At 67.6% G+C, this 49,511-nt stretch carries 53 protein-coding genes; 23 read left to right on the top strand and 30 right to left on the bottom strand.

Annotated features, from left to right (window positions below):
* Positions 1-178: 178 nt before the first annotated feature.
* The 3 genes from P8X75_06100 to P8X75_06090 all read right to left on the bottom strand — a co-directional run bounded on the left by P8X75_06100 (position 179) and on the right by P8X75_06090 (position 2,884).
* The gene (locus tag P8X75_06100) at positions 179-454 is read right to left on the bottom strand and encodes a hypothetical protein (GenBank protein ID MEJ1994775.1); all 276 of its coding nucleotides are present in this window, start codon (positions 452-454) and stop codon (positions 179-181) included.
* Between the two features lie 153 nt (positions 455-607).
* Entirely contained in the window at positions 608-2,035 is a 1,428-nt protein-coding gene (locus P8X75_06095) for an FAD-dependent oxidoreductase (protein ID MEJ1994774.1), read from the bottom strand.
* Positions 2,036-2,101: 66 nt separating this feature from the next.
* Complete coding sequence (locus P8X75_06090; protein ID MEJ1994773.1) at positions 2,102-2,884, bottom strand: TVP38/TMEM64 family protein; 783 nt, start codon at positions 2,882-2,884, stop codon at positions 2,102-2,104.
* A 272-nt stretch (positions 2,885-3,156) separates the two neighbouring features.
* Between P8X75_06090 and rpmH the strand changes: the two genes are divergently transcribed.
* Genes rpmH through argB form a run of 6 tightly spaced genes read left to right on the top strand, consistent with a single transcriptional unit; the run spans position 3,157 to position 7,464 of the window.
* The gene (rpmH, locus tag P8X75_06085) at positions 3,157-3,291 is read left to right on the top strand and encodes a 50S ribosomal protein L34 (GenBank protein ID MEJ1994772.1); all 135 of its coding nucleotides are present in this window, start codon (positions 3,157-3,159) and stop codon (positions 3,289-3,291) included.
* A 5-nt stretch (positions 3,292-3,296) separates the two neighbouring features.
* Complete coding sequence (gene rnpA, locus P8X75_06080) at positions 3,297-3,713, top strand: ribonuclease P protein component (protein ID MEJ1994771.1); 417 nt, start codon at positions 3,297-3,299, stop codon at positions 3,711-3,713.
* Positions 3,710-4,021: a membrane protein insertion efficiency factor YidD gene (yidD, locus tag P8X75_06075; GenBank protein ID MEJ1994770.1), complete on the top strand. Its 312-nt coding sequence runs from the start codon at positions 3,710-3,712 to the stop codon at positions 4,019-4,021. The genes rnpA and yidD overlap by 4 nt, the downstream gene beginning before the upstream one ends.
* Positions 4,021-5,799: a membrane protein insertase YidC gene (gene yidC, locus P8X75_06070; GenBank protein ID MEJ1994769.1), complete on the top strand. Its 1,779-nt coding sequence runs from the start codon at positions 4,021-4,023 to the stop codon at positions 5,797-5,799. The genes yidD and yidC overlap by 1 nt, the downstream gene beginning before the upstream one ends.
* Positions 5,800-5,823: 24 nt before the next feature.
* On the top strand, positions 5,824-6,510 hold the full coding sequence (gene yihA, locus P8X75_06065) for a ribosome biogenesis GTP-binding protein YihA/YsxC (GenBank protein ID MEJ1994768.1): 687 nt from the start codon (positions 5,824-5,826) through the stop codon (positions 6,508-6,510).
* A gap of 45 nt (positions 6,511-6,555) precedes the next feature.
* Positions 6,556-7,464, top strand: coding sequence for an acetylglutamate kinase (gene argB / locus P8X75_06060; protein MEJ1994767.1), 909 nt, complete (start codon positions 6,556-6,558; stop codon positions 7,462-7,464).
* Between the two features lie 21 nt (positions 7,465-7,485).
* Here the strand turns inward: argB and rmuC are convergent, their stop codons facing one another.
* On the bottom strand, positions 7,486-8,613 hold the full coding sequence (gene rmuC, locus P8X75_06055) for a DNA recombination protein RmuC (protein ID MEJ1994766.1): 1,128 nt from the start codon (positions 8,611-8,613) through the stop codon (positions 7,486-7,488).
* 116 nt (positions 8,614-8,729) lie between these two features.
* Between rmuC and def the strand changes: the two genes are divergently transcribed.
* From def to truA, 3 genes are all read left to right on the top strand, one after another.
* Positions 8,730-9,260 carry a peptide deformylase gene (gene def, locus P8X75_06050; GenBank protein ID MEJ1994765.1) on the top strand — a complete coding sequence of 177 codons (531 nt, stop codon included), beginning with the start codon at positions 8,730-8,732 and terminating at the stop codon, positions 9,258-9,260.
* A 62-nt stretch (positions 9,261-9,322) separates the two neighbouring features.
* Positions 9,323-10,246 (top strand): methionyl-tRNA formyltransferase, encoded by a 924-nt coding sequence (gene fmt / locus P8X75_06045; GenBank protein MEJ1994764.1) that lies wholly within the window; start codon positions 9,323-9,325, stop codon positions 10,244-10,246.
* Complete coding sequence (gene truA, locus P8X75_06040; protein ID MEJ1994763.1) at positions 10,243-10,986, top strand: tRNA pseudouridine(38-40) synthase TruA; 744 nt, start codon at positions 10,243-10,245, stop codon at positions 10,984-10,986. Before fmt ends, truA begins: the two co-directional genes overlap by 4 nt.
* Before the next feature lie 34 nt (positions 10,987-11,020).
* Here the strand turns inward: truA and argC are convergent, their stop codons facing one another.
* From argC to dapD, 4 genes are all read right to left on the bottom strand, one after another.
* The gene (gene argC, locus P8X75_06035) at positions 11,021-11,971 is read right to left on the bottom strand and encodes an N-acetyl-gamma-glutamyl-phosphate reductase (protein ID MEJ1994762.1); all 951 of its coding nucleotides are present in this window, start codon (positions 11,969-11,971) and stop codon (positions 11,021-11,023) included.
* Between the two features lie 109 nt (positions 11,972-12,080).
* Positions 12,081-12,665: a hypothetical protein gene (locus tag P8X75_06030; GenBank protein ID MEJ1994761.1), complete on the bottom strand. Its 585-nt coding sequence runs from the start codon at positions 12,663-12,665 to the stop codon at positions 12,081-12,083.
* Entirely contained in the window at positions 12,662-13,810 is a 1,149-nt protein-coding gene (gene dapE / locus P8X75_06025) for a succinyl-diaminopimelate desuccinylase (GenBank protein MEJ1994760.1), read from the bottom strand. The genes P8X75_06030 and dapE overlap by 4 nt, the downstream gene beginning before the upstream one ends.
* A gap of 1 nt (position 13,811) precedes the next feature.
* Positions 13,812-14,672, bottom strand: a complete 861-nt coding sequence (gene dapD, locus P8X75_06020) for a 2,3,4,5-tetrahydropyridine-2,6-dicarboxylate N-succinyltransferase (protein MEJ1994759.1) — start codon at positions 14,670-14,672, stop codon at positions 13,812-13,814.
* A gap of 215 nt (positions 14,673-14,887) precedes the next feature.
* On the opposite strand from dapD, the gene P8X75_06015 reads away from it, so the two are divergent.
* Complete coding sequence (locus P8X75_06015) at positions 14,888-15,289, top strand: DUF1761 domain-containing protein (GenBank protein MEJ1994758.1); 402 nt, start codon at positions 14,888-14,890, stop codon at positions 15,287-15,289.
* Positions 15,290-15,313: 24 nt separating this feature from the next.
* Here P8X75_06015 and P8X75_06010 read toward each other — a convergent pair whose 3' ends face one another.
* A complete protein-coding gene (locus P8X75_06010; GenBank protein MEJ1994757.1) occupies positions 15,314-15,967 on the bottom strand; it encodes a pyrimidine 5'-nucleotidase in 654 nt (217 codons plus the stop codon).
* Positions 15,968-15,971: 4 nt separating this feature from the next.
* Positions 15,972-16,736 (bottom strand): class I SAM-dependent methyltransferase, encoded by a 765-nt coding sequence (locus tag P8X75_06005; protein MEJ1994756.1) that lies wholly within the window; start codon positions 16,734-16,736, stop codon positions 15,972-15,974.
* 41 nt (positions 16,737-16,777) lie between these two features.
* Between P8X75_06005 and gloB the strand changes: the two genes are divergently transcribed.
* From gloB to P8X75_05990, 3 genes are all read left to right on the top strand, one after another.
* A complete protein-coding gene (gloB, locus tag P8X75_06000) occupies positions 16,778-17,548 on the top strand; it encodes a hydroxyacylglutathione hydrolase (GenBank protein ID MEJ1994755.1) in 771 nt (256 codons plus the stop codon).
* 48 nt (positions 17,549-17,596) lie between these two features.
* Positions 17,597-18,211, top strand: a complete 615-nt coding sequence (locus P8X75_05995) for a glutathione S-transferase N-terminal domain-containing protein (GenBank protein ID MEJ1994754.1) — start codon at positions 17,597-17,599, stop codon at positions 18,209-18,211.
* 81 nt (positions 18,212-18,292) lie between these two features.
* On the top strand, positions 18,293-18,424 hold the full coding sequence (locus tag P8X75_05990) for a hypothetical protein (protein MEJ1994753.1): 132 nt from the start codon (positions 18,293-18,295) through the stop codon (positions 18,422-18,424).
* Between the two features lie 27 nt (positions 18,425-18,451).
* On the opposite strand, the gene P8X75_05985 is transcribed toward P8X75_05990, so the two are convergent.
* The 6 genes from P8X75_05985 to P8X75_05960 form a co-directional block, all read right to left on the bottom strand.
* On the bottom strand, positions 18,452-19,114 hold the full coding sequence (locus P8X75_05985; protein MEJ1994752.1) for an HAD-IA family hydrolase: 663 nt from the start codon (positions 19,112-19,114) through the stop codon (positions 18,452-18,454).
* Complete coding sequence (locus P8X75_05980) at positions 19,111-20,022, bottom strand: DMT family transporter (protein MEJ1994751.1); 912 nt, start codon at positions 20,020-20,022, stop codon at positions 19,111-19,113. The genes P8X75_05985 and P8X75_05980 overlap by 4 nt, the downstream gene beginning before the upstream one ends.
* A gap of 98 nt (positions 20,023-20,120) precedes the next feature.
* Entirely contained in the window at positions 20,121-20,528 is a 408-nt protein-coding gene (locus P8X75_05975; GenBank protein ID MEJ1994750.1) for a carboxymuconolactone decarboxylase family protein, read from the bottom strand.
* A gap of 89 nt (positions 20,529-20,617) precedes the next feature.
* Positions 20,618-21,343, bottom strand: coding sequence for an acetoacetyl-CoA reductase (phbB, locus tag P8X75_05970; protein ID MEJ1994749.1), 726 nt, complete (start codon positions 21,341-21,343; stop codon positions 20,618-20,620).
* Positions 21,344-21,583: 240 nt separating this feature from the next.
* Positions 21,584-22,759, bottom strand: a complete 1,176-nt coding sequence (locus P8X75_05965; protein ID MEJ1994748.1) for an acetyl-CoA C-acetyltransferase — start codon at positions 22,757-22,759, stop codon at positions 21,584-21,586.
* A gap of 194 nt (positions 22,760-22,953) precedes the next feature.
* On the bottom strand, positions 22,954-24,279 hold the full coding sequence (locus P8X75_05960; protein ID MEJ1994747.1) for an alpha/beta fold hydrolase: 1,326 nt from the start codon (positions 24,277-24,279) through the stop codon (positions 22,954-22,956).
* 37 nt (positions 24,280-24,316) lie between these two features.
* Between P8X75_05960 and P8X75_05955 the strand changes: the two genes are divergently transcribed.
* From P8X75_05955 to P8X75_05940, 4 genes are all read left to right on the top strand, one after another.
* Positions 24,317-24,721: a hypothetical protein gene (locus tag P8X75_05955; protein ID MEJ1994746.1), complete on the top strand. Its 405-nt coding sequence runs from the start codon at positions 24,317-24,319 to the stop codon at positions 24,719-24,721.
* Between the two features lie 78 nt (positions 24,722-24,799).
* Positions 24,800-25,435, top strand: coding sequence for a polyhydroxyalkanoate synthesis repressor PhaR (gene phaR, locus P8X75_05950; protein MEJ1994745.1), 636 nt, complete (start codon positions 24,800-24,802; stop codon positions 25,433-25,435).
* A gap of 43 nt (positions 25,436-25,478) precedes the next feature.
* Entirely contained in the window at positions 25,479-26,471 is a 993-nt protein-coding gene (locus tag P8X75_05945; GenBank protein ID MEJ1994744.1) for an amidoligase family protein, read from the top strand.
* Between the two features lie 25 nt (positions 26,472-26,496).
* Positions 26,497-27,231, top strand: coding sequence for a gamma-glutamyl-gamma-aminobutyrate hydrolase family protein (locus P8X75_05940; protein MEJ1994743.1), 735 nt, complete (start codon positions 26,497-26,499; stop codon positions 27,229-27,231).
* On the opposite strand, the gene P8X75_05935 is transcribed toward P8X75_05940, so the two are convergent.
* Both P8X75_05935 and P8X75_05930 read right to left on the bottom strand, forming a co-directional pair.
* Positions 27,198-29,216, bottom strand: coding sequence for a hydantoinase/oxoprolinase family protein (locus P8X75_05935; protein ID MEJ1994742.1), 2,019 nt, complete (start codon positions 29,214-29,216; stop codon positions 27,198-27,200). The two genes, P8X75_05940 and P8X75_05935, sit on opposite strands and share 34 nt — an antisense overlap.
* A gap of 119 nt (positions 29,217-29,335) precedes the next feature.
* Positions 29,336-30,052 carry an NAD-dependent deacylase gene (locus tag P8X75_05930; protein ID MEJ1994741.1) on the bottom strand — a complete coding sequence of 239 codons (717 nt, stop codon included), beginning with the start codon at positions 30,050-30,052 and terminating at the stop codon, positions 29,336-29,338.
* Positions 30,053-30,185: 133 nt separating this feature from the next.
* On the opposite strand from P8X75_05930, the gene P8X75_05925 reads away from it, so the two are divergent.
* The 3 genes from P8X75_05925 (at position 30,186) to P8X75_05915 (ending at position 33,001) form a co-directional block, all read left to right on the top strand.
* Entirely contained in the window at positions 30,186-31,487 is a 1,302-nt protein-coding gene (locus tag P8X75_05925) for a Coenzyme F420 hydrogenase/dehydrogenase, beta subunit C-terminal domain (GenBank protein MEJ1994740.1), read from the top strand.
* Positions 31,488-31,605: 118 nt separating this feature from the next.
* Complete coding sequence (locus P8X75_05920; GenBank protein MEJ1994739.1) at positions 31,606-32,124, top strand: low molecular weight phosphotyrosine protein phosphatase; 519 nt, start codon at positions 31,606-31,608, stop codon at positions 32,122-32,124.
* A 22-nt stretch (positions 32,125-32,146) separates the two neighbouring features.
* On the top strand, positions 32,147-33,001 hold the full coding sequence (locus P8X75_05915; GenBank protein ID MEJ1994738.1) for a fructosamine kinase family protein: 855 nt from the start codon (positions 32,147-32,149) through the stop codon (positions 32,999-33,001).
* Between the two features lie 2 nt (positions 33,002-33,003).
* Here the strand turns inward: P8X75_05915 and thpR are convergent, their stop codons facing one another.
* From thpR to P8X75_05895, 4 genes are all read right to left on the bottom strand, one after another.
* Positions 33,004-33,555, bottom strand: a complete 552-nt coding sequence (gene thpR / locus P8X75_05910; GenBank protein MEJ1994737.1) for an RNA 2',3'-cyclic phosphodiesterase — start codon at positions 33,553-33,555, stop codon at positions 33,004-33,006.
* Between the two features lie 84 nt (positions 33,556-33,639).
* Positions 33,640-34,680: an aldo/keto reductase gene (locus tag P8X75_05905; GenBank protein ID MEJ1994736.1), complete on the bottom strand. Its 1,041-nt coding sequence runs from the start codon at positions 34,678-34,680 to the stop codon at positions 33,640-33,642.
* A 68-nt stretch (positions 34,681-34,748) separates the two neighbouring features.
* The gene (locus P8X75_05900) at positions 34,749-35,402 is read right to left on the bottom strand and encodes an arylesterase (GenBank protein MEJ1994735.1); all 654 of its coding nucleotides are present in this window, start codon (positions 35,400-35,402) and stop codon (positions 34,749-34,751) included.
* 53 nt (positions 35,403-35,455) lie between these two features.
* Positions 35,456-36,022, bottom strand: coding sequence for an SH3 domain-containing protein (locus P8X75_05895; protein ID MEJ1994734.1), 567 nt, complete (start codon positions 36,020-36,022; stop codon positions 35,456-35,458).
* Positions 36,023-36,300: 278 nt separating this feature from the next.
* Here P8X75_05895 and P8X75_05890 point away from each other — a divergent pair, with 278 nt between their 5' ends.
* A complete protein-coding gene (locus P8X75_05890) occupies positions 36,301-37,290 on the top strand; it encodes a D-glycerate dehydrogenase (protein ID MEJ1994733.1) in 990 nt (329 codons plus the stop codon).
* 22 nt (positions 37,291-37,312) lie between these two features.
* Here the strand turns inward: P8X75_05890 and moeB are convergent, their stop codons facing one another.
* From moeB to P8X75_05860, 6 genes are all read right to left on the bottom strand, one after another.
* A complete protein-coding gene (gene moeB, locus P8X75_05885) occupies positions 37,313-38,152 on the bottom strand; it encodes a molybdopterin-synthase adenylyltransferase MoeB (protein MEJ1994732.1) in 840 nt (279 codons plus the stop codon).
* A gap of 66 nt (positions 38,153-38,218) precedes the next feature.
* Complete coding sequence (locus P8X75_05880; GenBank protein MEJ1994731.1) at positions 38,219-41,122, bottom strand: phosphoenolpyruvate carboxylase; 2,904 nt, start codon at positions 41,120-41,122, stop codon at positions 38,219-38,221.
* An 89-nt stretch (positions 41,123-41,211) separates the two neighbouring features.
* Positions 41,212-42,870, bottom strand: coding sequence for a choline dehydrogenase (gene betA, locus P8X75_05875; protein ID MEJ1994730.1), 1,659 nt, complete (start codon positions 42,868-42,870; stop codon positions 41,212-41,214).
* A 125-nt stretch (positions 42,871-42,995) separates the two neighbouring features.
* Positions 42,996-44,423 carry a saccharopine dehydrogenase C-terminal domain-containing protein gene (locus tag P8X75_05870; GenBank protein ID MEJ1994729.1) on the bottom strand — a complete coding sequence of 476 codons (1,428 nt, stop codon included), beginning with the start codon at positions 44,421-44,423 and terminating at the stop codon, positions 42,996-42,998.
* A gap of 56 nt (positions 44,424-44,479) precedes the next feature.
* Positions 44,480-45,007 carry an N-acetyltransferase gene (locus P8X75_05865; protein MEJ1994728.1) on the bottom strand — a complete coding sequence of 176 codons (528 nt, stop codon included), beginning with the start codon at positions 45,005-45,007 and terminating at the stop codon, positions 44,480-44,482.
* Positions 45,008-45,019: 12 nt separating this feature from the next.
* Positions 45,020-46,150, bottom strand: coding sequence for a type III PLP-dependent enzyme (locus tag P8X75_05860; GenBank protein ID MEJ1994727.1), 1,131 nt, complete (start codon positions 46,148-46,150; stop codon positions 45,020-45,022).
* A 532-nt stretch (positions 46,151-46,682) separates the two neighbouring features.
* Here P8X75_05860 and P8X75_05855 point away from each other — a divergent pair.
* Positions 46,683-47,006 carry a 2Fe-2S iron-sulfur cluster-binding protein gene (locus P8X75_05855; protein MEJ1994726.1) on the top strand — a complete coding sequence of 108 codons (324 nt, stop codon included), beginning with the start codon at positions 46,683-46,685 and terminating at the stop codon, positions 47,004-47,006.
* Between the two features lie 12 nt (positions 47,007-47,018).
* Entirely contained in the window at positions 47,019-48,260 is a 1,242-nt protein-coding gene (locus P8X75_05850; protein MEJ1994725.1) for an FAD-dependent oxidoreductase, read from the top strand.
* Between the two features lie 18 nt (positions 48,261-48,278).
* Here P8X75_05850 and P8X75_05845 read toward each other — a convergent pair whose 3' ends face one another.
* Positions 48,279-48,446, bottom strand: coding sequence for a hypothetical protein (locus tag P8X75_05845; GenBank protein MEJ1994724.1), 168 nt, complete (start codon positions 48,444-48,446; stop codon positions 48,279-48,281).
* A gap of 177 nt (positions 48,447-48,623) precedes the next feature.
* A partial coding sequence (gene cysC, locus P8X75_05840) for an adenylyl-sulfate kinase (protein MEJ1994723.1) occupies positions 48,624-49,511 on the bottom strand: 888 nt, incomplete at its 5' end.

Raw genomic sequence — 49,511 nt, 5'->3', positions numbered from 1 at the left:
CCCTTCGCCAGAGGCGGCAAGCTTAAGCGCTTTTCCTTCATGAGGCCGATTTATACCACGCAGGGCGCAAAAAAGCGCCGGTCGAAAGATGATCGCTTTCGGCCGGCGCTTCTTCGAGAGAGACGCCCGGGCAAAGGGGCTTAAAGGCCCCTACACCCGGCGCGTCCGGGGAGAGCGGTCAGTTGTTGGTCGCCGCGCAGGGGTTGCAGGGGTTGCAGCCGCCGCAGGGGTTCTTCTTCACAGCGCAGGGGCTGCAGGGATTGCAGGGGTTGCAGCTGGCGGCCGCGCAGGGGTTGCAGGGATTGCACGCCGCCGCGGCGCAGGGGTTGCAGGGGTTGGCCGCGCAGGACGCGACCTGCACCGAGGTGTAGTCACGGGCCTGGGCCTCCGGCAGAGCCGCAGCGCCGGTGGCGAGAGTGACGACGGAAAGAGCGACAGCAGTTTTCTTGAACATGAAATGAACCTCCTCGTTCAGGGGACCCTCCGAACCGCCGGAGGCTCCTTGATGCCTGTCTAGAAACTGGCTGTTTTCTGAGGTTGGAGCCACTCACGTTCCCGGTTTCTGAAACAACTTAGCGTGACCAATGCTCGCAAAAGCGTGAGCGGATCACCCGAGTTTCAGAAGCCAGCGCACCAGTGTCTTGGTGCGCCCGGAGAAGAGCTTGGGCGTATAGAAGGAACCGGCGCCGCGCTTGCTGACCTCGCCGAAGGTCGGATAGGGCGCGATCATCGTGGCCAGCTTGCCGATCTTCTGGCCGCCGTGAATCGCCAGGATCCAGGGTTGGATCAATTCGCCCGCGCCGGGTCCCGCGATGGAGCATCCCAGGATCTTGCCCTTGGGGGTGACGATCGCCTTCAGAAGGCCGTCCGTCTTGCGCTCGGCCTGGGCCCGGTCGTTCTCGGCGAAGGACCAGCGCAGCACCTCGAAGCGCTCCCCCTTGTCGCGCGCCACGGCCTCGGTCATCCCGACATGGGCCAGCTCCGGATCGCTGTAGGTGACCCAGGGGAAGGCGGAAAGGCTGACGCGGCCCGGCAGCCGGAACAGGAAGTCGCGGATGAAAAGCGCGCCGCCGTAGCCCGCCATGTGGGTGAACTGCGGGTTGCCCCCGACATCGCCCAGCGCATAGACCCGCCTGTTGGAGGTCGAACGCTGCCGCTCGTCCACCGTGACGCCGCGCCGGTCGTACTTCACGCCCGCCTTCTCAAGATCGAGGCCATCGGTCGTCACCTTGCGGCCGGCGGCGACCAGCAGGTGGCTGCCGGTGATCGTCTCGCTCGTCTCTCCCGCCTCGACGGAAACCGTTATCCCAGCGCCGCTCTTCTCCACGGCGACCACCTTCGCGCCTTCGTGAATCTCCACGCCGTCCGCTTCCAGGTGCGCGCGCACCACGGCCACGCATTCCGGGTCGTCCTTGGGCAGGATGCTGGCCATCTCCAGCAGCGTCACCTTGCTGCCCAGACGGGCGAAGGACTGGGCCAGCTCGCAGCCGATCGGACCGCCGCCCATGACGATCAGGTGGTCGGGCTGCTCGCGCAGATCGAAAAGGGTCTCGTTGGTCAGGAAGGACACGCCGTCCAAGCCCGGCACAGGCGGCACCATGGGCCGCGAGCCGGTCGCCACCACGAAGCGCTTGGCCGTGATCTCCTTGTCCCCGGCGATCACGGTCTTCTCGTCCTTGAAGCGGGCCCAGTCGCGCAGGACCGTGACGCCCAGCCCCTCGAAGCGTTCCTGGGAATCGACCGGGGCGATGCTGGCTATCACGTCCTTCACGTGATCCATGACGGCCGGAAAATCCACCTTGGGCGGATCGTAGGTGACGCCGAAGGGAGCCGCTGCTGAGCCTGCGTGAGCCGCTTTGGCCGCGGCGATCAGCGCCTTGGAGGGAACGCAGCCGACATTGAGGCAGTCGCCGCCCATCTCCCCGCCTTCGATCAGCACCACCTTGGCGCCGAGCTGCGAGCCGCCGGCGGCCACCGTGAGACCGGCGGAGCCGCCGCCGATCACGCAGATATCGCAGTCAATCCTGTCGGCCATGCCGCAACCCTCTTTTTGTCTGGTCGGCCCGGTCAGCGCCGGGCCTTCATACTATCAGGATAACCGTCACGCCTTGGCGTTGCGGTTCTTGAAACGACGATAGGCGACCGGCAGCAGCGCCAGCGCCGACAGCGCCAGAAGCGGGAGCAGGACCTGCGGGTCGAAGATGATGCCGAAATCCGGCGTCTCGCCCCGGTCCAGCAGGCTGCCCAGCCCGGCGCCGACGGACGCGTAGACGAAGGTGCCGGGAATGATGCCCGCCAGCGTGCCCAGGACATAGGTCCTCAAGGGCACGCCCAGCAGGGCCGGGACGATGTTGACCAGCCAGAAGGGGAAGATCGGAACCAGACGCAGCACCAGCAGGTAGCTGAGCGCGTTTTCCTGGAAGCCCTTTTCCATGCGGTCGAGATAGCCGCCGGCCCGCGCCCTCAGCGCCCCGCCCAGCGCGCTGCGTGCCGCCAGGAAGACCGCCGTTGAGCCAAGAGTCGCCGCCAGGACAGTGAGCGATCCGCCGATCCAGGTGCCGAACAGAAAACCGCCGGCCAGGGTCATGATGGTGCCGCCGGGAATCGAAAAGGCGATCACCACCGCATAGATCGCCATGAAGGCGAGATAGGTAAGCGCGCGGTTCTCCGCGACCTGCATCTGCAACCAGTCGCGGTTGTCCACCAGCGTTTGGTAGGACAGGAAGCGGTCGAGGTCCAAAGCGAAGAAAGCAACCAGCCCGGTCAGCAGAATTCCCACCGGAATCAAACGCTTGACGCTCAGGCGACGCTTGGGAGCAGGCGGCAGTTCGGTCTCTCCCGCCTTGCTCTTGGTCTCCTCGACGGGATCGCGCATGACCGTCATCCTTTCAATCTCCCCACCTGTTGCAAAGCCCGGTCTTGCGAGCCCCAGGCTATGTAACATCGCGGGCGATAACACCCCATTCACCTTACAGTGAGCCCCCGGTGACCGTGAAGCGCCGGCGCCCTGCGACAAATTCCCTTTGCAAAAGCCTCCTGGCGTCGTTGACAGAGGCGCTTGGCGTGCTTATACAGCCCCCTTCAAACACGTAGAGAGGCGGCCCGGCGAACCCTTGGCCGCCGCTCGCTTTATTTAGACGAAGACGGAGACGACAAGTGAAGCGCACCTATCAGCCGAGCGTGCTGGTCCGCAAGCGCCGTCATGGCTTCCGCGCGCGTAAGGCCACTGTTGGTGGCCGCAAGGTTCTCGCCGCGCGCCGTGCACGGGGTCGCAAGCGCCTGTCCGCCTAAAAGAGATGCCGGGGCCCCTCGGGCGGCTCAAGAAGCGGTCCGAATTCCTGCGCGTGGCGGCCTCGGGCCGTAAATGGGTCACGCCGGGCTTGATTCTTCAGGCCCGAAGGCGCAATCCCGAACCGCAGGAAACGCCGCGCCAAGGGGGTCGAGACGTGCCATCCCAAGAGCAGATCCGCGTAGGTTTCACCACCAGCCGCAAGGTCGGCCCGGCGGTGGACCGTAACCGCGCGCGCCGCCGCCTGCGCGCCGCGGCCGCCGAGGTTCTGCCCGCCAGCGGCCAGCCCGGCACGGACTACGTGCTGATCGGGCGCAAGGCGACCCTGGGCCGCGCCTATCCCGCCCTGGTGGCCGACCTGCGCAGCGCCGTGGAACGTCTGGCCGAGCGCGAGCGCGGCCAAGCGGGAGCCGGGGTGAAATGATCGGCTTTCTGCGCGCCCTGCCCGCCCGCCTTCTGATGGGCCTGATCCTGGTCTACCGCTATTCGCTGGCCTCCATCATGGGCCAGCGCTGCCGCTTTGCCCCCAGCTGTTCGGAATACGGACTGGAAGCCGTGCAGCGTCACGGTGCGATCAAGGGCGGCTGGCTGGCGGCGCGGCGCATTGCGCGCTGCAATCCCTGGGGCGGGTCCGGCTACGACCCGGTGCCTCTGCCCCTGGCGGACAAGCCCGCGGAACACCATAACTGCAAGCACCAAGAAACTGACAAGCCTCGAGGAGCCGAAGCCTGATGGACCAGAAGAACATGATCATCGCCATCGCCTTGTCGGTGGCCATCATCTTCGGTTTCCAGTTCTTCTATGAACTGCCGCGCCAGCAGGAGGCCCAGCAGCTGGCCCAACAGCGCGCCGCGAGCCAAGAGTCCAGCGTGCCGACCCCGCAGCCCGGCGGTGAGACTTCACCGGGCGGGGTCGCGCCCGCGCCCGGTAGCGAAGGCGCAGAGGTGACCGGCCAGAGCCAGGAAGAGATCCTCGCCGCCGACCCGCGCCTGGAAATCCGCAGCGACAAGCTGGTCGGCTCGATCCGCCTGACCGGCGGGCGCATCGACGACCTGATCCTCAGCAACTACCGCCAGGAACTGGACGAGAACAGCCCGCCGATCCGCCTGCTGCATCCCGCGGGCGGCGGCCAGGGTTACTTCGCCGACATCGGCTGGTCGAGCGCGGACAGCGCGATCACGCTGCCGAACAACGACACGCTGTGGCAGGCCGAGGGCGGCCCACTCACGCCCGACAATCCCGTCACGCTGACCTGGGACAACGGCCAGGGCCTGACCTTCGAGCGGCGCTACGCGCTGGACGAAGACTACATGTTCTCCGTCACCCAGCGCGTCACCAACGACAGCGGCCAGACGGTGTCGCTGGCGCCCTACGGCCTGGTTTCGCGGCGCGGAACGCCGGAGATTTCCGGCTTCTACATCCTGCATGAAGGTCTTCTGGGGGTCTTCGACAGCACCTTGAAGGAGGTCGACTACGACGACCTGGTCGAAGAGGGGCGGATCGAACAGACCTCCACCGGCGGCTGGCTGGGCATCACCGACAAGTACTGGCTGGTCGCCCTGGTGCCGGATCAGTCGGTCACCTATTCCTCGCGCTTCGTCCATTCGGGCGGCGAGGGCGCGGAGGCCCGCTATCAGGCCGACTATCTGGAGCCGGTGCAGGAGATCCCCGCCGGCGCCAGCGCGGAGGTCACCAACCGCATCTTCGCGGGCGCCAAGGTCACGACCCTGCTGGACGACTATCAGGATCAGGGCGTGGACCGCTTCGAGCTGGCGGTGGACTGGGGCTGGTTCTACTTCCTGACCAAGCCGATCTTCTACGCGCTGCACTGGTTCCACGGCATCTTCGGGAACTTCGGCATTTCGATCCTGGCGCTGACGGTCATCATCAAGCTGATCTTCTTCCCGCTCGCCAACAAGTCCTATAAATCCATGGCCAAGATGCGCAAGCTCGCCCCTGAAATGCAGGAGCTGCGCGAGCGCTATGGCGACGACAAGCAGAAGCTCAATCAGGGCATGATGGAGCTCTACAAGAAGGAGAAGGTGAACCCGCTTTCCGGCTGTCTGCCGATCCTGGTTCAGATTCCGGTCTTCTTCTCGCTCTACAAGGTGCTCTTCGTCACCATCGAGATGCGCCATGCGCCCTTCTTCGGCTGGATCCAGGACCTCTCGGCCAAGGATCCCACTTCGGTCCTGAACCTCTTCGGCCTCCTGCCCTACACGGTTCCGGACCTGGGACCGCTGGCGATCCTCTCGATCGGCGTCTGGCCGTTGATCATGGGCTGCACCATGTGGTTCCAGCAGTTCTTGAACCCGGCGCCGCCGGACAAGACCCAGGCCATGATCTTCCAGCTCATGCCGATCTTCTTCACCTTCATCCTGGCGGGCTTCCCCGCCGGTCTGGTGATCTACTGGACCTGGAACAACACGCTTTCGATCCTGCAGCAGGCCGTGATCATGAAGCGCCAGGGCGTCCCGATCGGGCGCAATCCGAAGAAGCGCACGAGCTAGCTCGCGAAAGGGGGAGCTGAGGTCATGGACCCCGATCCCGCCAAGGTCGGAACCGCGCCGGGCGAAGCCCAGCGCGCCCATGGCCGCTGGCTCTTTGCGCAAGACTGTCAGTTCATGATCGCCGCCGCCGGGCTCGACCAGCTGCCCGAGAGCGACCTGCCGGAGATCGCCTTTGCGGGCCGCTCCAACGTCGGCAAGTCCTCCCTGGTCAACGCGCTGACCGGGCGCCAGACGCTGGCGCGCACCTCCAACACGCCGGGGCGCACCCAGCAGCTCATCTTCTTCGATCTGGGCGGGCGCCTGCGGCTGGTCGACCTGCCCGGCTACGGCTACGCGCGCGCCGACAAGAAGAGCGTTTCCGCCTGGACCCGCCTGACGCGCGCCTTCCTGAAGGGCCGCCCGTCCCTGCGCCGCGTCTGCCTTCTGATCGACGCACGGCATGGCCTGAAGGACAGCGACCGGGAGGTCATGAAGGAGTTGGACAAGGCCGCCGTCTCCTATCAGCTGATCTTCACCAAGGCCGACAAGATCACCCTGGAGGAGCAGCAGGCGCTGCTCGCCAAAAGCAGCGCAGAGGTGGCTCGCCATGTCGCGGCCTATCCGGATATGGTAATGACATCCGCCTTGAAGGGCTGGGGGATCGAGGAGCTGCGCGCGCAGCTCGCGAGCCTGTCCGAAGGCGCGCCGCCCGAAGAGCCGGAGCGGCTCTAGAAGCGAAGAAGACTTAGAATGAGGGGAGCGGGAGGCCAGGAGCCCATGACGCAGAAATCCATCAGCGAGACCAAGCACTGGCTGCGCACGGCGGAGACCATCACCGAGGCCCTGCCCTTCATGCGCCGCTACGCCGGGCGCTCCTGCGTCGTCAAGTACGGCGGGCACGCCATGGGCGACGACCAGCTCGCGCGCATCTTCGCGCGCGACATCGTCCTGATGAAGCAGGTCGGCATCAATCCCATCGTGGTGCACGGCGGCGGCCCGCAGATCGGCAAGATGCTGGAGCGGCTGGAGGTGAAGTCCGACTTCGTCGACGGCCTGCGGGTCACCGACCAGAAGACGGTGGAGATCGTCGAGATGGTGCTGTCCGGCTCCATCAACAAATCCATCGTGCAGGCCATCTCCGAGGCCGGCGGCACCGCCGTCGGGCTTTCCGGCAAGGACGGGAACCTGATCCAGGCGACCAAGCTGCGCCGCACCAAGCGCGACGAGAACTCCAACATCGAGAAGATCCTCGACCTGGGCTTCGTGGGCGAGCCGACCAAGGTGAACCCGCGCATCCTCACCGATCTGGAGCAGGCCGGGATCATCCCGGTGATCGCGCCGATCGGCATGGGCGCCAACGGAGAGACCTACAACATCAACGCCGATACCGTCGCCGGGGCCATCGCCTCGGCCATGGGCGCTTCGCGCTTGCTTCTGCTGACCGACGTCGTCGGGGTGCTGGACAAGGAAAACAACCTGATCCCCGACCTGACGGTCGAGCAGGTGAAGGCGCTGCAACAGGACGGCACCATTTCCGGCGGCATGATCCCCAAGCTGGAGACCTGCGTCAGCGCCGTTCAGAACGGCGTCGACGCCGCCGTGATCCTGGACGGCCGCGTGCCCCACGCCATGTTGCTGGAGATCTTCACCGACCGCGGCATCGGCACGCTGGTGAAGGAACGCTAGAGCCGCGCCTTACGCCCTGCCTTACACCCTGCCGGTCGGCGGCGTGATGGCGGGCGCGCCGCCCTCCTCCTCCATGTCCAGCTCGCTGATCTTGTCGCCGCGTCCGGCGATCTTGTCCGAGGAAATCTTGATCTGCCGGATGTCGTCGGTCGCCTGAGAGAAGTGGCGGTCCAGCTTATCGACCCGGTCGCCCAGGCGCGCCACGTCCTTCATGAGAAGCCCGATCTCGCGCTGGAGCACATGGGCCTGCTCGCGCATCTTCACGTCCTTCAGGACGGCCCGCACGGTGTTGAGCGTCGCCATCATGGTGGTGGGCGAGACGATCCAGACCCGCTGGCGGTAGGAGGCCTCCACCACATCGCGGAAGTTGGCGTGCAGCTCGGCGTAGACCGCTTCGGAGGGCAGGAAAAGCAGCGCCGATTCCGCCGTCTCGCCGGGAATGATGTACTTGGCCGCGATGTCCGAGACGTGCTTGTCCAGCGCGGTCTTGAAGGCGCGGCGGGCGGCGAGGCGCTCGCTCTCGTCGCGGGCGGCCCTCAGCTGCTCGTAGCTCTCCAGCGGGAACTTGGCGTCGATGCCGATGGACCCCGGCGGGTTCGGCAGCTTCAACAGGCAGTCCACCCGCACCCCGGTGGAGAGCGTCGTCTGGAAGGAGTAGACCGAGGGCGGCAGGGTCGCCGAGACCAGATCGTGCAGCTGCACCTCTCCGAAGGCCCCGCGCGCCTGCTTGTTGGAGAGGATGTCCTGCAGCGAGACCACCTCCTGCGACAGCTTGGTGATGTTCTGTTGGGCGTTGTCGATCACCGCCAGGCGCTCGCCCAGCTTGGTCAGGGTCTCGTTCTGGCGGACCGCCTGTTCATTGAGGCGCTGGCCGACCCGCTCGCCGAAGCTGGTGAGACGCTGTTCCACCAGCTGGCCGATGGTCCGCTCCTGCCCCTGCAGGCGCTCGGAGATCTGATGCTGGCTGGAGGTCAGGCTCTCCGCGAGCTGCGCCAGCCGCCCGGCCATCTCCGCCGCCTGGGCCTGCTGGGCCGCCTCGGCCCGCCGCCCGCGCCCGGACGCGATGATCCAACCGGCCAGAATTCCGGCGAAAACCGCGGCCAGAATCACCAGCAGCGTGGTTTGGTCAATGTCGAGCGGCAGTTCCATGCCTAGAAACTAACAGCCGCGCCCGAGTCGCGGGTGCTTGACGCTCGCCCTTCCCCGCAATACCTAAAGGTCCAGCACAAGAACATCACCGCGAGTAAGAGAGCACTAGAGAGCCCATGGCGAAGCTGCCGATCCTGACCGCGCCCGATCCCCGCTTGAAGAAGATCTCCAAGCCGGTCGAGAAGGTTGACGACGAAATCCGCCAGTTGATGGACGACATGCTGGAGACCATGTACGTGGCCCCCGGCATCGGCTTGGCCGCGCCCCAAGTGGGCGTCTTGAAGCGCGTGATCGTCGTGGACGTGGCGGGCGAGGACGAGGAGCCGCAGCCCCTGAAGCTCGCCAATCCGGAGCTGGTCTGGGTCTCCGATCACGACAACAGCTACCAGGAGGGCTGCCTCTCCCTGCCCGAGCACTATGCCGACGTGGTGCGCCCGGCGGAGATCCGCGTGCGCTACCTGGACGAGGAGAACGAGATCCGCGAGCTGGAGGCAGACGGCCTGCTGGCCACCTGCATCCAGCACGAGATCGACCACCTGGAGGGTATCCTCTTCGTCGATCACATCTCCGCGCTCAAGCGCAACATGATCCTGCGCAAGCTTCTGAAGGCGAAGAAAAGCGGCGAGACCGAAGCCGCCACGGTCTGAGCCGTCCACCACCCCCTTTACCTTCCCCAGCGCCGAGACTTTGAAGTAGTCTCTTTGCCGCCATGAAGCCCTTGAAACTCGCCTTCATGGGCACGCCGGAGTTCGCCGTGCCCAGCCTCCACAGCCTGCTGCTCGCGGGCCATGATCTGCGCGCGGTCTATTCCCAGCCGCCGCGCCCCGCGGGCCGTGGCAAAAAGCTCCGCCCCTCGCCCGTGCAGCGCCACGCGGAGGAGATGGGCTTGGAGGTGCGCTGCCCTGAAAGTCTGAAGGATGAGGCGGCGCAAGCGGCCTTCAAGGCGCTGGACCTGGACGCCGCCGTGGTCGCGGCCTACGGGCTGATCCTGCCCAAGGCGGTGTTGGAGACACCGCGTCTGGGGTGCCTCAACGTCCACGCCTCCCTGCTGCCGCGCTGGCGCGGGGCCGCGCCGATCCAGCGCGCGATCCTGGAGGGCGACCAGCGCAGCGGCGTCACCGTCATGCAGATGGACGAAGGGCTCGACACCGGGGGCATCCTGGCGACCGCCGCCACCGCCATCACCGAGAAGGATACCGGAGAGAGCCTGCACGACCGCCTGGCCCTGATGGGCGGCCCGCTGATCGTCGAGACGCTGGCGGCGGTGGCGGACGGCGGCCTCAAGGCCAAGCCGCAGCCGGAGAAGGGCGTCACCTACGCGGCCAAGCTGACCCGGGAAGAGGCGAAGCTGGACTGGAGCGAGGACGCCGCGCGCCTGGAGCGGCTGGTGCGCGCCTTCACCCCCTGGCCCGGCGCCTGGTTCGAGGCCAAGGGCGAGCGCATCCGCGTGCTCGCCAGCGAAAGGGCCGAGGGGTCGGGCAGGCCCGGCGACATTCTGGACCGGCAACTGACCGTCGCCTGCGGGAACGGCGCCCTGCGCCTCACCAAGGTGCAGCGGGCGGGCAAGGCGGCGGTGGAGGCCGAGGCCTTCCTGCGCGGCTTCAAGCTGGGTCCGGGCGACAGCCTGGCATGACCCAGCGCTTCAAGATCACCGTTGAGTACGACGGAGGTCCCTTCGTCGGGTGGCAGCGCCAGCCGAACGGCCCTTCGGTGCAGCAGGCGCTGGAGGAGGCCATCGAGGGTTTCTCCGGCGAGACGCCCTTCGTGCAGGGTGCGGGGCGGACCGATTCAGGGGTCCACGCCCTGGCCCAGGTCGCCCACTTCGACCTGGAAAAGGAGATCACGCCGGACGCGCTGCAAGGCGCGCTCAATCATCACCTGAAGGGCCAGCCGGTGGCGGTCCTGTCGGTCGAGGCCGTGGGGGAAGACTTCCACGCGCGTTTCTCCGCGACGGGGCGCGCCTATCTCTATCGGATCCTGAACCGCCGGGCGGAGCCCGCCCTGGACCAGGGCAGGGTCTGGTGGGTGCCCATCGCGCTGGACGCAGAGGCCATGAACCAGGCCGCGGAGCATCTCGTGGGACACCACGACTTCAGTTCCTTCCGCGCCGCCGAATGCCAGGCGAGCTCGCCGGTGAAGACGCTCGACCGGCTGGAGGTCTCGCGCCGGGGCGACGAGATCGAGGTGATCGCCGAGGCCCGCTCCTTCCTGCATCACCAGGTGCGCAACATCGTCGGCACCCTCTCGCTGGTCGGCAAGGGGACCTGGAGACCTGAAAGAATTCAGGCCGTGCTGGAGGCAAAGGACAGAAAGGCGGCGGGCGCGACCGCCCCGCCCGAGGGTCTCTACCTGACGCGGGTCACCTACGACTGAAAAGAATCGGGTGAAAAGGATCAGGTGAAGAGGATCAGGTGAGCCCCTGGTCCTCGGCGCAGCCCAGGACGAGATTGAGGTTCTGGATCGCCGAGCCCGAAGCGCCCTTGCCCAGGTTGTCGAGCTGGGCCACCACCATGGCCTGCTGCGCTCCTTCGTTGCCGAAGACGTGGATGCGCAGATTGTTGGTGCCGTTCAGGTCCTCCGGGTGCAGGCGCTGGCGCGCCCCGCTCTCCTCCAAAGGCGCCACCGTCACGAAGCGCTTGTCCTCGTAGTGCTCGCTGTAGATCGCGTGGATGTCCTCCGGCGTCACGCCCTTGGGCAGGGACCAGAGCTGGAGCGGCAGGGAGACCAGCATCCCCTGGGCGAAGCGCCCGACCGAGGGCGAGAAGACCGGCGGATGGGAGAGACCGCCGTAAAGCATGATCTCCGGCAGGTGCTTGTGCGCGAGGTTGAGGCCGTAGAGCCAATAGGGCGCTTCGGTGTAGTTCGGGTTCTGCTTGTCCTCGTAGCTTTCCATCAGCTGCCGCCCACCGCCCGAATAGCCGGAAACGGCATGGATGCTGGCCGGAAACTGCGTGGGCAGCAGGCCCCGCTCGGTCAGCGGGCGCAGGATCGAGACCGACCCCACGGCGTAGCAGCCGACATTGGCGATGCGCTTGGAGTCCTTGATCCGCTCCGCATAGCCCTCGGCCATCTCGGGAAAGCCATAGACCCAGCCCTCGGCGACGCGGTGCGCGGTGCTGGCGTCGATCACCACGGTATCGGGGTTATCGATCAGGGAGACGGACTCCCGCGCCGCCTCGTCCGGCAGGCAGAGGATCGCGACTTCGGCGAGGTTCAAGAGACGCTTGCGTTCGGCCTGATCCTTGCGCTTTTCCGGGTCGATCGAAAGCAGTTCGATATCGTCCCGGGCCTTCAGCCGCGAAAGGATCTGCAAGCCGGTGGTCCCGGCCTCTCCATCGATGAATACCTGCCGTTTCATGGTCTTCGCCTTTTTATCCTGTCCGGCCTCTCCGGCGCGAAACCGCCCGCACGCGGAAAAGCGCGGTCATCATTTCGCATCGGGCGTCCGGCTTCAAGGCCGGGCCCGGCTAGCCGGTGATGAGCGCCGGGAACATGTTCAATCCCGCGCCGATGAAGAAATCCAGGGCCGTGAGCACGACCGCGGGCAGGGCGGCGATACCCAGCGCATGGCGCGCGACGCTCCAGTTGATGGCCAGCGCCAGCAGACCCGCCGGGAACAGAAGCGCCTCCGCGTCGCCGAAGATCATCGCGCCGATCATGAAAGCCGTAACCTGGGCCAAGAGCGCAAAGAGCTGAGCCCAGTTGTAGGCGACGATGTAGCCCGCGTAGCGGTCGAATCGGCCCAGGTTGCGCGTCACGTAGATCGCCGCCAGCGGCCAGTAGAGCCAATTGATCACATAGAACAGCAGAAAGCCGATCAGGTTGAACAGCAGATTGCCGCCCTCTGCCGCCGCCTCCTGTGTCTCCGGCCCCGGCGACACGATGAAGGCCGCCAGCATCAGCAGCGGCAGACCGTAGAGCGCCGCGTAGAAGGAGCGCCAATAGCCCCGCTCGCTGACGTCCAGCAGTTCCATGCCTTCCGGCTTTTGCAGCAGGAGCTGGAAAGCGCCCTTCAAAGAGCCTTCCAGCTCTGCTTTGCTCGGCAGGCTCATGTCGAGAAATATCCCTCCAATATCCTGAGGTAGATATTGGTGAGGGAGCGCAGTTCCGCCAGGGGCGTCTTTTCGTCCACCTTGTGGGCGGTGGCGTTGCGCAAGCCGAATTCCGCGACCGGGCAGGCGTCCTTGATGAAGCGGGCGTCCGAGGTGCCGCCGGTGGTGCCAAGCTCCGGCGCCTTGCCCAGTTCGGCCTCGATCGCGCCGGAAATCAGCTCCGATAGAGGCCCCGGCGGCGTCAGGAAGGACTCGCCGGAAACCGAGAACTCCAGATCGTAGCGCTTGCCCGCGGCCTTCACCCGCTGCTCGATCCAATCCCTGATATCGTCCGAGCTGTGATGGTCGTTGAAGCGGATGTTGATCCGCGCCCTGGCCTCGGCGGGAATGACGTTGGTCGCCGGATTGCCGATGTCGATGGAGGTGACCTGAAGGCTGGAGGGCGGGAAATGATCGCTGCCCTCGTCCAGCGGCTCCTGCGTCAGGGCCGCCAGAATGCCGACCAGCGCGTGGGCCGGGTTGTCTGCGAGTTGGGGATAGGCCGTGTGGCCCTGAACGCCCTTCACGGTCAGGCGCGCGTTCATGGAGCCGCGCCGCCCGATCTTCACCATGTCGCCGAGGCGCTGATCGCTGGTCGGCTCGCCCACCAGACAGTGGTCCAGGGCCTCGCCGCGCCCGGCCAGCCACTCCAGCATCTTGACGGTGCCGTTGACGGCGTCGGCCTCCTCGTCGCCGGTGATGAGAAAGGCGATGGAGCCGCCGAAGTCCGGGCCCCTCTTTTCCAGAAAGCGAGAGACCGCGGCCGCGAAGGCGGCGATCGAGCCCTTCATGTCGACCGCGCCCCGGCCGATCAGCTCGTCGTCCACCACCTCCGCGGCGAAGGGATCGACGCTCCAGGCCGCCGCATCGCCGACCGGCACCACGTCGGTGTGGCCCGCATAGCAGAAGACCGGCGCCGCCGTTCCGATGCGGGCGTAGAGGTTATCGACCCGCTCCGTCCCTGCCTCCTGGAACGGCAGGCGGTGACAGGTGAAGCCCAGCGCTTCCAGACGGGCTTGAAGCAGGTCCAGCGCCCCGCCCTCGGCCGGCGTGACCGAGGGACAGCGGATCAGCGCCTGGGCAAGCTCAAGCGTGTCAAAGGCCATCTCAGCCCCGCAGCAGCTCGTTGATCGACACCTTGGCGCGGGTTTTCTCGTCGACGCGCTTGATGATCACCGCGCAGTAGAGGCTGGGGCCCGGCGAACCGTCGGGCAGCGGCTTGCCCGGCAGGCTGCCCGGCACCACCACGGAATAGGCCGGGACGCGGCCCATGAAGGTCTCGCCCGTGTTGCGGTCCACGATCTTGGTGGAGGCGCCGATGTAGACGCCCATCGAGAGCACCGCGCCCTCTTCCACCACGACGCCCTCGACCACCTCGGAGCGCGCACCGATGAAGCAGTTGTCCTCGATGATGACGGGGCCGGCCTGCAGGGGCTCCAGCACGCCGCCGATGCCGACGCCGCCGGAGAGATGCACGTTCTTGCCGATCTGCGCGCAGGACCCGACGGTGGCCCAGGTGTCGACCATGGTGCCCTCGTCAACATAGGCGCCGATGTTGCAGAAGGAGGGCATCAGCACCACGCCCTTGCCGATGAAGACGCCCCGGCGCACGGTCGCGGGCGGCACGGCGCGGAAACCGGCCTTGGTGAAGTGCTCGTCGGTCCAGCCGGCGAACTTGGAGGGCACCTTGTCGAACCAGGCGGCCTTGCCGCTGGCCTCGTCCTCGGGCCCGCCGATGAAGCTGTGGGTCGGCGTCAGGCGGAAGGAGAGCAGCACGGCCTTCTTGAGCCACTGGTTGACCTCCCAGTCGCCCACGCCGCGCTTTTCGGCCACGCGGTAGCTGCCCGCATCCAGACCCGTCAGCGCCAGGTCCACGGCCTTGCGCACCACGCCGTCCGTCTCGGTCGTGATCTCCGCCCGGTTCTCCCAGGCCTCGTCGATGATGGACTTCAAATCCTCGGTCTGCATGCTGATCTTCCCTGGCTAGCCTGAAGGAAGGGGCTGGAAAACCGCCCCCTCAAAGTCGCTGCGGAAGATGCGTCAGGCGTGTCGAACTGTCAATTGACAGCCTAGCTGCAAAGCCCCAAGAAAACCACGGCTTGGAGGCGAGAGAATCGCCAGCGATAATGCGCCCGAGACCATCCGCGCACCCGTCACCGCCCTGCCACCTGGAGCATACCGTCATGAGCTTTGTCAGCTTCTTCCTTTCGCCCCTCGCCAGCATGCTGTTCGGCGCGCTCTACTTCGGCGCGTTGAAGCGGCCCTGGCTGGCGCAGCTCGAGAACGGGGCGCTTGCCCAAACGCGCAGCGCGCAACCCCTCAGCTATGTCCTCGCCTTCGCCGCTCAGCTCGGCGTCTCGCTTCACATAGAGTGGCTCTTCTCCCTCGTGGACAGTCATTTCGGCTTTGGACCGGGCGGCCTGATCCCGCTGCTCTGCTTCAACTGGATCTGTCTGATCGTCCTGCCCCTGGCCATGAACTACCGCTTCCAGGGCCGCCCGCTGGCGCTGCTTTTGCTCGACAGCGGCTTCTGGTTCGGCGCGATCGCGGTGCAGACCGCCATGAAGCTGGCCTTTTATCTCTAGGCCAGGAACTCTAGGCCAGAAGCTCTAGACCAGGAGTTCGCGCAGCCAATCCTTGAGGTCGGTGATGGTGTGGTGGACCGCGCTTTCATCGAGATTGATGTGGGTGTCCGGATCGTCGTGGCGCAGCCACACGGTGGTCATGCCCAGGCTGGCCGCCGGGGTCAGGTTACGCACCGTGTCCTCGACGAAGAGCGCTCGGGCGGGCGCGATGGCGTGGCGCTGACAGAGCGCGTCGTAGGCCTCGGGCGCGGGCTTGGGCCGGTAGTTGGCCGCGGTGATGTCGAAGGTCGCCTCGAAGTGCCGGGTGACGCCGAGGCGCGCCAGCACCTTCTCGGCATGCCCCTGCGATCCGTTGGTGTAGATCAGCTTGCGGCCCGGCAGGCTTTCGAGCAGGCCGTCCAGCTCCCGGTCCTCGCCCAGGCGTGAGAAATCCACGTCGTGCACGAACTCCAGGTAGGGCTCCGGGTCCAGGCCATGCTCCACCATCAAACCGTTCATGGTGGTGCCGTAGCGGCGGAGATAGTCCTTCTGGACACGGTGCGCCTCCTCCGGCCCCAGACCCAGAAACTCGGCTGTATAGCTGCGAATGCGCGACGTGATCTGCGGAAAGAAATCGGCCGCCGGATAAAGCGTGTTGTCCAGATCGAAGATCCAGGTGTCGATGCGCTCGGTCAGCATGACGTCAGCGCAACGCCTGCCGCCGGATAGGGGCGGCATTGGGGATGGGGACCACGACCGGGCGGCGGCTGCGCGCCGGGCGGACGGTGGAGGCGGCCCAGACTTGCTTGCGGGCCTCGGCCAGCACCACGCCGGAAAAGCGGGTGAACCAGCGCGCGCCCAAGCGCTCCCAGGCCTCCGCGCTCTTCATCAGCGTGCGGCTCCTGATCGGCGGCAGATAGAGCGCGCGGTCGGACGCCGTGGGCACGAAGCCATAGCCGCGCAGCAGGCGGTTCAGCTGTTGCAGGCCGTAGGGCTGACCCCAGCCAAAGGGCGAGCTGTCGCTGCGCGACCAGAGCCCCCGGCGGTTCGGCGTCACCACCAGCAGACGCCCGTCGCCGGCCAGCACGCGCCAGATCTCCTCCATCAAGGCGCGCAGCGCCTCGCTGCTCTCCAGCCCGTGCACCAGCAGCAGCCGGTCGATGCTGGAGTCGGGCAGCGGCAGGGCGGTCTCCTCCACCAGGGCCACCGCGCCAGGACCCTCGGCGGGCCAGTGCAGCACGCCCTGCTGCGCGGGCATCAGGGCCATGACCTGGGGCGACTCCTCGCGGAACTGCTCCAGATAGGGCACCGCGTAGCCGAGCCCGGCGACCCGGCATTTTGAGAGGTCGGGCCAAAGCCCACGGATCGAGCGGCGCACCATCGCCTCGGCGATCTGCCCCATCTCGGTCTCATAGAAGTCTCGCAAATCGACGACATCGGCCCACATGGTCTTTATGATGGTCGGCAACGACCGCGCCGCAAGCAAGAAATGCGAGGAGCCGAAGCAAGATGTCGAAACTGGAAGTCCAGCAGATCCCCGTTCTGAACGACAACTACGTTTATCTGGCGCATTGCCCGGTGAGCGGGGCCACCGCCGTGATCGACCCGGCCGTCTCCGGCCCGGTGCTGGCGGAGGCTGAACGGCTGGGCTGGACCATCACCCATATCCTCAACACCCACCACCACGCCGACCATGTCGGCGGCAATCTGGAGATCAAGGAGGCCACGGGCTGCACCATCGTCGGCCCCAAGCCGGACCGCGCCCGCATCCCCGGCATCGAGGTAGAACTGGATGAAGGCGACCGCTACCAGCTCGGCGAGGCCGAGGCCCAGGTCTTCTTCGTGCCCGGACACACCCGCGGACACATCGCCTACTGGTTCGAGGAGAGCGGCGTCCTGTTCTGCGGCGACACGCTCTTCGCGCTGGGCTGCGGGCGGCTCTTCGAGGGGACGCCGGAGCAGATGTGGCATTCCCTCTCCAAGCTGCGCGCCCTGCCCGACGACACGCTGGTCTACTGCGCCCATGAGTACACCCAGGCCAACGCCCGCTTCGCGCTGACGGTCGATCCCGATAATCAGGCGCTGCGCAGCCGCGCCGCCACGATCGACTCGCTGCGCGCGCAGGACCAGCCGACCGTGCCCTCCAACCTGGGGGAGGAGAAGGCCACCAACCCCTTCCTGCGCGCCGACGCGCCCGACCTCGCCGATGCTCTTTCCCTCAGCGGGGAAGCGCCCGAGCGGGTCTTCGCCGAGGTGCGCGGCCGCAAGGACAACTTCTGACGGCCTCGAACAGCGCCAGTTGCGCAATGTTATAAGGTAACAATTAAAATGACGATGAAGCTCTACTACTCAGCGGCCTCCCCTTACGTCCGCAAGGTGATGGTGACGGCCATCGAGACCGGGCAGCGGGACCGGATCGAGACCATTCCGGCGGACACCAACGACCTCGCGGGCCCGCTTCAGGGCGACAACCCCCTGGGCAAGGTGCCGACGCTGGTGCTGGAGGACGGGCGGCAGATCTTCGATTCCCCGGTGATCTGCGAGTATCTCGACAGCCTGCACGATCATGCGCGGGTCTTCCCCGCCTCCGGCGAGCCGCGCCTGGCGGCCCTCGTCCTGCAGGCGCTGGGCGACGGCATGATGGACGCAGCCCTCGCCATCGTCATGGAAGGCCGCCGGCCTGAGGAGTTCCGCTACGCCGCCTGGATCGACAGGCAGCGCCAGAAGATCGCGCAAGGTCTGAGCCGCCTGGAGAGTGACGCCGGCAGCTTGACCGAGGGCGGGCTCACCATCGGCCAGATCGCCGTCGCCTGCTTCCTGGGACACGCCGAGTACCGCAACATCATCTCCGACTGGCGCGGCGCGCACCCCAAGGTGGCGGCCTGGTACGACGGCTTCTGCGAGCGCCCCTCCATGAAGGAAACCGCGCCGCCGCCCGCCTGACCCCCTGGCAAGACGCTATCTCCGCCCCAAGGTCTTAAGGGTGAGCTCCCATCACCGGAACGGGCCAGGAGGCCAAAAACCTTGTCAGATAAGAAGTTGAACAAGACCGACGCCCGCCAGGGCGTGGAAACCAAACGCATGCGCTACGTGCTGGCCATCTCGCTCGGCTTGGCCGTGGTGGCCTTGCTGGCGGTGCTGGGCGTCTTCGCCTGAGCTGCGCCAGAGTCAGGCTTAGCAGGGTCAGGCGCGAAGCCACTCCGACAGTTCTCCAGCCGACGCGAAGACGTCGCGCGCCCCGGCCTCGCGCAGCGCGGCCTCCTGCCCGTCCGGGATGTGGCTTGCCGCCAGCAGGCCCACGACCGCGATCCCGGCGGCGGCGGCGGCCTGCACGCCGGTCACGCTGTCCTCGATCACCAGCGCCTCGCCCGGCTGAAAGCCCATGCGCGCGGCTGCGTGAAGGTGCAGGTCGGGCGCGGGCTTGGCGCGCGCCACCTGCTCCGCGCTGAAGCAGGCGCCAGCCTCGAAGAAGCGGGAGAGCCCGACGATCTCCAGGGCCCGCTCCAGCCTCTCCTGCGCGGCGTTGGAGGCGACGCAGCGCGCGCCCCGGTCGGCTTGCAGCAGGGCCGCCATGCCCTCCAACGGCTGCAACTCGGTCTCGAAGGCGATAAGTGCCCTGGCCTGAACCCGCCGGGGAAAGTCGCCCGGCAGCGCGACGCCCGTTTCGGCCGTCACGACCTTGGCGATGGCGGCGTCGGTGTAGCCCGCGAAGCGATCGGCGACCGCGCCCGCGTCATAACTGAGGCCCCAGTCCGCCAACTCCTCGGCCACCACGCGGCAGGCGATCGCCTCGCTGTCGATCAGCACGCCGTCGCAATCGAAGATCAGGAGAGGCGGCCGGTTCATGCGCCCCTCAGGAGGCGTAGGAGAAAGTCCTTGGACGCCAGAACCGCGCCCCCGAAAACCAGGAAGGCGGCGAGCCCCACCACCCAGCTCGGCTCGGCGAAACCGGCCAGAATCAGGACCAGGGTGGAAAGCAGCGGCGCCATGTAGGAAGACGCGCCCAGCACCGCGATCCGCCCGTGCTTGGTGCCGTAGTCCCAGAAGAAGAAGGCCACGCCCACGGGCCCCAGACCCAGCCCGAGGATCGCCAGCCACTCCCCGAGGTCCGGCGCCACGGTCTTCTCGAACAGCAGGTGGCAGAAGCCGCCCAGGATCGCGACCAGCAGGCAAAAGCCCGAGACCACTTCGGTCGGCACCCCGCCGAAGCGCCGGTTCGTGACGGAATAGCTGGACCAGGTGAGCGCGCAGGCAATGGCCGCCAGATAACCCGGCAGGTACTGCGCCTGAAAGGAGACGCGGCCCCCGTCGGTCACCAGCAGGCCCGCGCCCGCCAGGCCCAGGAGCGCGCCCGCCAGGTGGAACCAGCGCAGCCGCTCGCCCGGAAGCAGCGCCGAGAAAACTACGATCAGCAGTGGCCAGAGATAGGCGATGAGGCCGGCCTCGACCGGCGGCGCGTTCTTCAGCGCGACGAAGTAGAAGAAGTGATAGCCGAAGAGCCCGCCGACACCGAGCGCCCAGGCGAGCGGCGGCTGCCGCAAGACCGAAAGCCCCTTGAGGCCCCGGCGCAGCAGGAAGGCGAGGCTCGCCAGGAACGCGATGCCGAAGGAAAGGCTCAAGAGCTGGAAGGGCGGAACGCTCTCCGCGCCCGCCGTGAAGAGCGCCAGCAGCGCCCAGAGCAACACGGCCAGGAAACCGATCAAGGTGGCCCTGACCGAACGGTCGGGCAGCGGCAAGGGAGGCGTCGTGCTCATAGCGATGCCTTCTAGCCGCGCCGGACCGCCGGGGCAAGCGGCCAGAAGGCCCCGAGCGGCAGCCCAGAGCGCCGCCCAGAGCCGCAAGCCGCCTTCGGCTACTTGCGCGCGCCGTCCTTGAAGGCCTCGTCCAGCTCGACCTGGAGCCCGGTCACCAGCTTGTTGGTCTCCGAGGCCATGCCGACCACGGCCATGAGCTCGGCCAGCATCTGGTCGGTCATGCCCTTGGCCCGGGCGGCGGCGGTGTGGCTGTTGATGCAGTAGCTACAGCCATGCGCGGTGGAGACGGCGACATAGATCATCTCCTTGGTCAGCGGGTCGAGCGCGCCCGGCGCCATCACCTGCTTCACCGACTCCCAGGTCCGCTTCAGGGTCGCGGGGTCGTTGGCCAGCGCCTTCCAGAAGTTGTTCACCCAGTCGGTGCCGCGCAGTTCCATGATCTCCTCATAGACCGCGCGCACTTCCGCGCTCGCCGTTTCGTATTCGATCAGGGGCAGGGTCGCCATGCTTTGACTCCTAGAGCGTAGAGTTCACGGAGTTGGGGCCGCCCAAACCGGACGGCCCCGTATCTAATTCCAGGCTTTCGCTTTCGCGCTTAGGACATGTACTGGCCGCCGTTGGCGCTCAGCGTGGAGCCGGTGATGAAGCCCGCGTCGTCGCCCGCCAGGAAGGTGACGCAGCTCGCGATCTCCTCCGGCTCGCCGAGGCGACCCACGGGGATGAGGGGCAGGATCTTGCTGTTCAGCACCTCCTCGGGCACGGCGCGCACCATCTCGGTGCCGATGTAGCCCGGCGCCACCACGTTGGCGGTGATGCCCTTGGCGGCGTTCTCCTGCGCCACGGTCTTGGTGAAGCCGATCACGCCCGCCTTGGCGGCGGCGTAGTTGGCCTGACCGAACTGGCCCTTCTGCCCGTTGATCGAGGAGATCGAGATGATCCGCCCGAAGCCGCGTTCGCGCATGCCCTCAATCACGTTGCGGGTCATGTTGAAGAGCGAGTCCAGGTTGGTGGAGATCACCGCCGACCACTGTTCGGGCTTCATGCGGTGCAGGGTGGTGTCGCGGGTGATGCCCGCGTTGTTGACCAGGATGTCGATCGGCCCCAGGTCGGCCTCGACCTTGGCGATGCCTTCCTTGCAGGCCTCGAAATCGGCGACGTCCCACTTGTAGACCGAAATGCCGGTCGCTTCCTTGAACTTGTTGGCGGCCTCGTCGTTGCCGCCGTAGGTGGCCGCGACCGTATAGCCCGCGTTCTTGAGCCCCACCGAAATCGCCTCGCCGATGCCGCGCGTGCCACCGGTGACCAAAGCTACTCGTGCCATGCTGTTACCTCCCTGCTCTGCTTTCACGGGTCCTCGTGCTGGGACCGCTTATAGCTCATGGACGCAACGGCTCTCCCCGCGCGCCTCTCCAAGTGACCCTGATAAGAACATGAGCCAAGTTTCAAACCAAGGCCCTCGTCCCGCGCTGCGGCATGGCGGGCGGCGCAGGCGAGCAGGGGACAAAAGAAAAGGGCCGCCCGGCGGGGCGGCCCTTCGCTTCGTCTTTATTGGCGCCTGAGCTTAGCGCTCCAGGCACATGGCGATGCCCATGCCTCCGCCGATGCAGAGCGTGGCGAGGCCCTTCTTGGCGTCGCGGCGCTGCATTTCGTGCAGCAGGGTGACCAGGACGCGCGCGCCGGAGGCGCCGACCGGGTGGCCAAGGGCGATGGCGCCGCCGTTGACGTTCACCTTGGAGGTGTCCCAGCCCATGTCCTTGTTGACGGCCAGGGCCTGGGCGGCGAAGGCCTCGTTGGCCTCGATCAGGTCGAGGTCGTCGACGGTCCAGCCGGCCTTCTCCAGCGCCGCGCGCGAAGCCGGGATCGGGCCGGTGCCCATGATCGAGGGATCGACCCCGCAGGTCGCCCAGGACACGATCCGCGCGAGCGGCGTGACGCCGCGCTTGGAGGCTTCGGCGCCGTCCATCAGGACCACGGCGGCCGCGCCGTCGTTGATGCCCGAGGCGTTGCCCGCCGTCACGGTGCCTTCCTTGTCGAAGGCCGGACGCAGCTTTGTCAGGCTCTCCAGCGTGGTGCCGTGCTTGGGATGCTCGTCGGTGTCGACCACGATGTCGCCCTTGCGGGTGGAGATGGTGACCGGAACGATCTCGTCGGCGAACTTACCGGCCTTCTGGGCCTCTTCCGCCTTGTTCTGGGACTTCAGCGCGAAGTCGTCCTGCTCGTCGCGGGTCAACTGCCACTGGCGCGCCACGTTCTCGGCGGTGTTGCCCATGTGGTAGCCGTTGAAGGCGTCCCACAGGCCGTCGCGGATCATGGAGTCGATGAACTTGAGGTCGCCCATCTTCTGGCCGTTGCGCAGGTGCGCGACGTGCGGGGCCTGGCTCATGGACTCCTGTCCGCCGGCCACCACGATCTTGGCGTCGCCGCACTGAATCGCCTGGGAGCCGAGCGCGACGGTGCGCAGGCCGGACCCGCAGAGCTGGTTGATCTGGTAGGCCGTCTTCTCGACCGGGATGCCGGCGTGAACGGCGGCCTGGCGGGCCGGGTTCTGCCCGGCGCCGGCGGTCAGGATTTGACCCAGGACCACCTCGTCGACCTCACCGGCTTCGACGCCGGCGCGGTTCAGGACTTCCTTGATGGCGGCGGTGCCAAGGGCAGAGGCGGGCACGGAGGAGAGACCGCCTCCGAAGGCGCCGACAGGGGTGCGGCAGGCACCGGCGATTACGATATCGGACATGATTGGGAAAACCTCCCTCTTTGGTTCCAGGAAGCCGGTCCTTCGGCATCGTGCGTCCGAAGGTTGCGGCGTTGAATCGGCCCGGAAAACGGAGAGCTATGAGGCGTCCTCTTGGGACCTGCTGCACCGCTCAGGGCTCGCTGCGTTGCACAATCCCGCTTGGTATAGCGCGGCGCGGGTCTTCTTCGCAAGAAGCCTTAGGGCGCGGAGCGTTTCCAGAGCCAATCGGCGAGCGGACGCCAGAGTTGATCGCGCGCCCCACCGGCCACGACCATGCCGATGTGACCCAAAGCGGGCGTCATCACCTCACATGTGGGAAGCGCCCCGGTGAGCGCAAGGGCCGAGGCGGGCGGCACGATCCGGTCCTGCCCCGGCACCAGCGCCAGGGTCGGCAGCGTGACCTCCGCGGGGTCCACGGGATGGCCCGCGATGCGCCAGAGGCCCAGATGCGTCTCGTTGGCGCCATACCAGCCCATGAGGCATTCCAGCGCGACCGGGGCGCTCAGCGGCACGCCGTCGTTGAGCCAGTCCTCCAGCGCCACGAAGCGCCCGGCCTTGCTGCCCGACGCCTCCATCCGCCCGAAGGCCATGAACTTCTTCAGCACCGAGAGCGGGTCCAGCAGCGCGAAGTAGCTCTGCACCATGTCGGTCGGCATGAAGCCCAGCCCCTGCAACAGGGGTTGCAGGAAACCCGCCTGCATTCCGGCGAAGCGCGAGACCTCCTCCTGCTCGGCATGGAAGTTCCAGGGCGTGGCCATCAGGACCAGCCCCGCCAGATCGCGCTGACGCCGTTGGGCCAGGGCCAGGGCCAGCAGCCCGCCCATGCAGTACCCGGTGAGGATCATGGGGGCCTTGGTGGCGGCGAGCGCGGCGTCGAGCGCCGCCTCCAGCCGCCCGGCCACGTAGTCGGTCAGGGTGAAGCCCCGCTCCGCCTCGCCCGGCGCGTCCCAGTCGATCACCAGCGGCTTGAAGCCCTCCCCGGCCAGCCAGCGCAGCAGGCTGCGGTCGGCCTGAAGGTCCAGCACGTAGTAGCGGTTGACGAGGGAGGGCACGACGAAGACCACCGGTGCGTCTTCCGGCGCGTCCGGGGCATAGTCCAGAAGGCGGGTCGACCCCTCCTGCCAGAGAACCGGCATTTCGGGCAGGTCGCGGCTGTAGGGGTGATGGCGATAGGCCTCGATGCCGTCTAGAAGGCCGTCCAGCCGCTCGTTCACCTGCGCCTGAAGGGCCTTCTGAAAGGCCTCAGGATCGATTCTTTGCAGGGCTTCGCGGAGCTGGGCCGCCCTTTCGGCTTCCGCGCGCGCCTGTTCCGGACTTGCGTCGGGGTTTTGCGCCCCGCTCTTCGAGGGCAGCGAGCCGTTCTTCCAAAACGGCCAGGCGGCCAAGGAGCTGTTCCACAGCATCAGCGCCGTCGTCAGGTGCATCGGCAGGGGACGCGGTCCCGTTCGCACCCCGGGCGCAGGCAGCGGCCGGTTTCCCTCCCGCTGGTGCTTGGCTTCCTGCTGCTGGTCCTGTCGGCTCAAAGCCGCCTCCCGCGGTTCCTGTCATCCCGGAAAAGGGATGGGGCTGCGTCGTCGCACCCATCATCATGCCGCTCAGCATCTGCTGCCACAACTGCCAGGGGGCGGGGGCGGCCTGCTGAGCGTAGCCCGGGGCGCCCATCGGGGCGCCGCCGGCGCCGGTCATGAGCCGCAGGATGGCCAGCATCTCCGGGTCGCGCGCCATGCCCGCGGCCTGCTCCTGCCAAAGGTCGAGAAAGCGCTGCGCGAGATCGCGGGCTTCCTGACCCGGATCGCCGGGTTCAGCACCGGAACCTGCCGCGCCTTTCTTTTCGCTACTGCTCACGAGAGAGCCTTCCTTTCCGCGCCGCGCCAAACGCCACGGCCCGGCGCGGGCGGCGGCAGTATAGGCGGCCAAGCTCTGTCAGGCCAAGGATTGGGAATCCTCAGATCAAGAAAGTTCTGAAACATTGACAGGGCTTTGCGCTGCACAGCACAATCCCTGCTGCAACGCCACATAAAGCAGAGTTAGGGCGGTAGACATATGGATAAGAACAAGGGGGCCGGGAAGAAGGCCGCCGGTGCGGAGGACAAGGCGGCGGGCAAGGACGTCGTGGTCATCAAGAAGTATGCCAACCGGCGTCTCTACAACACCGCGACCAGCAGTTACGTGACGCTCGACCACCTCTGTCAGATGGTGAAGGACGACGTGGACTTCGTGGTCTACGACGCCAAGTCCGGGGACGACATCACGCGCAGCGTGCTGACCCAGATCATCGTCGAGGAGGAGTCCAAGGGCACCAACCTTCTGCCTATCAACTTCCTGCGGCAGCTCATTTCCTTCTACGGCGACAACATGCAGTGGGTGGTTCCGCGCTATCTGGAACAGACCATGGGCGTGCTCGCCAAGAACCAGGAGAAGATGCGCCAGTCCATGCAGGACACCCTGGGCGGCATGTTCCCCTTCGGCAATCTGGAGGAAGTGGGCAAGCAGAACCTGGCGATGTTCGAAAGCGCCATGAAGATGTTCTCCCCCTTCCCCGAAGGCGAGGAAGACGGCCAGAAGCCGGCCGAGGGCAAGGCGGGCGACAACGCCAAGGAACAGCGGCTTCAGGAACTGCGCGAGCAGGTCGACGCGCTGCAGAAGCAACTGCAGTCCATGAGCGACGACAAGAAGTGAAACCCTTGGCGCGCCGGGCGCCGCCCCCATATCCTTCCTCATCATGACGCATCGTTTTTCAGATCCGCCGCGCCCGCGCACGGCAGAGGGCGCCCTGCGCCGCGTCGGCGTGGAGATCGAGTACGCCAAGCTGGACGTACAGCAGTCCGCCGACCTCGTGCAGTCGCTCTTCGGCGGGCAGCAGCACCCCGACGGCCTGCACCGCATCGCGGTCAAGGGAAGCGATCACGGAGACTTCCTGGTCGAGCTGGACCTTCGGCTGCTGCATCGCGAAGTCAGGGACGACAAACCCGACGACGACGAGGTGCAGCGCATGCTCAACGACCTCGACCGCGAGCTCACCAAGGCCGCGGGCGACGTCGCGGGGCTGCTGGTCCCCTGCGAGATCGCCTGTCCGCCCATCGCCTACAACGAGTTGGGCGCGATCGAGGAGCTCATCGTCCGCCTGCGCGAGAAGGGCGCGATCGGCACCTCCTCCAGCCTGCTGGCGGCTTTCGGCCTTCAGCTCAATGTCGAGCTGGCCAGCCTGGAAACCGATGACATCCTGCGTCAGATCCGCGCCTACCTGCTGACGAGCGACTGGCTGCGCGAGGAGATCGGAGTCAACATCAAGCGGCGTCTGGCGACCTTCATCGACCCCTTCCCGGCGCGCTACGTGGAGAAGGTGGTGGACCCCGGCTACAAACCGGACCTCGGGCGGCTGATCGACGACTACATCGAAGCCAACCCGACCCGCTACAAGGAGTTCGACCTGCTGCCGCTCTTCGCCCACCTGGACAAGGAGCGGGTGCGCGCGCAACTGCCCAAGGCCAAGATCAACCCGCGCCCGACCTTTCACTACCGCCTGCCGGACTCGCGCGTCGACGATCCCTCCTGGAGCCTGGCTGAGGAGTGGGACCGCTGGCTGGTGGTCGAGCGGGTCGCCGCCGACGAGTCGATCCTGAGCCGCCTGCAGAACGCCTATCTGGAGTACCGCAGCCATCTGGTGCCGCTCGGCTGGGCGGAGCGCACCCGGCGCATCCTGAGGTCCCTATGATGAGAGGCCGCGCGGGAGACAGGCCATGAGCCGCCGCCCCTTGATCGGCGTCACCGCCTCGCGCCGGGGCGGGCGCTTCATGTGGTGGTTCAACCGCTTCTCCGTCTGGCGGCACGGCGGGCGCGCCTGCCGTCTGGTCGCGGGCAAGCCCTTCGACCCGAAGGACCTGGACGGACTGATCGTCGGTGGCGGCGACGACATCGGCCCGATGCTCTACAGCGGCGAGATCGACCCGGCCGTTTCGATCGATCCGGAGCGCGATGCGCTGGAGCTCTACCTGCTGGGCGAAGCGCGCACGCTGGGGCTTCCGGTGCTGGGCATCTGCCGGGGCGCGCAGATGATCAACGTCTCGCTGGGCGGCAACCTGCACCGCGACATCTCGAAGGTCTACGACGGGGTGGGGCGGCGCAAGACGCCGCTGCCGCTCATGACCGTCACCATCGAACCGGACAGCCGTCTCGCGGCCATGCTGGAGCGCACCCGCGCCCGCGTGAACGCGCTGCATCATCAATCGGTGGACCGGATAGGCCGGGGCCTCAAGGTGGTGGCGCGCGATCACCTCGGGATCGTTCAGGCCTTGGAGTCCTCGGGCAGCGACTTCCTGTTCGGGGTGCAGTGGCACCCGGAATTCCTGATCTTCGACCGGGGCCAGCAGCGGCTTTTCCGCCGCCTGATCCGCCATGCCCGCGAGCAGGCGCTGGAGCGGGGCCGGACCGGCGGCAAAGGTCAGGCGGACCGCGCGAGCCTTGGGCGGCCGTAAGCGCGCGCCGTCACCTTGCCTTCCAGGAAGACCTCCCGCCCGCCCGCCACGGGCGCGGACTTCTGTTCGCGGCTGAACTCGACGCGGATCTCTTCCGCGCCTGCGGCCTCCGCGAGTGAGCGGGCCGCCGCCGCGGCTTGCGTCTCCGCTGCTTTGAAGGCGGCCTCAAGGGATTCCATGTCCTGGGGCGCGCTGGGGCCGTGCAGGCGGAAGATGCCCTCCTGCGGCGAGGTGATGGTGACCTGAGCGCGCTGGGAGACGCCGCCCGCGACCGCCCCCACGGCGTTGCAGACCTCGGCATGACGCGGCACCAGATGGCGCGTGCCCATCCTGCGGGCGATATCGGGATAGTAGATCGCAGCGGGCGCGCCGATGCCGACCAGCGGGCGCTTGAGCTGCAAGGCGACGCCCAGCATGGGCGCGCTCTGCAGGCCCAGCGCCCGGCGCAGCAGGCTCTTGGCCCCCGGACCGGGCGCAGCGCCGTAGCCCGCGCGCGCCTCTTCCAGCATCACGGCCTCCGCCAAGGCTTCGCCCGATTGCAACACGACGCGCTCTATCACGGCCTCGGCGAAGGCCTCGGGGCTGGCGGCGACCCGCTTGCCGAAGACCGTCTCGCTGCGCGCCCAGAGGGCCGCGCCCAGCGCCGCCGCCTCCGCCTGCCAAGTCGCCTGCAAGCCCAGAACATGCGCCGCGTCCGAGGGCGTGAAGGCGGAAACGATCACCAGACCCTTGTCCTGCAGCTGCTTCAGGGAGCGTTCCGCGTAGGCGCCGCCCATCAGATCGCCCAGCGCGACGGGACCGGCCGCCAAGGCCTGCCAGATGCTGGTCTCCAGACGCGAGAGCCCCTGTTCGCCACCCTTGGGCAGACTGCGCAGACGCAGCGCGAAGCGCCCGTCCCGCTCGTTCGGGAAACCCCGCTCCAACTGCTCCCTCAGCTTGACGAGGGTCTTGGGATACTCCTGCGCCAGAAGGCTGAGCGGCAGGGCGCGGCGCGGCCCCACGACCAGCCCCTCGCCTTCGGCCAGACGCACCTCGCTGTCGCCGCCCAAACCCAGGGTGTGGACCGAGACGGCCTCGACCATGGTGCGGTATCCGCCGACCCGCGCGCCCTCCGGATCGAGCAGGGGCTCGCCGTCGTTCAGGACCGCGATGTCCGTCGTCGTGCCGCCGATGTCGGAGACCACGATGTCGCTCTCGCCCGACAGGAAGCGCGCGCCCACGACCGAGGCGGCCGGACCTGAGAGGATCGTCTCAACCGGCTTCATCAGCGCGGTCTCCGCCGCAATCAGGGAGCCGTCGCCCTTGACCACCATCAGGGGCGCCTGGATGCCGCGTTCGCCCAGCATGGCCTGGACAGCCTCGATCAACTGCGCGATCAGCGGCACGAGACGGGCATTCAAGAGCGCGGTGAGCGCGCGGCGCGGCGCATCCAGCCCGCCGGAGAGTTCATGGCCGCAGGAGACCGGCAGGCCGGTCTCCTCGCGCAGGATGTCGCGCACCCGCTTCTCGTGCTCCGGGTTGCGCACCGCGAAATAGCCGCAGACCGCGAAGGCCGCGACGCGGCCCTTGAGGCGCGCGATCTCTTCGCGCAGGGCGGCTTCATCCAGCGGCGCCTGCCGGGACCCGTCGTGCTGGTGACCCCCGGAGATGAAACAGACGGGGTCGCCGCCCAGGGCCTCCTTCAGGCCGCCGCGCTCCAGCATCTTCGGGGTCTGGCCGATCATCACCAGGGCGACCGGAAAGCCGTGGTGCTCGACGATGGCGTTGGTTGCGAGGGTGGTGGAGAGCGAGACCAGTTCGATGCCGGCGCGCGAGGCCTCGTCGATCTGCGCCAGCGCCGCTTCGGCGGCGCGGGAGACGCAGAGCGAGAGCTGGTCCTTGGTGGTCAGCGACTTGGCCGAGGCGACGACGCTTTCCGCCTCGTCGTCGAAGACCACGGCGTCGGTGTAGGTTCCCCCCGTGTCGATCCCCAGCAGCAGGGCCATGGCTGTCGGCGCTCCCAAATATTTCTTGAGGCCCGGCGGCTGCCGGCCAGAAATCCTTTTCCGACCTTTTCGGGTTCCGGGCAAGTCTATTGGCGGCAGGGTCCCAACAGGGCGCGTCGTCAGGCTTGCCCGAGCAGTTCTTCGAGGAAGGCGGGAAGCAGGACGCTGGCAGGGCCCTGGCGGGCCTCGTCGAAGAGCGAGTGGCCGAGGCTGGGCTCCAGGTTCAGCTCCAGCGTGCGCGCCCCGCCCTCCGCCGCCGCTTCCACGAACCCGGCGGCGGGATAGACGTTCCCGGAAGTCCCGACCGAAAGGAAGAGGTCGCAAGAGGCGAGCGCGTCGTAGATGCGCTCCATCTCGAAAGGCATCTCGCCGAACCAGACCACGTTGACGCGCAAGCGCCCCTCCTTGCCGCAGGAGGGGCAGAGGCTCTGAAGGCTCATCTCCTCGCGCCAGGGGCTGACGCCCCCGCAGGCCAGACAGCGCGCCTTCAGCAGTTCGCCGTGAAGGTGGATCAGCTTCTGCGACCCGGCCCGCTCGTGCAGGTCGTCGATGTTCTGGGTGACCAGCAGGAACTGTCCCGGCCAGCGCCGCTCCAGTTCGGCCAGGGCCAGGTGTCCGGCGTTCGGCTCCACCGCCTCATCCAGCAGGCCGCGCCGCCGTTCGTTGTAGAAGCCATGAACCTTGGCGGGATCGCGCAGGAAGGCTTCCGGGGTCGCGACCTCCTCGATGGAGACCTTGGACCAGATGCCGTCCTTGTCGCGAAAGGTCGCAAGCCCGGATTCCGCGGAGATTCCCGCGCCGGTCAGAACCACGATGGAGCCCTTGGGGTCGATCATGCCCGGAAGTCTAGCGCCGCCGTGCGCAGGAGCAAGCGTGGGCCCGCTTTACCCCATGGGAACGCTCCACTAGGCTTTTCCACGCCCCCGGCGACCCCAACGCCTCCGGCGAGCCAAAGGACCTGCCCCGCCCATGACCGATTCCACTCCTGCCGGCCCCTCTCCTTCGGATCGCCTCTACCGCATCTGCGAGGAGGGTCTTTGCATCGGCTGCGGGCTCTGCGCATCGCTGGCGCCGCCGGAAGCCCTGGAGATCGTCGCAACGCCGGAGGGCAGCCTCAGGCCCCTGGCGGGCGCGGCCCTGACCCACGAGCAGGTCGACCGCATCTACCGCCTCTGCCCCGGCACGCATCTGGAGGGACTGCCCGAAGCGCTGCGCAGCCCGGACGGCATCCTTGATCCGGTTTGGGGCGCGCTCAGCGGGACGGTGCCGCAGCTCTACGCCGCCGACCCGGAGGTGCGCTTCAAGGCGGCCACGGGCGGCGTGCTGACGGCGCTGGCGATCTTCCTGCTGGAAAGCGGGCGCGTCGCCTTCGTGGTGCAGGCCCGCCCCTCGAAGAAGCGGCCCAGCTTCGGCGAGCAGCAGATCAGCCGGACCCGCGACGAGGTGCTGGCCGGGGCCGGCTCGCGCTATGGCCCGACCGCGACCCTGATCGGCATGGAGGAAATCCTGAGCCGGGGGGAGCCCTTCGCCTTCGTCGGCACGCCCTGCGACGTGACCGGCCTGCGCAATCTGGCGCGCGAGGACCCGCGGGTGGACGAACTCTGCCGGATGATGATGGCCCCGGTCTGCGGCGGCTTCATGCAGACCCCCGCCATGGCCGAGCGGGTCGAGGAGTCCGGGATCGAATTCGAGAACCTGAAATCGATCCGCTACCGCGGCTACGGCTGTCCCGGTCCGACCCGCATGGAGGACAGGGACGGCAAGGTGGTGGAACGCAGCTATCTGGATTTCTGGGGCGAGGACGACAGCAAGTGGAGCCTGCCCTGGCGCTGCAAGATCTGCGCCGACGGCATCGGGGAGGCCGCCGACATCGCCGCCAGCGACGTCTGGCCCGGCGGCGCGCCGACGCGTGAGCAGGCGGAGAACCACGAGGCCGACCCCGGCTCCAACGCCGTCCTGATGCGCTCGGCGCGGGGGGCGGCCCTGGTGGCGGCGGCTTTGGAGGCGGGCGCGCTCGCCAGCCTTTCCGATCACGGGCCGCGCGACCTCGACCTCTGGCAGCCCCATCAGGTGAAGAAGAAGCGCGCCGTCTGGGCCCGCTACAAGGCGCTGGAGGCCGAAGGACGGCTGGTGCCGGAGACGGAGCGACTGCGCCTGGAAGAGCTGTTCGAGCAGAACCCGGCTGAGGCGAACCGGGCGGAGATCGACGGCTCCTGCCGCCGCATTCGCGAGGGAAAAGCCAGCGAACCGCGCCCCCGGCGCCAATATTAAAAAGCATTAATCCGGCGGCGCCGGGCGGTTTGCGGTAAGGTTCTTGAAAGTTCTGCGCGCGCAGGCTTGACCCAGGCGATGCTCCGAGGGGGGCGAGTCAGAGAGGATAAGAAGGCGCATGACCGACCCGAAAGCCTTTGGCGTGTTGTTCGTTTGCACGGGCAACATCTGCCGCTCGCCCAGCGCGGAGGGGATATTCCGCGCCATGGCCAAGAAGCGCGGCCTGGACCGGCTGCTGCATGTCGATTCCTGCGGCACCTATGGGTATCACGTGGGCGAACCGCCCGACGAGCGCGCCGTACAGGCCGCAGGACGGCGCGGCTACGACCTCTCCACGCTCCGGGCCCGCAAGCTGGAACTGGCGGATTTCCAGGAGTTCGACTACATCCTGGCGATGGACGGCGGGCATCTTGAGCAGCTTCGGCACTACCAGCCCGCGGACTCGCGCGCCCAGGTCCACATGATGATGGCCTTCACGCCCGGCAGCGGCACCGGTCAGGTCGCCGACCCCTACTACGGCAACGAGCGGGGCTTCGAGGCGATGCTGGACCAGTTGGAGGTCGCCTGCCTCGCCCTTCTGGATCATCTGGAAGACCGCTTGCAGCAGGACCGCCCGGCGGGTCGCGAACAGGCCTGAAACGGGGCATAGTGGCTCTGGAATGTCCGGAGCCTTTTCTCATAGGGACCGTTTGGAGGCAGCGCTCGGCGCGCGGATCCTCGAACAGCGCCCGCTGGCCGGCGGCTGCATCGCGGACGCGCGCCGCCTGACCCTGTCGGACGGGCGGGAGGTCGTCTCGAAGACCGCGCCCGGCGGCGGCCTCTCAATCGAAGGCTACATGCTGGCCTATCTCGCCCGCGAGAGCGCCCTGCCGCTGCCCGAACTGCTCCTGGCCGAAGACGACCTGCTGGTCATGACCTTCGTGCCGCACGACGGGCAGGGCGGCGAGGCGGGCGAGCGCGACGCCGCGCACCATCTGGCGCGGCTCCACGGCGTTACCGCCCCGGCCTTCGGGCTGGAGCGCGACACGCTGATCGGCGCCCTGCACCAGCCCAACCCCTGGACCGAAAGCTGGATCGACTTCTTCCGCGAGCAGCGCCTGCTGCCGACGATCCGTCTGGCGGGAGAGCGCGGCGGTCTCGCGCGGGACGACCGGGCCGCGCTGGAGCGCCTGGCCGGGCGTCTTGAAGATTTTCTGGAGGAGCCGGAAGCACCCGCCCTGCTGCACGGCGACGCCTGGTCGGGGAACATCCTGTTCGACGCCGGAAAGGTCGCGGCCTTCATCGACCCCGCGGTCTACTACGGCGATCCTGAGATCGAATTGGCCTTCGGCACGCTCTTCGGGCCGTTCGGCGAGGCCTTCTTCGAAAGCTACGGGGAACTGCGGCCGATCCGGCCGGGCTTCTTCGAAGTCAGGCGGGAACTCTACCTGACCTATCCGCTTTTGGTGCACGCAGCCCTCTTCGGCGGCGGCTATGGCGCGTCGGCGGGCCGGATCGCAAGGCGGCTGGTCTGAGGTCAGGCCGCGCGGCGGAAGAGTTCGTAGTCCGCTTCGGGACGGTAGATCGCCCCCTCCCCGCCCAGGAAGGACTGAAAGAGCGTGAACTCCCGCACTGAAAAGGGTTCGGAGCGGTAGAGCGCATGGCGCGTGATGAAGTCGTGAATTTCCGGCGCCATGCCGCTGCCGTTCTTGAAGCGCGCCAGGGTGACATGCGGCTTGAAGCGGCGCGGCTCGGGCGGCAGACCGGCGCGCACGGCGGCGGACTCCACCTTGTCGCGCAGATGGGTGAGCGAGGGGTTGGGATCGACCCCGGCCCAGATCGAGCGGGCCTTCTTGGCGTCCCCGAAACGCCCCACCGTGGCGAGGCTCAGCTCGAAGGAGGGAGCCGAGATGCCCGAGAGCGCCTCGTGCACGTCATCGGCCTGCGCGCCGTCGAGTTCGCCCAGGAACCTCAGGGTGATGTGGAAGTTCTCCGGCGGGACCCAGCGGGCGCCGGGAATGCCTGAACAGAGGTCCGCCAACTCGTCTCCGATATGCTCTGGCACCGGGACAGCAACGAAAAGCCGCATGGCGATTCCTCCCTTATCCGAGTCGTTCCGGAATCATGCCATTTCGCATCGCGCCGTGAAAGACTTGTCACCCCTCTCCGGGGCTCAAGGACAGGGGTAGGTGTGGCTCTTGTGAACCTCCTCCAGGTCCTCGATCACCTCGGGCGGCAGCGTGACCTCGGCGGCCTTCAGGGCCTGCATCAACTGCTCGTTGGAGGTGGCGCCGACGATGGAGGAGGTGACGAAGGGGCGGCTCACCACCCAGGCATGGGACATCTCCACCAGCCCGATTCCGTGCTTCTCCGCAACCTTGGCGTAGGCCGCCACCGCCGCCTCGCCCTCAGGCTTCATGTAGCGGGTGTTCTGGGGGTAGAGGGTCATGCGCGCGCCTTCCGGCCGCGCGCCGCCCAGGTACTTGCCCGACAGCGCGCCGGCGGCCAGCGGCGCATAGGCCAGCAGGCCGCAGTCCTCGCGGATCGAGACCTCCGCCATGCCCGCCTCGTAGGAGCGGTTCAGGAGGCTGTAGGGATTCTGGACCGAGACCATGCGCGGCCCCTTCCCCGCCTCGGCGAGGGAGAGGAACTTCATGGTGCCCCAGGGCGTCTCGTTGGAGAGGCCCACCGTGCGCACCTTGCCGGAGGCCACGACCTCTTCCAGGGCGGCCAGCGTCTCCTCGATCGGCGTCATGGACTCATCGGGGTTCGGCGTGAAGCCGAGCTTGCCGAAGGTGTTGGTCGAACGGTCCGGCCAGTGAAGCTGATAGAGATCGACATAGTCGGTCCGGAGCCGCTTCAGGCTCGCTTCCAGGGCCTCGACGATGTGGCGCCTGGTGAAGCGCGTCTCGCCGTTCCGGATCCAGGGGAAACCGTCCGAGGGGCCGACGATCTTGGTGGCCAGCACCACCTTGTCGCGGTTGCCGCGCGCGGCCATCCAGGAGCCGATCACCTCCTCCGACCGGCCATAGGTCTCGGCCTTGACAGGCGTCGAATACATCTCCGCCACGTCGATGAAGTTCACCCCGTGGTCGAAGGCCAGGTCCATCTGACCGTGGCCCTCGGCCTCGCTGTTCTGCTCGCCCCAGGTCATGGAGCCAAGGCAAACGGCGCTCACGTCGATGCCGGATCGGCCCAGCGGTCGATAATCCATGGTTCTGTCTTCCCCTTGTTCTTCGGATCGGATTGGCGTTCGGGTTGGCGGCAGCGCCCGCGTCGGGCTCAGCCCGCCGCGGCTTGGCGCTCCTGTTCGATGAGCGGGATCAGCGCGGGCAGCATCTGCCGCACGATCTTGCCGACCCCCTCGGCGTTGGGATGCAGTCCGTCGGACTGGTTGAGGGCGGGATCGGCCGCCACACCTTCCAGGAAGAAGGGATAGAAGGCGACCCCGTAGCGCTCCGCCAGGTCGGGATAGAGCGCATCGAAGACCGTGACGTAGTTCTGCCCCAGGCCCCGCTGGGCCTTCATGCCGGCCAGCAGCACGCGGATGTCGCGGCGCTGAAGCTCCTCCAGGATCGCGGCCAGGTTCTCCTCCGTCTTGACCGGGTCGAGCCCGCGCAGCATGTCGTTGGCGCCCAGCACCAGGACCAGGATGTCGGGCGCATCGGCGAGGGTCCAGGCAAGGCGCTCGCGCCCGCCCTTGGAGGTCTCCCCGGAGTTTCCGGCGTTGATCACCGTGACCTCGTAGCCCTCCTCCCGCAGCGCGCTTTCAAGCTGCGCGGGAAAGGCATCGCCCGGCGGCAGGCCGTAGCCGTGCACCAGCGAATCGCCATAGGCCATGATCCTGACCGGTTCGGCCAGGGCCGCGAAGGGCGGAAGCCCGGCGAGCAGCGCGGCGAAGACCGCGGCGAAAGTCGTGTTTCTGAGACGTCTCATGTCGAAAAGGATATCGGCGCTGACCTTGGCCGGATCAAGGCCAAAGGCGGCGCCTAGTTGAGACTTTCCTTGGGCAGGGTGCCGTAGAAGTCCTGACGGCGCAGCCAACCCTCGAAGCCGCCCAGGGTCGCCTGGCACCAGCCGCCGTCGCAGCGCTCCAGCTCGCCGATCACGCCGGGCTCCACCTGGGCGACCAGCGGCGCGTCCTCGCGCGGGGCGCGGCGCAGGGCCACCAGCTCCTCGCCCAGCACCCTCAGCGTGCGCCGCCCGCTCAGAAGCGAGCCATGCACCCAACCGACGGTCCCCTCCCAGTCGCGGATGCGCCGCCAGTTCTCGAACTCGTCGATCACCTCGACCGGCATGCTCTGGCGGCGGTAGACCACTTCGATGGGGTATTGGCGTCCCGGCCCGGCGCGAAGATTGATTTCCCCCGAAGCGAGCGAGACGAAACGCGGCAGCGGCAGCCCCGTGCGCCCGGGCCGCTCCACGCTGCGGTTTTCGGGCAGGACTTCCGGCTGGGCCTGCGGCTGCCCCTCCTGCTGCGCGCCAAGGGGGCCGGCGCCCCCGATAAGGAGGGCGGCGGCGAGCGCTAAGAGCGTGAAGCCTCTCAAGGCGGTCATGAGGCCGGTCCTTCTCTCCCCTTCCAGCGCGCGCACACCCTGGAAAAGCAGCGCGCGGCGACTCGGCGCGATGTTCGCCCCGGTCTCCCTCCGCTCTTACCAGACTTGCCCGCAGGGTCAAAGCTTGCGGCTCAGGCCTCCGCTTCCGCTGGACAAAACCTTGCCGGACTTGGTAATGCCTGCTGCACGAAAGTTCCACGCGCGAGACGGGGCCCGCCGGGGCGCCGGGGCGCGGCAACGCCGGCTCAAGGGGCCGGCACAAGGGAGAGCGCCAGGTCATGCCCAATTCCAAGAAGCCGCTGGTGGTCGTCACCCGCCGTCTTCCCGACGTCATCGAGACGCGGATGATGGAGCTCTTCGACGCGCGGCTCAATCTGAACGACGAACCCATGAGCCAGGCCGAACTGGTCGAGGCGGTGAAGAGCGCCGAGGTGCTGGTGCCGACCGTGACCGACCGCATCGACGCGGCGATCCTGTCCCAGGCCGGTCCGCAGCTTCGCCTGATCGCCTCCTTCGGCACCGGCGTCGATCACATCGACCTGAAGACCGCGCGCCAGCGCGGCATCACCGTCACCAACACGCCGGGCGTCCTGACCGAGGACACGGCGGACATGACCATGGCCCTGATCCTCGCCGTGCCGCGCCGCCTGACCGAGGGCGAGCGCCTGCTGCGCGAGGGCGAGTGGCGCGGCTGGAGCCCGACCCACATGCTGGGCCACCGCATCACCGGCAAGCGCCTGGGCATCATCGGCATGGGCCGCATCGGCTCGGCCGTCGCGCGCCGCGCCAAGGGCTTCGGCCTTTCGATCCACTACCACAACCGCCGCCGGGTACATCAGGACCTGGAGGAGGAGTTGGAGGCGACCTACTGGGAAAGCCTGGATCAGATGCTGGCGCGCATGGACATCATCTCGATCAACTGCCCGCACACGCCGGCCACCTACCACCTGCTCTCGGCGCGGCGGCTGAAGCTGCTGCAGTCCTCGACCTACATCGTCAACACCTCGCGCGGCGAAGTGGTGGACGAGAACGCGCTGACCCGCATGCTGGAGCGCGGCGAGATCGCCGGGGCCGGGCTCGACGTGTTCGAGCACGAGCCCGCGGTCAACCCGAAGCTCCTGAAGCTCTCGAACGTGGTGCTGCTGCCGCACATGGGCTCGGCCACCATTGAGGGCCGCAACGCCATGGGCGAGAAGGTCATCATCAACATCAAGACCTTCGTCGACGGCCACACCCCGCCCGACCGGGTTCTGGAGGCGATGTTCTAAGAGGCGATGTTCTAAAAGCCCGTCAGCTCGCGCAGACCGCTTCCTCCGGCCGGTAGTTTTCCGCTTCGATTTCCTTGATGGTCGGCTGGCTGCCGCAGAGGGGGCAGGCCGGGTCGGGCTTGGCCTTGATGACCCGGAAGCTGGTGGAGAGGGCATCGTAGAGCAGCAGGCGGCCCGAGAGGCTCTCGCCCGCGCCGGTGATCTCCTTGATAACTTCCGTCGCCTGCAGGCTGCCCATGACGCCGGGCAGGCTCGCCAGCACGCCGACGTCCGCGCAGGACTGCTTGGGATCGCGCGGCGGCTGCTCCCCGAAGAGGCAGCGGTAGCAGGGGTGGGCCTCCTCCCCGTCGTCACGCGTGTGCGCCTTGAAGGTGGAGAGCTGTCCGTCGAAGCGCATGATGGCCGCCGAGACCAGCGTCTTGCCCGCCAGATAGCAGGCGTCGTTGACCAGGTAGCGCGTGGCGAAGTTGTCCGACCCGTCGCAGACCAGATCGTAGTCGCCCAGCACCTCCATCACGTTGTCGGCCGTCAGGCGGCCCTTGTGGGCGCGGGTCTCGACCTCCGGGTTTATCTGCTTCAGGCGGGCCAGCGCGGAGTCCACCTTGTGGACTCCAACCGCCTCCGTATTGTGCAGCACCTGGCGTTGCAGGTTGGAGAGGTCGACGCTGTCGTCGTCCACCACGCCCAGGGTGCCGACCCCGGCGGCGGCCAGATAGAGCAGCAGCGGCGAGCCCAGCCCGCCAGCGCCGATCACCAGCACCTTGGCGGCCAGCAGCGCCTCCTGCCCCTCTTCGCCGATCTCCGGCAGCACGAGGTGGCGGGCGTAGCGTTCCAGCTGTTCGTCGGTCAGGTCTTCGATCATGCAAGCAGATTTAAGCGCAAGAGCGGCGGCGTTCCAGGAGAATCGGACCCTTAGCCATGCGCCCCATTAGCCATGCGCCCCGTAACAGTGGGCGATGGCGACGGAGATGCGCCGCACCTCGGCGTAGGCGCGCTCCATGGGTTGCAGGTAGTCGCTGTGCAGCCGCTCGTAGTCGGACAGGTCCAGCGGGTCGTAGCTGGCCGCTTCGTCGAAGCGCGCCGCCGTGTCCGCCGGGTGATGCTTGGGGAAGGTTTCGCGCAGGGCGCTGACCGCCGGCGGCACCTCCAGCGAGACGATCATGCCCAGCACCTGTTCGCGCGACAGGTCGTTGCGCGTCGAAAAGCGCGGCAGGCGAACCGCCAGCAGGTAGATGTGCATGATCAGCGCGATGCGGATCGCATGCAGCAGGTCGAGCCGCAGCCGCAGGTCGGAGGGGCGCTTGCCCTTCTCCAGCCCCGCCTCCTCCAGCAGGCGGTGCAGGTCGATGGAATCGAGCCTGAGACCATTGACCAGCCGCCCCACGGACTGGGCGCGGCTGTCGCCGGTGAGGATCTCCGCCAGATCGCGGAAGGAACCGCCCAGCCCGGCCTCGCCCCCGCAGTAGGCGCGCGAGGTCCAGTAGCCGCTGTCGAAGAGGTCGGCGTAGGCCGAGAGCACCTGGAGAGAGGAGCGCTTCTTGGCGGCGGCGACCAGACGCAGGATGCGCGCGAAGCGGTCGGACTTCTGCTTCATCTCGACCAGCCGTTCCAGGTCCAGACCGGCGGCGCGGGAAAAGCCCGAGACGATGTTGGCGACGAAGCCCAGTTGCTGGAGGATCGCGTTGTTCGGGATCGCGCGCATCTGCGCCGGGTCGCCCCGGTCCGCCGGGCTCGCCGTGTCGTGCTGGCGGCGCGACTTCCGCGATCCGGTGGGAAACAGCAGGTTGGTGCCGAAGGCGCCCAGCGCCTCCCGGTACTCGGGCCTGTGGAATAGCTCCTCCTGATAGGATTTGACCCGCAGGAAGAAGTCGAGGCTGAGGTCCGTGTCGTCGTAGAGCTGGTCCGCCCCGGCCTGCGGCGCGTCCAACTCGACCTCAAGCAGCCCGGCGAGGACCGCGCTCGCCAGCGTCTCGTTGCCGAAGAAGAGGAACCCGTCCCCGCCCTGGAAGGAGAACTCGTGCTTCAACGGCCGCTCCTGCTCGGCGAAGGCGGCGCGCGCGGCGGGCGAGAGGATGTAGAGCTGCCGGTCGCGCAGGGATTCCGGATGGGCCCCGCGCCCCATGGACTCGCCGTGGGTGTTGAAGATCACCAGCTCCACCTCGTCGAGCTCCGCCTCCTCCAGCAGACGCGCCAGCTTCATGTGGAGGCGTTCGATGGCGAGCGTGGCGCCGACCTGACCGATGAAGCGCCCGGCGTCGGAAAAGCCGGTCTGGATACAGAGCCGCCCGCGCCGGGCCAGGGTCTCGCGGTAGGCGGGGCTTTCCAGCAGCGCTTCGATCAGGCCCGCGCCCCGCTCCAGCGCGGCGGGCGTCTCGAACAGGGGCGAGACGTCGATGCGCTCCTCCACCCCGAAAAGGCGGGCCAGCAGGATCAGCCCCAGGATGGTCGCGGGCGATTCGCACTCGGCCACCAGGAAGCGCAGCGGCGTCGCCGAGTCCACATGCTTGATGAGCTGGGCGATCAGCGCCACCTGGCGGATCGCCGTCGCGGTTTCCAGTTCCAGCGTGCCGAAGTTGATGCTCTGCGGCTTGGTCTGCGCGACCCGCTTTTCCAGGCGCGAGAGCGCGACGCGGGAGGAGAGGTCGCCCAGCGCATCCTCCCCCAGCATGGCGCGGAGGGAGTTGTGGACCTGCGTCGCGTTGATCCTGAAATGGATATGGGCGCTGCCCAGACCCAGGGCCGTCACCTGGGCGCGCAGACGCATCAGGGCGGCGGCGGCGTCCGCGTCGGCGAGCCCCTCGATCACGCTCGTCAGCTTTGCGGATATCTCGCCCGGATCGACCAGCCGGTCCGCGCCCTCTTCGGTCAGGAGGTTGGCCGCCTCGGCGAGCGCGGCCATGCCCGATTCCCTGTCATGGGGCACCTTGGCGAAGGCCTGGCGGTCGCGCGTGCAGCGGGCCAGCGCCCGGCCCAGGCGTTCCTCCAGCGCCTGAAGCGCGGCGTCGGCGTCCTTCTCGAAGCGCTGCGCCTGACGCAGCGCGGCAAGCCCCTGGCGCAGCCGCTCAAGCTGCCCCTCCTTTTCCGTCAGCCGGAACAGGAAGGAGTCCCACCAGCGGATATCCGTGCGCCCGTCCAGGTCGTAGCCGACCCAGGAGGCGAGCGAGAAGGGCAGCGGGTCGAAGCGCGTCCAGTCCTCCGGGTAACGCTCGCGCGCCTCTTCGATCAGGATCGCGGTCAGGCGGTCGTAGGCGCGCGTCGCGTTGGCCAGCGCCTCCTGCGCCCAGGCATGCTCCAGCGGCAGGGTGATCTCCGGCTCCGGCTCGTGCTCCAGCTCCGCCAGCCGTGAGAGGGCGGCGTGCTGCGCCTCCTCCCCACCGCCCGCGAGGTCGGTGATGACGCCATGCAGACCGCGCGAAAGCCCGAAGGTGGGATGGGCGGTGAAGACGATGCCGAAGGCCGCGCGCCGCCAAAAGGCCTGGAACTCATCGAAGGGCAGCGGCGCCCCCGCCTCGTCGCGGCAGAGCGCGCGCACCTGATCCGCCATGCGCGCATCCAGGTCCTGATCGGGCGAGAACCCCAGATAGTCGTCGAGCCGCCGGGCCCGGTCGAGAAAGGCGTCGTCGGCCAGCAGCCGGGCGGTCGCGGCGAGCTGGCCGAGGCTCAGCTCGCGCTGTTCCAGACGCCGGGAAATCTCAAAGGCGCTCTGCGCCACTGGGTTGGCGTTGGGCGCGTCCTTAAGGCCCTCGCGCAGCTCCCTCAGCCGTTGAAACAGGCTGTCGCGCAACGCCAGTGTCTCTGCGTCCCTGCTCTTGGCTTCGGCCGCCTGGGCCATGGCTCTCTCCGGTTCGGGGCTGGGGCTTTACGGGGATTAGACCATGGAATGGTGCAGTGCGGCAAAACCCCTTTTGAGGGCGCGGGAGACTAGCGCTGGCTGGTCTGCCAATCGGGATTGATCCAGGGCTTCTGATTGGAGGGGGCCAGCGGCTCGCGGCCCAGGATGTGGTCGCTCGCCTTCTCCCCCACCAGGATCGAAGGCCCGTTGAGGTTGCCGTTGGTGATCTGCGGGAAGATCGAGCTGTCGGCAACGTAGAGCCCTTGCACGCCGATCACGCGGCACTGCTCGTCGACCACGGCTTCGGGGTCGTCCGCCGCGCCCATGCGGCAGGTGCCGCAGGGGTGGTAGGCGCTCTCCACCTCCTCGCGGATGAAGTGGTCGAGTTGCTCGTCGCTCTCGGCCTCGGCGCCCGGCTGTATCTCGCGCCCGGCGAAGGGCTCCATGGCGGGCTGGCCGAAGATCTCCCGCGTCATGCGGATGCAGGTCCTGAAGTCCTCCCAGTCCTGCTGCTTCGACATATAGTTGAACTGGATCTCGGGCCGCTCCTTCGGATCGCAGGAGCGCAGCCGCACCCAGCCGCGAGAGGCCGAGCGCATCGGGCCGACATGGGCCTGGAAACCATGCGCCTTGGCCGCTGCCTTGCCGTCGTAGCGGATCGCCACCGGCAGGAAGTGGTACTGGATGTCGGGGTACTTGACCCCCGCTTTGGAGCGGGCGAAGGCGGCGGACTCGAAGTGGTTGGTGGTGCCGTGACCCTTCTTGAAGAAGAGCCACTGCGCGCCGATCCAGGCCTTCGAGAAAAGGTTCAGGTGCTTGTAGAGCGTGATCGGCTGCTTGCACTCCATCTGGAGATAGAGTTCCAGGTGGTCCTGCAGGTTCTCGCCCACGCCGGGGCGGTCGGCCAGCACCTCGATCCCCTTGTCGCGCAGCTGTCCGGCCGGCCCGATGCCCGAGAGCATCAGGATCTTCGGCGAGTTGATGGAGGAGGCGGCGATGATCACCGCGCGGCGCGCCTTGACCTGCTCCACCTTGCCGCCGCGCTCAAACTCCACGCCGACCGCGCGCCTGTCCTTGAACAGAACGCGGTGCACCAGGCAGCGCGCGCGCAGTTCCAGGTTGGGGCGCTTCAGTGCGGTCTTCAGATAGGCGTTGGCCGCCGACCAACGCCGCCCCTGCCAGACCGTCATCTCCATCGGCCCGAAGCCTTCCTGCTGCTCGCCGTTGTAGTCCTGGGTGACGGGGTAGCCCGCCTCCCGGCCGGCTTCCACGAAGGCGTGGAACAGCGGATTCTTGCGCGAGCCGCGGGTGACGTGCAGCGGGCCGTCCGTGCCGCGCCATCCCTCCTGCCCGCCGTGGGAGGACTCCAGGCGCTTGAAGTAGGGCAGCACGTGGCGGTAGCCCCAGCCCTTGGCGCCCATCTCTTCCCAGGTGTCGTAGTCGCAGGCGTGGCCGCGCACGTAGACCATGCCGTTGATGGAGGAGGAGCCGCCGATCACCTTGCCGCGCGGACAGGCCAGCTTGCGCCCGCCCAGGTGCGGCTCCGGCTCCGACCAGTAACCCCAGTCGTAGGTCTTCATGTTCATGGGATAGGAAAGCGCGGCGGGCATCTGGATGAAGGGGCCCATGTCCGTGCCGCCGAACTCCAGCAGCAGCACCCGGTTCTTGGGGTCCTCGGAAAGACGGTAGGCCATGGCGCAACCGGCGGAGCCCGCGCCCACGATGATGAAATCGACCTCTTCGGCCATCTTGTCTCTCGCTTTCCCCTGAGTGCGAATGCTGGTCAGGGCCGGAAGTGAAAACCCGGCCGGAGACAATTGCAAGCCTCCGGCCGGGTTTCCTTCGATTAGAACGTGGCGCGCGTTCCCCCCGGTCAGCGGACCACCACGTTCTTGAAGCGCCAGGGCTCCGCGCGGTCGATGTCTTCGGGGAAGAGTTCCCCGCGACCGTCGATGGGAGTCCAGTCGCTATATTCGCCCACCACGGGACCGAGGTAGGGCATCTGCACTTCGAGGCAGCGGTCGAAGTCCATCTCGTCGGGCTCGACCACGCCGCGCTTGGGATTCTCGATCGCCCAGACCATGCCGCCCAGCACCGCCGAGGTGACCTGAAGGCCGGTGGCGTTCTGATAGGGCGCCAGCTTGCGGGCCTCCTCGATGGAGAGCTGAGAGCCGTACCAGTAGGCGTTGCGGTCGTGGCCGTAGAGCAGCACGCCCAACTCGTCGATGCCCTCCACGATGTCATCGTTCATCAGGTGGAAGGTCGGCTGCGGGGTTAGCGCATTGCCTTCCATCTCGTAGACCGACAGCACGGCGGCGTCGGAGGGGTGATAGGCGTAGTGGCAGGTCGGACGGTAGACCGCCTTGCCGCTCTCGTCGCGCAGCGTGAAGTAGTCGGAGATCGAGATCGCCTCGGAATGGGTGATCAGGAACCCGATGATGGAACCCGCCTTGGGCGTCCAGGTGCGCACCCGCGTCGCCGCCCCAGGCCGCTTCAGGTAGATGGCGGCCCCGCAGCCGGTCTCATGCTCCGCGCCGTCGAAGGGAAGCTCGCCCTCGAAGGTGCCCCAGCCCAGCTCGGCCGGCTGCAGGCCCTCCGAGATGAAGCCGTCGATCGACCAGGTGTTGTAGAACACGTCCTTGGGCTTGCCGCCCGCGGTCACCTGGGTGTCGCGCTCGGCGATGTGGACGCCCTTCACGCCCAGGTCGCGCGCCAGCATGCCCCAGCCCTCCTGGGTCTTGGGCGGCTCGACCGCCAGGCCCTTGTCGGCGGCGAGGTTGATGAGCGCCTGCTTGACGAAGTGGCTGACCATGCCGGGGTTCGCGCCGTGGGTGACCACCGCCGTCGGGGAGTCGGAGCCGAGCTCGTCGCGGGCCGCCAGCATGCCTTCGCGCAGCGCGTAGTTGGACCGCTCAGCGAGCGACTTCGAGGCGTCGGTGTAGCCGCCGGGCCAGGGCTCGATGCAGGTGTCGATGTAAAGCGCGCCCTTGGCCGCCGCATAGCGCAGCAGGTCGACCGAGGAGACCTCGACCGACAGGTTCACGATGAAACCGCGACCCCCGCCCAGGAGCGGGTCCAGGGTCTCCACCATGTTCTCCGGCGTGATCGCCTTCTGGATGTAGGCGACGCCCATCTCCTCGGCGACCGCCCGGCCCTCGGCTTCCGGAGCCACGACCGTGATCTGGTCGGGCGAGAGGTCGATATGGCGCAGGATCAGGGGCAGGCTGCCCTTGCCGATCGAGCCGAAGCCGATCATCACCACCGGGCCGTCGAAGGCCACGTGCTTGGTCCACTCGGTCATTGTCTCAAAACTCCCTTGTCTCTCGTAGCGTACGGAACAGTCGTTGCGTGGGGGCGTCAGGCGGCGGCCCGGCCCCAGGTGGCGAGTTTGCGTCCGGCGGGCGTCACCAATCCGGCAGCACCCTGAAGCCATCCGTCCCGAAGCTCAAGGCCCAGGAAGCGGTGACGCTCGAAGGGGCCGGGCAGCACGAGCTCCCCGGTCAGCCCCGCCTGGAAGCCGAAACGCCCGTAGTAGGGCGCATCGCCCACCAGCACCACGGCGCCGTGGCCGCGCTCGGCGGCCCGGGCGAGGCTGATGCGCATCAGCTGCGCGCCGACGCCAAGGCCCTGCAGGTCGGGGTGAACGGCCAGCGGCCCCAGGAGGAGGCCGGGACGCCGCTCCGCGCCCAGGGCGATCTCCCAGAGCACCACGGAGCCCACCAGGGCGCCGTCCTCGCGCGCGACCAGCTCCAGGCCCTCGGCGGGCGCCCGGCCCTCACGAAGCCGCTGGGAGGTCTTGCGCAGGTGGCTGCCGCCGAAGACCCGCATACGCAGGGCCTCGGCGGCGGCGGCCTCTTGCGGCCCCCGCTCGTCGATGACGATCATGGCGACCCCCGATCAGATGCAGTAGCTGCGCAGCGGCGCGAAGCCGTTGAAGGCCACCGAAGCGTAGGTGGTGGTGTAGGCGCCCGTCGCCTCGATGAAGAGCTCGTCCCCGATCTCCAGCGAAAGCGGCAGGTCGTAGGGCAGCTTCTCGTACATCACGTCGGCGGAATCGCAGGTCGGACCGGCCAGGATCACGGGCTCGCTCGGCTCCCCGTCGCGCGCGGAGCGGATCGGATAGCGGATCGCCTCGTCCATGGTCTCGGCCAGGCCGCCGAACTTGCCGATGTCGAGATAGACCCAGCGGTGCGGGTCCTGCTCGCTCTTGCGGCTGATCAGCAGCACTTCGGTGCGGATCACGCCGGCGTCGCCCACCATGCCGCGGCCCGGCTCGATGATGGTCTCGGGCAGGCGGTTGCCGAAGTGGCGGGACAGCGCCTCGCGGATCGACTGGCCGTACTGCTGGGCCAGCGGAACGGCCTTCAGGTAGCGGGCCGGGAAGCCGCCGCCCAGGTTGACCATCTTCAGGGTGACGCCGCGCGCCTCCAGACGGCGGAACAGGCCGCCGACGGTGGAGAGCGCCAGGTCCCAGGCGCCGGTGTTGCCCTGCTGGGAACCGACGTGGAAGGAGATGCCGTGCGGCACCAGGCCCAGGCGCCCGGCTTCGACCAGCAGCTCCTCGGCCATGGCGGGCTCGCAGCCGAACTTGCGCGACAGGGGCCACTCGGCGCCCTCGCCGTCGCAGAGGATGCGGCAGAAGACACGCGCGCCGGGGGCCTGACGGGCGAGCTTCTGAAGCTCGGCCAGGCTGTCGAAGGCATAGAGGTCGACGCCCAGGCGGTAGGCCTTGGCGATGTCGCTCTCGCGCTTGATGGTGTTGCCGAAGGAGACGCGGTCGGGGGTGGCACCCGCGGCCAGCGCCATCTCGATCTCCTGCACCGAAGCGGTGTCGAAGGAGGAGCCGAGCTCGGCCAGGAGGGAGAGAACCTCCGGGGCCGGGTTGGCCTTGACGGCATAGAAGATGCGGCTGTCCGGCAGGGCAGCGGAAAAGCCCTCGTAGTTGCGGCGCACCACATCGAGGTCAACAACCAGGACCGGCTCTTCGTGCGGCAGGCCCTTCAGAAAGTCACGGATACGATCCGTCATGTCACAACACTCCTCTTCACCAGAGCGACAAAGGGAATGTTTGCGTCACATGGCCGAAGTCCGTCCCGCGGCTGCCAGGGAGAGCCGGGGCTATAGATCTACGGTCTTACGGGAAAAGGATTGGGACCTCATCTCCCGCATGCCTATGGCAAACAAGTAAGAGCCTCTTCAGTGACCCCGGCGGTTGGACTCGCCGGCAGAGACCAAAAAAGCCGTCTTACGTCGTTGCTTTAAGCTGGGGGACGAAGCGCCGGCCGGTTGCCGGTCAACTCCTTCGCCTCCAATTCCCAACCACGGGCACGTGCGAGCGACGGAAGCCGCGATATATTCCTGATGGGTCTGGGTGACAAGAAAAAAATGCAGGGCGGAATCAAAAAAACCTCAAAGGCCTCAAGGGTTTCGCCGGGGGGCTTCCACAAGCAATTTTCTGTCGCATGGCGACGCGGCCCGGGGCGCTTGACCATGGCGTCATGGCCCGGCTAAGAGAAAGCGGCTTTTGTCAGGAAACGGCGAGCAACGAAGCGGAGAGAGCATGCCGAAGGTGACCTTCATTCACGACGACGGGCAGGAGGAGACGGTTGATGTCTCCGCCGGCACCAGCCTCATGATGGCCGCCACGCAGAACAGCGTGGACGGCATCGAAGCCGAGTGCGGCGGCTGCTGCATGTGCGCCACCTGTCATGTCTACGTCGAGGAGGCCTTCCTCGATAAGCTGACCCCGCCCGACGAGCTGGAGCAGGAGATGCTCGAAGAGACGGCGGCGGAAGCGAAGCCGAACTCCCGGCTTTCCTGTCAGATCCCCGTCACCGACGCCCTCGACGGCCTGGTGGTGCGCCTGCCAGAGCGCCAGGTCTAAGGCAGCGGAACGATGGCCGCCAAACCCGGACTGGTCATCGTCGGCGCCTGTCATGCGGGCGTGCAACTCGCGGTCTCGGCGCGCGAGGCGGGCTGGCAGGAGCCCATCACCCTGATCGGCGAGGAAGAGGCCCTCCCCTACCAGCGCCCGCCGCTCTCCAAGGAGTTCCTGCTCGGCAAGATGCCCGAGGAATCGCTCCCGCTGCGCGCGGAGGCTTTCTACGAAGGCCACGGCATCGACCTCCGGCTCGGCAGCCGGGCCCGCGCGATCGACCGCGCGGCGAAGCGCCTTTCGCTTGAGGACGGCACGCGTCTCGACTACGCCAAGCTGGCGCTGACCACGGGCGCGCGGGTGCGCCGTCTCTCCCTGCCGGGCGCGGAGGCCGAGGGCGTTTTCTATCTGCGCAGTCTGGCGGACTCCCAGGCGCTGGCGGCGGCGGCGGAAAGCGCCGGCAGCGTCGCCGTGGTCGGCGGCGGCTTCATCGGGCTGGAGATCGCCGCGGCCCTCGCCTCTCTCGGCAAGCAGGTGACGGTGCTGGAGGCGGCGGAGCGCCTGATGGGCCGCGCTGTCGGGCCCGAGGTGTCGGATTTTTACGCAAAGCAGCACCGGGCGCGCGGCGTCGCCGTGAAGCTCGCCTGCGCGCTGGACAGGATCGAGCTGGACGCAAAGGGCCGTGTCGCGGGGGTCGTGACCTCGGACGGCCGGATCGAGGCGGACCTGCTGGTGATCGGGGTGGGCGTGCTGCCGAACGGCGAGCTTGCCGCCGAGGCCGGCCTGGACTGTCCGAACGGCATCGCCGTGGACCGCTGCGCGCGCACCGCCGATCCCGACATCTTCGCCGCCGGCGACTGCGCGCTGCATCCCAACGCCTGGGCGGGGGGTGGCGACGGGGGCATGATCCGCCTTGAGTCGGTGCAGAACGCCGCCGATCAGGCGCGCGCGGCGGCGGCCAACCTGACCGGCGGAGAAACACCCTACGAGAGCGTCCCCTGGTTCTGGACCAACCAGTTCGATCTGAAGATGCAGATGGTGGGGCTGTCGGGCGGTCACGACCGCCGGGTGCTGCGCGGCAGCCCGGAAGAGGCCAAGTTCTCGGTCTTCTACTTCAAGGGCGAGCGGCTGCTGGCCATCGATTCCATCAATCGGCCCGCCGATCACATCGCCGGGCGCAAGCTGCTGACGGCGGACCTCTCGCCCAGCCCGGATCAGGCCGCCGATCCCGATTTCGCTCTCAAATCCCTGGTGAACAACTGACCCGGCCCGCTTCGGGTATCAGGAAGCGCTGCGGCTTTCCTTCTTGCGCGCGTCCTTGCCGGCGCCGGCGACCAGGTCGGCCGCCTGCCCGCTGGGAAGGTAACCCGGAACCGATTCGCACAGCGCCTGACGGCGCCAGCGCGGCTGCCGGTCCATGGCGCTGAAGAGCGTGGGTCTCAGTCCCATTATCGCCCCATTATTGGCACCGACCTGCCTCAGGCAGCGGCGCTGTCACCCCCAAGGCAACCGCGTTACGGCATTTCCAAGTGTGCCGTCCGGACCCCGATTTTGGCAAGGGAGAAGGGTGACCGCCCCGGGCTAACCCACCGAAAGCTGTCAAAACTCCCCCTGCCAGGGCTTTGTTTACCAGGACTTCAGGAGTTGATCGACGAGCGCCTCGGCACAGGCCTCCGCGCTCTTGTCCACCGTGTCGAGGATGATTTCGGCGTTCTCCGGGCGCTCGTACTCGGAGTCGATGCCGGTGAAGTTGGCGATCTCTCCGCGGCGCGCCTTGGCGTAGAGGCCCTTGGGGTCGCGCTGTTCGCAGACCGCGAGCGGCGTGTCCACGAAGACCTCGAAGAACTCGTCCTCCCCGAAGAGCGAGCGCGCCAACTGCCGCTCCGAGCGATAGGGCGAGATAAAGGAGACCAGAACGATCAGGCCCGCGTCGACCATCAGGCGGGAGACCTCGCCCACGCGGCGGATGTTCTCCACGCGATCGGCCTCGGTAAAGCCCAGATCGCGGTTCAGGCCGTGGCGCACGTTGTCGCCGTCCAGCAGATAGGTGTGGCGTCCCATGGAGAGCAGCCGGCGCTCCACCAGGTTCGCGATGGTCGACTTGCCCGAACCGGAAAGGCCGGTGAACCAGAGACAGCGGGCCTTCTGGTGCTTGAGGCTCGCGCGGGTCTGCTTGTCGACCGCCAGAGCCTGCCAATGGATGTTGGAGGCGCGGCGCAGCGCGAAGTCGATCATGCCCGCGCCGACCGTCTCGTTGGTCAGGCGGTCGATGAAGATGCAGGCGCCGAGGTCCGGGTTCCGCTCGTAGGGCTCGAAGACCACCTCGCGGTCGAAGGAGACATTGACCACGGCGATGCCATTCAGCGGCACCTGCTTGCCCGCGAGGTGCGCGCCGCTGTTCACATCCACCAGGTGCTTGATCTCGGTCACGGTGCCGTTGACGCTGCGGCGGCCGATCTTCACCACGTAGCTGCGGCCCGGCAGCATGGCGTGCTCGTGCATCCAGAGCAGCTT

It is taken from the genome of Limibacillus sp. (assembly GCA_037379885.1).
Taxonomy (GTDB): Bacteria; Pseudomonadota; Alphaproteobacteria; order Kiloniellales; family CECT-8803; genus JARRJC01.
The sequence above is the reverse complement of the archived record's forward strand: the minus strand, read 5'-3'. Positions and strand labels throughout refer to the sequence as shown.

What these genes read in the sequence shown, in the direction of transcription:
- P8X75_06100 (MEJ1994775.1), bottom strand. Translation starts at nt 454, where the DNA reads ATGTTCAAGAAAACTGCTGTCGCTCTTTCCGTCGTCACTCTCGCCACC.
- P8X75_06095 (MEJ1994774.1), bottom strand. Translation starts at nt 2,035, where the DNA reads ATGGCCGACAGGATTGACTGCGATATCTGCGTGATCGGCGGCGGCTCC.
- P8X75_06090 (MEJ1994773.1), bottom strand. Translation starts at nt 2,884, where the DNA reads ATGACGGTCATGCGCGATCCCGTCGAGGAGACCAAGAGCAAGGCGGGA.
- rnpA (MEJ1994771.1), top strand. Translation starts at nt 3,297, where the DNA reads ATGCCGGGGCCCCTCGGGCGGCTCAAGAAGCGGTCCGAATTCCTGCGC.
- yidD (MEJ1994770.1), top strand. Translation starts at nt 3,710, where the DNA reads ATGATCGGCTTTCTGCGCGCCCTGCCCGCCCGCCTTCTGATGGGCCTG.
- yidC (MEJ1994769.1), top strand. Translation starts at nt 4,021, where the DNA reads ATGGACCAGAAGAACATGATCATCGCCATCGCCTTGTCGGTGGCCATC.
- yihA (MEJ1994768.1), top strand. Translation starts at nt 5,824, where the DNA reads ATGGACCCCGATCCCGCCAAGGTCGGAACCGCGCCGGGCGAAGCCCAG.
- argB (MEJ1994767.1), top strand. Translation starts at nt 6,556, where the DNA reads ATGACGCAGAAATCCATCAGCGAGACCAAGCACTGGCTGCGCACGGCG.
- rmuC (MEJ1994766.1), bottom strand. Translation starts at nt 8,613, where the DNA reads ATGGAACTGCCGCTCGACATTGACCAAACCACGCTGCTGGTGATTCTG.
- def (MEJ1994765.1), top strand. Translation starts at nt 8,730, where the DNA reads ATGGCGAAGCTGCCGATCCTGACCGCGCCCGATCCCCGCTTGAAGAAG.
- fmt (MEJ1994764.1), top strand. Translation starts at nt 9,323, where the DNA reads ATGAAGCCCTTGAAACTCGCCTTCATGGGCACGCCGGAGTTCGCCGTG.
- truA (MEJ1994763.1), top strand. Translation starts at nt 10,243, where the DNA reads ATGACCCAGCGCTTCAAGATCACCGTTGAGTACGACGGAGGTCCCTTC.
- argC (MEJ1994762.1), bottom strand. Translation starts at nt 11,971, where the DNA reads ATGAAACGGCAGGTATTCATCGATGGAGAGGCCGGGACCACCGGCTTG.
- P8X75_06030 (MEJ1994761.1), bottom strand. Translation starts at nt 12,665, where the DNA reads ATGAGCCTGCCGAGCAAAGCAGAGCTGGAAGGCTCTTTGAAGGGCGCT.
- dapE (MEJ1994760.1), bottom strand. Translation starts at nt 13,810, where the DNA reads ATGGCCTTTGACACGCTTGAGCTTGCCCAGGCGCTGATCCGCTGTCCC.
- dapD (MEJ1994759.1), bottom strand. Translation starts at nt 14,672, where the DNA reads ATGCAGACCGAGGATTTGAAGTCCATCATCGACGAGGCCTGGGAGAAC.
- P8X75_06015 (MEJ1994758.1), top strand. Translation starts at nt 14,888, where the DNA reads ATGAGCTTTGTCAGCTTCTTCCTTTCGCCCCTCGCCAGCATGCTGTTC.
- P8X75_06010 (MEJ1994757.1), bottom strand. Translation starts at nt 15,967, where the DNA reads ATGCTGACCGAGCGCATCGACACCTGGATCTTCGATCTGGACAACACG.
- gloB (MEJ1994755.1), top strand. Translation starts at nt 16,778, where the DNA reads ATGTCGAAACTGGAAGTCCAGCAGATCCCCGTTCTGAACGACAACTAC.
- P8X75_05995 (MEJ1994754.1), top strand. Translation starts at nt 17,597, where the DNA reads ATGACGATGAAGCTCTACTACTCAGCGGCCTCCCCTTACGTCCGCAAG.
- P8X75_05985 (MEJ1994752.1), bottom strand. Translation starts at nt 19,114, where the DNA reads ATGAACCGGCCGCCTCTCCTGATCTTCGATTGCGACGGCGTGCTGATC.
- P8X75_05980 (MEJ1994751.1), bottom strand. Translation starts at nt 20,022, where the DNA reads ATGAGCACGACGCCTCCCTTGCCGCTGCCCGACCGTTCGGTCAGGGCC.
- P8X75_05975 (MEJ1994750.1), bottom strand. Translation starts at nt 20,528, where the DNA reads ATGGCGACCCTGCCCCTGATCGAATACGAAACGGCGAGCGCGGAAGTG.
- phbB (MEJ1994749.1), bottom strand. Translation starts at nt 21,343, where the DNA reads ATGGCACGAGTAGCTTTGGTCACCGGTGGCACGCGCGGCATCGGCGAG.
- P8X75_05955 (MEJ1994746.1), top strand. Translation starts at nt 24,317, where the DNA reads ATGGGGCTGCGTCGTCGCACCCATCATCATGCCGCTCAGCATCTGCTG.
- phaR (MEJ1994745.1), top strand. Translation starts at nt 24,800, where the DNA reads ATGGATAAGAACAAGGGGGCCGGGAAGAAGGCCGCCGGTGCGGAGGAC.
- P8X75_05945 (MEJ1994744.1), top strand. Translation starts at nt 25,479, where the DNA reads ATGACGCATCGTTTTTCAGATCCGCCGCGCCCGCGCACGGCAGAGGGC.
- P8X75_05940 (MEJ1994743.1), top strand. Translation starts at nt 26,497, where the DNA reads ATGAGCCGCCGCCCCTTGATCGGCGTCACCGCCTCGCGCCGGGGCGGG.
- P8X75_05935 (MEJ1994742.1), bottom strand. Translation starts at nt 29,216, where the DNA reads ATGGCCCTGCTGCTGGGGATCGACACGGGGGGAACCTACACCGACGCC.
- P8X75_05930 (MEJ1994741.1), bottom strand. Translation starts at nt 30,052, where the DNA reads ATGATCGACCCCAAGGGCTCCATCGTGGTTCTGACCGGCGCGGGAATC.
- P8X75_05925 (MEJ1994740.1), top strand. Translation starts at nt 30,186, where the DNA reads ATGACCGATTCCACTCCTGCCGGCCCCTCTCCTTCGGATCGCCTCTAC.
- P8X75_05920 (MEJ1994739.1), top strand. Translation starts at nt 31,606, where the DNA reads ATGACCGACCCGAAAGCCTTTGGCGTGTTGTTCGTTTGCACGGGCAAC.
- P8X75_05915 (MEJ1994738.1), top strand. Translation starts at nt 32,147, where the DNA reads ATGTCCGGAGCCTTTTCTCATAGGGACCGTTTGGAGGCAGCGCTCGGC.
- thpR (MEJ1994737.1), bottom strand. Translation starts at nt 33,555, where the DNA reads ATGCGGCTTTTCGTTGCTGTCCCGGTGCCAGAGCATATCGGAGACGAG.
- P8X75_05905 (MEJ1994736.1), bottom strand. Translation starts at nt 34,680, where the DNA reads ATGGATTATCGACCGCTGGGCCGATCCGGCATCGACGTGAGCGCCGTT.
- P8X75_05900 (MEJ1994735.1), bottom strand. Translation starts at nt 35,402, where the DNA reads ATGAGACGTCTCAGAAACACGACTTTCGCCGCGGTCTTCGCCGCGCTG.
- P8X75_05895 (MEJ1994734.1), bottom strand. Translation starts at nt 36,022, where the DNA reads ATGACCGCCTTGAGAGGCTTCACGCTCTTAGCGCTCGCCGCCGCCCTC.
- P8X75_05890 (MEJ1994733.1), top strand. Translation starts at nt 36,301, where the DNA reads ATGCCCAATTCCAAGAAGCCGCTGGTGGTCGTCACCCGCCGTCTTCCC.
- moeB (MEJ1994732.1), bottom strand. Translation starts at nt 38,152, where the DNA reads ATGATCGAAGACCTGACCGACGAACAGCTGGAACGCTACGCCCGCCAC.
- P8X75_05880 (MEJ1994731.1), bottom strand. Translation starts at nt 41,122, where the DNA reads ATGGCCCAGGCGGCCGAAGCCAAGAGCAGGGACGCAGAGACACTGGCG.
- betA (MEJ1994730.1), bottom strand. Translation starts at nt 42,870, where the DNA reads ATGGCCGAAGAGGTCGATTTCATCATCGTGGGCGCGGGCTCCGCCGGT.
- P8X75_05870 (MEJ1994729.1), bottom strand. Translation starts at nt 44,423, where the DNA reads ATGACCGAGTGGACCAAGCACGTGGCCTTCGACGGCCCGGTGGTGATG.
- P8X75_05865 (MEJ1994728.1), bottom strand. Translation starts at nt 45,007, where the DNA reads ATGATCGTCATCGACGAGCGGGGGCCGCAAGAGGCCGCCGCCGCCGAG.
- P8X75_05860 (MEJ1994727.1), bottom strand. Translation starts at nt 46,150, where the DNA reads ATGACGGATCGTATCCGTGACTTTCTGAAGGGCCTGCCGCACGAAGAG.
- P8X75_05855 (MEJ1994726.1), top strand. Translation starts at nt 46,683, where the DNA reads ATGCCGAAGGTGACCTTCATTCACGACGACGGGCAGGAGGAGACGGTT.
- P8X75_05850 (MEJ1994725.1), top strand. Translation starts at nt 47,019, where the DNA reads ATGGCCGCCAAACCCGGACTGGTCATCGTCGGCGCCTGTCATGCGGGC.
- P8X75_05845 (MEJ1994724.1), bottom strand. Translation starts at nt 48,446, where the DNA reads ATGGGACTGAGACCCACGCTCTTCAGCGCCATGGACCGGCAGCCGCGC.